The organism is Aliiroseovarius halocynthiae (assembly GCF_007004645.1).
GTDB classification, from domain to species: domain Bacteria; phylum Pseudomonadota; class Alphaproteobacteria; order Rhodobacterales; family Rhodobacteraceae; genus Aliiroseovarius; species Aliiroseovarius halocynthiae.
Map to the genome: position 1 here is coordinate 1 of NZ_ML660029.1, position 42027 is coordinate 42027.

Sequence of the window (42027 nt, forward strand, 5' to 3'; positions counted from 1 at the left end):
TTGGACCAGTCAGATGAGGCTGCTCACTCTCGCGGCCAGCATCGATCCACAAAGCGCACTGGGATACAGGCCGCCGGCGCCAAAACTCAGCATTCCGACGAAGCAGAGCATACTGCACTGACATCAAACCGGACCACCCTATGGGGGCGTCCCACGCTCACGCGGGCAGATCTTGCCTAGCATCAAATCCGTTTGGCAAAGACATTCACCTTTAACCTATTTAGGCCGCTAGACGAACTTCGGTTCCATAAATCTGCTGCGCACTATCACCGAAGATCTGCGCTACATCGCGATTGTCGAGCCCCCTCAGCACCCTGTCACACAGGGACACCCACGCACCATAGTCTGCGCTTTCCTTCAGCACCGGCCAATCACTGCCCCAGATCAACCGGCTGGGCCCGAACTGAGACACAAGCACATCAACATAAGGCTGTAGCGCGTCGATCCGATCCGAAAACACAGTCAGGCCCGACAGTTTGCAACTGACATTCGGCAGAGTTGCCAAGCGCGCAATGCGGCATTGCCATTCGTCCATTGGACGCACTCCGATCTCGGGCTTGGCGGCGTGGTTGATCACAACGGTCAATTCAGGATTGGCACGGCACAGAGTGTCGAGGGCTGGCAAATGATGGGGCTGCACCAGGGCATCCAGTGACAAGCCCCGTGCCGCCATGAAAGACAACGCGGGGCTGTGGGCGATTTGCGCCAGCCAATTTGCATCCGGGTTCGGCTGCGCCATGGCACGCACCCCCAGAAACAAAGGGTTTTCCGAAAGACGCCGCAAGTCTTCAAGGGCATGTTGTGCTTCAAGATCCACCCATCCGACGACACCTAGAATAGAGGGCGTCGTCTCGGCCAGAAACAGCAGAAACTCGGTTTCCGCAAGGGTGGGTGTGGACTGCACCACAATCGATTGCACGACGCCCGCCGCTCGCATTTCAGGCTCCAGATCGTGTGGCAGGAAATCCCGGTTGATCACCGGACGATGCGGGCCAAGCCAACCATAATCCTTGCGGGCCAGCGCCCAGTAATGCTGATGAGCGTCGATGCGGATCATTTGGTTGCCCCCGACGTCAGACCCGAAACCAGCTTTTTCTGAAGCGGCAGGAACAGCAGAAGCGTTGGCACTGTGGCGACCACAGACCCCGCCATCACTGCACCCCAATCGACATTCACATCTCCGAAATACTGATACAGCCCCAGCGGGATCGTTTTCATGCTGTCATCGGTGATCAGCGCAAGCGCCAGAAGATATTCAGACCAGCTTTGCAGAAACCCAAAGGTCGCAGCCGCCACCATGCCCGGCCACATGATCGGCAGGATAATCTTGGTCACCACCGTCAGGCGTGAGGCCCCGTCGACGATAGCGGCTTCGTCCAAGCTTTTCGGGATCGTGGTCAAATAGCCCACCAGAAGATAGATCGTGAAGGGCGTGATGAAGGCAGTGTAACACAAGATCAGACCGATCTGGCTGTTGATCATCCCGCCGCGCGCGAACAGGATGAAAATAGGGTTCACCAGAATGATCCACGGGAAAAACTGCCCCCCCATGATCGAGCCAAATACCAACCCACGCCCCCTGAACCGGAACCGCGACAGGCCATAGGCCGCAAAAAGCGAGATGGTGCAGGCCAGAAATGTTGCCGTGATACAGACGATCAGGCTGTTGATCACATAGACATAGTATCCGGACGAGAAGATGTTGACATAGTTCGACAGCGTCCACCCACCATCCGAGGACACCAGTGAAACCGAGAGGTTCTCGAACGAGCCTTTGAAGACGTAGAAGGCCGGTGCTAACAGGAAGATTGCAAAGATCGCAAAGCCGGTCAGAAGGGCTCCGTTTTCGATTAGGCCAGCAAGGCCCTTAGGGCGTTGAGTATCCATCTTATCCCACCTTGTCCTGCATGTCAGAAAGTCCGAAGAAGCGGAAATACAGCGCGCCAAACGCCGCCATTACAATCGCCATGGTCACGCCGATCGCGGCGGAATAGCCAAGGCGCAGATCAACAAAGGCTTTCAGATAGACCTCGGTCGCCAGCACGTTCGTATAGGTGCCCGGCCCGGCGCCAGTGGTCAGCCAGACATAGACGAAATTGTTGAAGGTCCAGATCACGCTCATCAGGGTCAGCACCGAAATCGTTGGCATCAGATATGGCAACGTGATGAACCGGAAGCTCTGCCAGCGATTGGCACCGTCAATCTCGGACGCTTCCAGAAGATCAGACGGCACGGTTTGCAGTGCGGCCAGAAGCGATACACCGATCAGAGGCGTCGTGTTCCAGACGATGATCGTCACGATGGACGGCCAGACGGTGGTCAAGTTGGCGGTGAAGGCAACCGGATCTGAAATCAACCCGGTTGCCAGAAGCCAGCTGTTAATTGGTCCGTGAGTGGGGTCAAACAGCCAGCGCCACGCGATCACCGCCACCACTGGCGGCGTCGCCCACGGCACCAAAAGGATCAGCCGTGCAAGCGTGGTCATATGCATCCGTTTCAGGAAGTTTGAATTCAGAAGAAGCGCGAACCCCAGCCCCAGAATGATCCGACACACAACCGAAATCGCCGTTAGCCAGAAGACGGTGTTGATCGCAATGTCGAAAAACGAGGACGAGGTCAGGAACTCGGTATAATTGGCCAGCCCCACAGGATCGCCACCTTGGCGCAACTTCAACAAGGTGATGTCGGTGAAGCTAAGCTCAAGATTATAGAGGGTCGGGTACAGGTAGAACCCAACCAAAATTAGGAAAGTGGGAAACAGCATCATAAAGATTGTGAAGCGTTCCCGTGCAAGCGGCGAGAGTTTCATTGTGGCTCCATGACCAGTCAGAAAAGCGAAGGGGGCAGCATGCGCCGCCCCCCTCTGGGAGAGTTAGTTACCAAGCATACGGTTGATTTCAGCAATCAACTCGTCTGCGGCCTGTTCGGGCGAGTTCTGCCCTGACAAGGCTGCACCAAAGGCGCGCGACGTGACATTCCACAGCGGGCCAACACCGACACCACTGTCTGCATATGCCCCCCAGGTGCGGGTGTTTTCCGCCAACTGGGTCGAGAAGCCGCTTTCCTCGGGGCGGTATTCAATTTCCGACAACATGGTCTTCTGGGCCGGGAACTGGTTGGTATAGTATTTCTCGAACAAGGGCGCCGAGTTCAGGAACTGCATCAGTTTCCAGGCCTCTTCCGGGTGCTTGGTGTTCGAGTTCACGACCAGTGTACGGCCGCCCAGATGGGTCTTCGGACCTTCGCTGCCGCCCATCATCACCCCAGATTGCAGCGGAACTTCTGCGCCGGGATTGGCCTCTTCCCACGCGGACAGAAGCTGACGGAAGGTGTTGGTCGGCATCACTGCCATGCCCTGCTGACCGTCAATCAGCGCCTGCATCAGCGCCGGGTCATGCGGCATGTCGATCGACAAGATCGATTGCGACACCAGACCGTCATCCAGATAGGTCTTAAAATAGTTCATCGCATCGACCAGCTGCTCTTTGGTCACACCGACCTTATAGCCGCCATTCCCATCAGCCGACACGAACTCGGCCCCGTTGGACCACAGGTAATAGTTCACTGGGAACCAGATCTGGTTGGCAGCGGGGAAAGCAAAGCCGGTCTTCCCGGTCTTTTCTTTCACGATCTTACTGTCCTCCAGAAGCTCGTCCCACGTGGTTGGGAAGTCCGAGACCCCCGCCTCTTCCAGCACATCCGTGCGATAAACCATCGCCCACGTATCCGCCGACCACGGCACACCATAGGCGGTGCCCTCATACTTGGTCAGGTCCGTGGCGATGTGGTCTTCGAACCCATTGGGGAATGCGCCGTATTGCACCAGATCATCAATCGCGGTTACGGCCCCAGCCTCGGCCATTTCCTGGGTCCAGACAAATGCGATATGCACAACATCCGGCCCCTGCCCCACAGCACTTTCACGCAGGAACTGGTCGCGGCTGTCTTTCCACGCGATGGTCTGCATATCGACGGTGATGCCGGGATTGGCCGCCTCGAACTCATCCAGTGCAGCGCGCATTTCTTCACGCTCGCTGTCATTGAACCGGAATGTCAGATTGACATCCGCAGCGGCCGACAGGGCTGTGCTGGCCATCAAGGCCGCTGAAAGCAGCAGTTTCTTGCTCAGGTATTTCATTGTGTCCTCCCTAGACGATTTTCATTCTTTTATGGTGATAGTTGCAACGCTGAACCGCTTCAGCGCCTCGAGGTCGGGTACAAAGCCAAAGCCCGCTCCCTCGGGCAACGGCACGTATCCGTTCGTGGGTTTCAGGGCGATGTCGCCCAAATCAGTGCGCAGCGGGTTGGGGTTGGCGTCCAGCTCGACCCGACCATCTGCTTTCAACGCGGCCAGGACATGAAATGACGCGGCCAGCCCCAAAGCTGTCCCCATATAGTGCAGCGTCACCCCTGCCCCATGGGCCAGCGCGTGACGCCCGGCATCAAAACACCCCGAAATCCCGCCCCATTTGGCGACATCCGGCTGGATCACTTTCAAAGACCCCGTCGTGACATGATCGGCAAATTGCGACGCCGAGGTGACGTTCTCGCCCCCCGCCAGCGGCACGTCCACTAACTGTGCAACACGTACCCAATCTGCGCGCGGAGCGTCCGCCATAATGGGCTCTTCGACAAAGCCAAGGTCAAACCCAGCCAGATCAGAGATCGCCGTGATTGCTTGACCCACGCGCCAGTTCTGGTTCGCATCGACGCCAACAAACATGCCTTGCGAGTCATGGGCGCGGAAACGCGACAACACATCACGGTCCCGTTCGGGATCAAATCCGATCTTGATCTTGACCCCGCTATGCCCTTCGCTGGTCAACCGCGCTGCAAGCTCTTCCGGGGCCTCCGCAGACGGGGATGAGGCATAGACCTGCGCCTGCGCAAGCGGGTCTTCGGCAAGCATCCGTGACATCGGCACACCAGCGACGCGGGCCGCCATATCCGCGACCGCCATATCGATGGCGGCAAGGCAATGGGCGAAGGGGCCGAATTCACCGGTATGGATCATCATCCGCGCCAGCTCATTTTCCAGTTTCGGACGCACACCGCGCCAATCAGAAACATCACGTCCGACAAGCATCGGGCCGATCGGATCCTGCATCAGATTAAGTTTCGCAACATTGCCTTTCGGGGGGTAGTTGCACCATGCTTCGCCCCAGCCAAACGCGCCGTGCTCGTCTTCGATCCGAATCAGCAGCCCATTGCGAACGGGCATAAGCGCCAAGGTTGACACCGGACCTCCATCCACTGCGCAGGACAGTGCAAACACTTCAATTTGTTTAACTTTCCGCGTTTCAGTCATGGAGTTTATTCCGCATTTTAGCCCGATCTGATTTGGATTGTTTTTATTCATAACAAGCTAATTGTTAACTGATTAATCAGTGATTGTCCACTGTACGATTATTGATTGACATTTCAGCAATCACATCGCTATCTTCAGAAAAACATCAAAACTTCAGGATCACATGACCCGCGCCACTGCTTATCAACAATTCCGCGACCGCCTGCTCTCGGGCGAATTGCAACCCGGCCAGTTCGTCACCCAAAAGGAACTGGCCCAGCTTGCTGGCGTCCCCATTGGGACCGCTCGTGAGGCAATTCAGAAACTGGAGCATGAAGCGCTGCTAAAGGTGCATCCGCAGCGCGGCATCCAAGTGGCGGACGTGACCACCAAGTTCATCCGCGAGGCTTTTGGACTGCGCGAAGCACTTGAGGTTCAGGGCGTGCGCAACTTTGCCTCGGGCGATTTCGGGATCGAGATCGACATGCTGCTGGCCGCCACCCGTGACGTGCTGGAAGACGCGCGCGCGAACCCCACCGCAGACACACTGGAACGCGCGGTCGAAGTCGACTGGGATATGCATGACCGCATTATCGGCAGTCTGAACAATGACCTACTGAACGAAACATACCAGATCAACGCCACGCGGCTGCGCCTGATCAAGGTCAGCAACCGGTTTTCACCGGATCGCGCCCTGACTGCGCTGGCGGAACATCTGGACATTCTGGAACTGTGCAAGGCGCAGGAGGCCGAGGGCGCGGCCAAGGCGCTGTCCCATCACATCCACACCGCCATGACACGTGCCTTACAAGGACAATAACATGTCAGATATCGCTATCTCATCCGCCGTTAAGAAATACGGGGCCGTGCAGGTGTTGCACGGCATCGACGTCGACATCCAAGACGGTGAGTTCGTCGTGCTTGTCGGGCCGTCAGGCTGCGGCAAGTCAACGCTGCTGCGGATGATTGCCGGACTTGAAAACATCTCGGGCGGGAACATTGCAATTGGCGGCGAGGTGGTCAATGACCTGCGCCCCAAGGAACGCGGCATCGCCATGGTGTTCCAGAACTATGCGCTTTATCCGCATATGACCGTCGCCGAAAACATGGGCTTTGCCCTGCGCCTGTCCAAGCTTGCGAAGGACGAAATCGACGCCAAGGTACGTGAAGCAGCCGAGATCTTGGACCTGGGCCCGCTGCTGGCCCGCTATCCCCGTCAATTGTCGGGTGGCCAGCGTCAGCGCGTCGCTATGGGCCGCGCCATTGTGCGCGATCCGTCAGTGTTCCTGTTCGACGAACCCCTGTCGAACCTGGACGCCAAACTGCGCGTGAAAATGCGCACCGAGATCAAGGCGCTGCATCAGAAGCTGAAAACCACCATCGTTTATGTGACCCATGACCAGATCGAAGCCATGACCATGGCGGACAAGATCGTGGTTCTGGAAGGCGGACATGTCTCGCAAGTTGGCTCACCGCTTGAACTTTATGACAACCCATCGAACCGGTTTGTGGCGACCTTCATCGGCTCGCCCTCGATGAATTTGTTGCCCGCCACCACGCGTGACGGAACCGGCCTGACACTTGGCAATGGTCAAGACGTGGCCGTGCCCCATCAGCTGGCGTCGGAACGCGCCGTCGACTACGGCATCCGCCCCGAGCATCTGACCGTGGGCGCCGAGGGCGAAGGTTTTGCGGCCGAGGTTATGGTGGTCGAACCAACAGGTTCGGAAACCCATGTGATCTGCGACCTAAACGGCACCGAAGTCGTCGCTGCCTTGCGTGATCGTGTGACCTATCAGCCTGGCGACACGATCTGGCTGGTCCCAGATCTGGAACGGTCTCACCTATTCTGTCAGGACAGCGGGCAAGTTCTGCACTGACAAACTACGTCCCCACCCTGCCCGCGCGTGCTTCTTCCTGTCATGCGTGGGCTTTTTTTGTGGCCTGTCGAGCCCACAAAAAAATAACGCCCGATCGAAGAGACCGGACGTTACTGCTGTGAGTGGTATTTACGGCGTCTTCTAGGGAATGACGACAGCTTTGATAAGCGCCTCGCGATCCTCGACAAGATCTTTGAAACGGGCAGGAAGATCCGCCAACCGCACTGTTTCCGAGCACAGCGCGTCTGTGTCGATCTGGCCTGAACGGATGGCCTGCATCACCATATCAAAATCGGATTTCAGCGCGTTTCTGCTGCCGATAATCCGGGCTTCGCGCTTGTGGAATTCGGCGTCCGTAAAGGTGATATCGCCTTTCACAACGCTGATCAAAACATAGCTGCTGCCATGGGCCAACAGATCGAACCCCGCCTCGATGGCCTGTCCGTTTCCAGTGGCATCAAAGATGATATCGAACCCGTCCGCCAAATCGCCAGACAACACGCTGTCTGACGGCTGATGAAGGTTGGTGAAGCCAAACTTTGTTCGGGCCTGCTCCAACCGCGCGGGGCTGAGGTCCATCAGATGCACTTCTGCGCCCGCAAGCCGAGCAAACAGCGCCGCACCAAGCCCGATTGGACCTGCTCCGGTAACCAGAACCCTGTCTTCTTTCGCGATGTCAGAACGGTTGACCGCATGAGCGCCGATGGCAAGAAATTCCACCATCGCAGCCTGCAATTCGGTCAGTCCGTCGGCGGCGTAAAGATTGCCTACAGGAACCGCAATACGCGAGCACATGCCACCATCACGGTGAACGCCCAGAACTTCGATCCCTGTGCAGCAGTTGGGCTTACCCTTTCTGCACGCACGGCAGTTCCCGCAGGACACATAGGGATTGATCACAACCAGTGACCCTGCTGGAAGCCCCGGCAGGTCTGACACTGTGCGCCCGGACAATTCATGTCCAATCACGCGCGGATATTCGAGGAACGGGTGCTTGCCTTCGAAGATATGGTAATCCGTGCCACAGATGCCAATTGCTGTGATGTCCACCAAGACCCAGCCGTCTGGCGCCTGATCGGGTCGGGGATATTCGCGCAGCTCGAACTGGTCGGGCGCGACAACCGTGCCGCTGATCTGCATATCCTTCACTGTGCCACCTCGCGATTGCGGGGCACCCAATTATCTGGAAGACCGCCTTTGATGATCAGACTCAGAACGTCATCCTTGCTGACTTCCTCGATGGGGTGCGATCCCACATTTCGGCCTTTATTCATTACCATGATCCGGTCGCAAAGTTCGAACACATCGTGCATGTCATGGCTGACCAAGAAGATGCCAATCCCCTGCGCCTTCAGCTTGCGGATCAGGTCCGCAACCATCGCCGTCTCAGACGGGCCAAGAGCCGCAGTCGGTTCGTCCATGATCAGAATCTTAACGTCGAAATAGATCGCACGTGCGATGGCGATCACCTGCCGCTGCCCACCAGACAGGCTGGATACAGGGTCGGTCAGATTGGTGAAATTCGGGTTAAGCGTATGCAGCACTTTGCGCGCTTCTTCCAACATCCGTTTGTCGTCAAGGTTGCCGAATTTCGTGCGTAGCTCGCGGCCCAAAAATAGGTTCGACGGCGCGTCCAGATGGTCGGCCAGCGCCAAGGTTTGATAAATCGTTTCGATACCCAGATCCCGCGCGTCATGCGGGGACGCAATATGGGCGTCTTCTCCGCGCACCCGGATCTGACCATGGCTGGGCATCATTGCGCCCGACAGGATCCGCATCAAGCAGGATTTGCCAGCACCGTTATGGCCCAGCACGCCAACAACTTCACCCGGGTAAAGGTCAGCCGAGACACCGTTGACGGCCCGCACCCCGCCGAAGTGTTTTTCGATATCAACAAGCTCGACCAAGGGGGTCTGGCCAGAGGGGGGAGAGGACATGAGGGACTCCGTCATAGAATAAAAATGGCCGGCCCCCGAAGGGACCGACCGGCGGGAATTTAGTACAGAACGTTCTGTGCTTCGGGCGCGTCGATATTGTCTTTGGTCACAAGAACGACGCCAGTGTCGATGTAGCTTTCAACCTTGTTGCCAGCCAAAATCTCCATCACAGCTTTTACGCCCAGCTCACCCATCTGGAACGAGCCCTGAACGGCGGTCGCCTCAAGTGTGCCATTGCGCACGAAGTCCTGCAGGTCGCCATTGCCGTCAAAACCAAACGCCGCAACAGCACCGGCTTTACCAGCTTGCTCCAGCGCACGGCCCATGCCGATGGCAGTGGGTTCGTTGGCGCCAAAGATGCCGACCAGGTCACTATTTGCAGCCAGAATATCGGTGGTCTGGTTCAAAGCGGTCGCCATCTGCGACTGCGAATAGAACGGGCCAACAATTTCAAGGTTCGAATTCGCGCCCAGCTCTTCCACGAAGCAGCCAACGCGACCGATTTCCGAACCAACACCGGCAACATAGGACATCACGGCAACTTTGCCGTCCTTGCCGACCTTGTCGATCATCTTGCCCGCAATCATCTTGCCAGCCGCACAGTTGTCGGTCGACAGGAAGGCCTGATAGGTGCCTTCGGCGTCCTCGGACAGGCCGCTGTCTACGATCACAACAGGGATACCTGCTTCATACGCACGCTTCACAGCCGGGGTCAGGGCGTCAGGGTCCGACGGCGCCAGAACGATACCGGCAACCCCACGGTTGATGGCATTTTCGACCAGGTTTACCTGATCAGCAATCGCGCTTTCCGATGCCGGTCCGTTGAACGAGAACGTGTGATCCGACACACCTTCCATCGCCGCAGTCGCACCTTTGTTAACGTTCTGCCAGAAGTTCGAGTTTGTGGTCTTTACGATCACCGCAATCTCTCCGGCCATGCCGGTTGCGGGGATCAGAGCCAAAGTGCTTGCGGCCAGTGCCGCCTTCAGAGTCAGTTTCATGGTTTCCTCCCTTAATGAACTGATTTGGTTGTGTTATTTTCGGTTCCGCAGCTGGTCGATATAGACCGCCAGAATGACGACAAAACCGATGATGATCTGTTGAATAAAGGCCGATACGCCAGCCATATTCAGCCCGTTGCGCAACACGCCAATGATGAACGCGCCCAGCATTGTGCCCGAGATATTGCCAACACCGCCCATCAGCGACGCTCCGCCAACCACAGCCGCGGCAATCGCGTCCAGCTCGTACATCACGCCTTCGTTTGGCTGCGCGGTCACAAGGCGCGACATCAATACGATGCCAGCCAGCCCTGCCAGCGCGCCAGACAGCGCATAGGCGGTGATTTTGGTGCGGTCGACTTCAACACCGGCAAGGCGTGCGGCCTCTTCGTTTGATCCGGTTGCATAGATGTGGCGGCCAAGGCGGCGGCGGCGCAGCAGGTACCCGCCTGCCAGCGCGACGATCACAAGAAGGATGGCCGGATAGGGGATCCCGGGAAACACCACGCGGGGAAAGCCGTTGGCCCCCTGCTCTACAACACGGAACAAGGCACCATTCCCCAGCACGCCAAAAGCTTCGCCTAGACGTGAAATCGGGGCTGCACCGGTTAATTGCAGCGCGACGCCTCGCGCGATCAACATCATGCCAAGCGTTGCGACGAAGGGGGTGATCTTCATTTTTGTGATGACAAAGCCGTTGAACAGCCCACACGCCGCACCGACCAGAACACCAATCAACATCGCCGGCACCACCGGCATTCCGGATTTGACCAACATCCCAGTGACTGTGCCTGACAGGGCCAACACCGAACCGACGCTCAGATCGATGCCTCCGGTGATGATCACCAGCGTCATACCGATACCCAGCAGCCCAATCACCGAGGTTTGCAATAGCACCGTCAGCCCGTTATTCACGGATAGGAACGCTGCATTTCCAAACGCGAATACGATGATCAGGATCATAAGAGTAAGAAACGCCGACAGTTTGTGGAACATCTCGGCCGACATATTCAGCTGCTTGCCCTTGCTTCGGATCGAAGTGAGTGAAAGGTCCATTCCCGTCTCCAGTGCCCCCCTCTTACCGACGGGGTGTATTTTTGGTATTTAATTATTTGATACAGAGAAGCAGGCGATGCACCATAAGTCAATTGTTTTTTATAATTGCGTACTGTATATAAAAAAACATAGCTGCACCAATCAGTTACAAAGAGGTAAGATCACGTGGCACGAACGGACGAACGGTTTCGCGAAGCATTCAATGCTCTTCTCACGATCTGCGAGGGGCTGAAGGTGGGCGAAACGCTTCCATCTGAAACACAACTTGCCGCAAAGCTTGAAGTCAGCAGAACCGTGGTCCGCTCTGTGCTGACCCGGCTGGACAATGAAGGCGTCATCCAGTGGGAGGGTCGATCCAAGACGCTCTTGCGTGCGCCCCGCAAAGGTGATCAGCTTGCAACACGTGAAGAAGGCCTGTCATCTGAAGAGCTTGAACAACGCTTCCTTGACTGGATCTTGCGCTTTGACGTCCCCCCCGGCACGCCAATCAACGTCACAGAACTTGCCCGAAACTGGAACGTCCAGCAGCACTCGCTGCAAGAATTTCTGGCATCCCTCAGCCGTTTTAGCCTTGTCCGGCGGCGAAAGCGCGGCGGGTGGGAGCTGTTGGGGTTCACGTCAGATTTCGCCATCGAGCTGTCCGACTTTCGGACTGTGCTTGAACTGAATGCAGTCAGCAAGTTCGCGCAGCTTCCTGATGACGCCCCCATCTGGGCGGACCTAAAGAAACTGAAACAAGAGCATCTGGAACTGCGCGACCAGATCGATACCCGGTTTCACGATTTCTCGTTGCTGGACGAACGCTTTCACAACACGATTGGCGGTGTGGTCAAGAACCGGTTCACGGCCGAATTTCAACGGGTGATCGCGCTTATTTTCCACTATCATTATCAGTGGGACAAAAAAGACGAACAAGAACGCAACGCAGCCGCGATCACGGAACATCTTCGGCTGATTGACGCCCTGTTGACCCGTGACGAGCCTGCTGCGTTGGCCGCCGCGAAAGACCATTTGGTCACGTCGAAGCAGACCCTGCTGGCATCGCTGGGCATCCACGATTTTGCCTAAGGGGCGGGGGCGAGCACAATAAGCGCCCTGCCCTTTCACCACATTACACCGGGTCAAACACCCAGTCTGATGCCGTATCCCACGGAACGTCCAAGGCATCCAAGTTTCGCTTCAACGACGACACTTTTCCGGTTCCTAGCAAAACCGATGCCGCCGCTGGGTGACGCCGAGCATATTGCATAGCGACAGTGGCCAGCGGCACACCGATCTCGTCCGCACGGGATTGCAGCTGTGCGACCTGCTCCATGACCTCGTCCGAGGCGGGTTGATAATCGAAATGCGCGCCGGGTACTGGTCCGGTGGCCAGAATGCCCGAATTGAAAATCCCGCCCAGAACCAAGCTGGTCTGCGCATCCTGGCAGCGCCCAACCAGTTCCTCTTCGCCTTGGCGGTCCAAAAGGGTAAGCCGCCCTGCCAGCAAAATGACGTCCAGCGGGCACTCTCTCATCACATCCAGACAGACCTGCGTTTCGTTGACGCCCAGACCGAAGGCTCCAATCCGTCCCGCCGCTTTCAGTTTTTGCAATCGCTCCAGCCCCGAGGACATGAGCGCATCAAAATGCGGTACATTGCCATCGCCATGGGCATAAGTGCCAATGTCGTGCACATAGATGATGTCGATATATGATGTGCCAAGCCGTTCACAGCTTTGCTCAAACGACGCCTCGATCCCGTCCCCGGAATAGTCATAGCGCACATCATTGGGAAGCGGATTGATGAACCCGTTCGCCTCGGCCATCGGCTGACCGGGGGACAGCAGGCGCCCCACCTTGGTCGAGATTGCGAAGCTGTCGCGCGCTCGGCCCTTTAGAAAGGCGCCCAAACGCTGTTCGGACAGGCCTCGCCCATAATGCGGGGCTGTGTCGAAGTAACGAATGCCCGCATCCCATGCACAAGCCAAAACCTCGGCGGCCTCGGTTTCGGGGATGTCGCGATACAGATTGCCAATGCCCGAACAGCCAAAAGACAGATCGCTGACATGTACGTCGGTTTGCCCGATACGATTGGTGATCATGATAATGTCTCCCTTTTATGTCCGGCGTGCCACTTGGGACAGGCGTGGCATGTCATGCGTTGCCCCCTGTGCCTGCGCCCAGTCGATGAAGGCTGCGATGCGACGTGTGCATTTTTCGGTATGGTTACCGGCGATGTCTTCAAGTTTGTGTTCCAGAAATGGATTGTCGAACCGATCCAACGTTACACGTATATACGCGGATGCCTGATCGCCAAGCCCAGCGGCCTGGAACCCAGGCAGAACCTCGGTTTGATACAGGTCCTCCAGGTCAGTCCGCACGGTGGGATCCCGCATCAGATCACGAACAAATTCGGCCCTGACGCGCCCGCGTTTCAACCAGCCTTCAACAAGATAGCTGTGACCCAGATTAAGGATATGCAGCTTCTGTTTCTCAACCGGATCCAGATCTTGCACCACCTGCACCGCATGGTGCCGTGCAGGCAGGATCAGCCCCGTGCAATCCTCGATCGCCCAAAGCGCATAAGGTTCGGCGACGGCTCCTGCGGGTTCCAAAGGCTCGGACACAATCCTGTCGACCAACGAATTCACAAAGCGCACGTCAGACGCCACCCAGTCAGCAAATTTCGGATCCAGCGCGTGGGCGAGCTGCAACACCCGGTCACGCAGGACCTCTCCGTTTCGGGCGACCAGCTCGGTCGGCATGATCTGGATCGGCCGTCCGCCGCCCTCAAACCGCGCCCGCAAAAGATGGGTCAGTTTCGCGGGAAACGACATGGGCTGAGCAAACTGCGCATTATCGTCCTGCGGCTGTGGCTTCCAGCCCGCATCGCCAGTATTCGAAATCACAATCTCGGCCTCGTCCACGAAACGTCGCTGTAGTTCTGTAAGATCCGTCGCCGTGGACAGCGTACATTTCACCGCACTGGCGCGGGTTTCATAAGATACCTCGACGCCATCAACCATGCCCTGCACCCGCACCGGGTATCCTTCGGGCGCAGCAAGCGCCTGCAAACGATGCGCGCGCGCCGGGTCGCCCGATGATTGCACAACGCAGATCGGCCCCGGCGCATCCCCCGCTTTCAGCGCGTCTGAAATGAACAGATCAGCATGCGCCTGAAGAAAGCGGCTTGTGCCAAATTGGATGATTGGTGTGATTGACATCTTAGCCTCCGGTTTGCTATTTCGTTTTTTATTATTACGTACAAATTGTCAAGTCGGCACACGCTTGGCTACAACGGAAAACGAATGCCGGCATCAACCGGCTGGGAGGGTTCACCAGAATGGCCATGCGGATACTTTTTGCAGGCGAAGTCATGGGCGAATTACGCCGGAACGACACAGGGTATGCCTTGGGTTTTGCTGGCGATACGTTCAACGCCGCCGTCTATTGCAAACGCTTGTTGGGGAAGGACGGGCACGTGTCGTATCTGACACGTGTTGGCACCGATCCAATGTCGCAAGGCGCACTGGATCTGGCAGAGGCTGAGGGATTGGACACGTCGTCTATCCAGCGCGATACCCGTTACAATCTGGGCCTTTACGCGGTTGCGACGGACGCCGAAGGAGAGCGCAGCTTTTCCTATTGGCGCGACCAATCTGCGGCGCGACAGTTGTTCTCCGACCCCGCTGAGCTGGATGCACTGGAGCAGACCGATCTGCTGTGCCTGTCAGGGATCACATTGGCAATCTTGTCGCCCCAACAGCGCGAGGAACTGTTTCAAAGAATCGCAGAACTGCGGGATGCTGGAACGTTGCGATTGGTCTTCGATGACAACTATCGGCCTGCCTTGTGGGAAAGCCCCAAGGTCGCACAACAGGTGATGACGCAGGCGTGGTGCTTGACCGACGTCGCTCTGCCCTCGGTCGATGATGAAATGGCGCTGTTTGGCGATGCAGACGAGGCGGCAGTGCTGGCACGGTTGCGCGGGCTTGGTGTGACCGATGGGGCGCTAAAACGGGCAGCCTCGGGTCCGGTTCCGATCAACCCCGACGTTCAGATTTCTGCACCCTATCCCGCAGCCGAGCGTGTCGTGGACACCACCGCCGCGGGCGACAGTTTCAATGGCGGCTTTCTGGCCGCGCTGATGCAGGGCGCCCCGACCGACGCCTGCCTGATGCAAGGTCACATGATGGCACGCGAAGTGGTCGGCCATCCCGGCGCGATCATTCCTAATAGAAAGGACAACTGATATGGCACAACGCATGGGCAAGGTAATTGGCCTGAAACCTGAACACATGGCCGAATACAAACGTCTGCACGCCGATGTCTGGCCGGATGTGCTGGCGCGGCTGCGCAAATCGAATATCACCAACTATTCGATCTTCCTGCGCGAGCCCGAAAACCTGATGTTCAGCTATTGGGAATATACCGGAACGGATTTCGAGGCCGACAGCGCTGCGATTGCCGCCGACCCAGTCACGCAGGATTGGTGGAAAGTCTGTGGTCCGATGCAGGCCCCGCTAGAGACCCGCGCCGAAGGCGAATGGTGGGCGTCCATGGAAGAGGTTTTCCACCTCGATTAATATCCATCAGATAAAATGCAAAAGGCCGCCCCAAAAGGGTGGCCTTTGTCGTTTTGGACCACGGTCTGCGGGCTTAGTTGCGATACAGCAGCTCGGGCAGGAACATGGTCAGTTGCGGCACGAAGGTTAGCAGCAAAAGCACACCGACCAGCGGAACGACGAAGGGCATGGTCGCACGCACGCATCGTTCGAACGGCACGTCGGACACCTTGGCCAATACAAACAGTACCATTCCAACGGGTGGCGTCAGTAGGCCGATCATCAGGTTCAGGATCACGATCACACCCAAATGGATTGGGTCCACACCAATCTGTGTCGCAATTGGAAGCAACACCGGCACAAGGATCGAAATCGCGGCGATGGTCTCCATAAACAGGCCAATGATCAACACGACAAACATGATCATCAGAAGGACCACATATTTGTTTTCGCTGATCCCCAGCAGGGTTTCCGCGAACAACGCCGCTGCCTGATTGGCGGTCAGGATCCACGCAAACACGGTGGCTCCGCCCACAATCAACAGGATTGATGCCGTGGTTTCGATCGTCTCAAGCGAGACTTCAACCAACCGCGGCAGCGTCAGACTTTTATAGACAAACAGCCCAAGAAGCAGCGCATAGGTGGCGGCGCAGACGGCGGCCTCGGTCGGGGTGAAGGCACCGGTTACAATGCCGCCGACGATGATGACGGGGGTCATCAGGGGCAGAACAGCACGTTTGAAAGACGAACCAACGGTCGACAGGCGGAACGCCACATCGCGCGGATAATTCCGCTTGCGCGACAGGTACCAGACCATCCCCATCAAGGCGCCAGCCATCAACAGTCCGGGGATAATCCCAGCCACGAACAGCTCGCCAATCGACACCGATGCCATGACCCCGAAGATCACCAAGGGCAGCGACGGCGGGATGATCGGTCCGATGGTGGACGAAGCCGCCGTCACACCGACCGAGAAATCATCATCATAGCCTGCATCTCGCATGGCCTTGATCTCGATCGCGCCAAGCCCTCCCGCATCGGCAACCGCCGCGCCAGACATACCGGCAAAGATGATGCTCGCGCCGATATTCACATGGCCAAGACCGCCATGCATCCAGCCGACAATCGACCGCGCGAAGGTGAAGATCCGCTCGGTGATCCCGGCCGAGTTCATAAGCCCGCCCGCAAGGATGAAGAACGGGATAGCCAACAGCGGGAACGAGTTCATGCCGTTGATCATGTTATGGGCCAGCAGCACCGGCGGCATGCCTTCGATCAGGATATAGCCCAGTGAAGATAGGCCAAGTGCGACAGCAATCGGCACGCGCAGCGCCATCAGCGCAAACAGGGCAAGGAACAGAAGTAAGACGGTCATGCGTCACCCCCTTTCACCAATCGCCATAGCTGGCGCAGTTGCAGCACGACCAGTGCCACCAACGCCGCCAGCAAAAGGGCATAAAGGTAGTATTTCGGGAACGGCAGCGAGACCATTTTCTGGAAGCTGGTCTGGCGCGCCAGAATGTAAAGTGAATAGAGCAGAAAGCCGAACATGCCGGTCGTGACGATGGCGGCAAAGATCTTGATCGGATGCAGCAGGTGCCCAACGAACCCGTCAATGAACTCGAGCCGGATATGGGTATCGCGCAGCTGACAACGCAGCGCGCCGGTAAAGGCCAAAAGGATCAAAAGATAGCGCGCAGCTTCTTCCGTCCAGGACAGCGAGTCGTTCAACACATAGCGCGTCAAAAACTGCAACAGCACTGTGAAGAACAGCGCAGTAAACACGATCAGTGCAGGGATATCCCAGACCGAGAAAAACTGTCGCCAGGATTTGGTCGTGTTGCCCATCACCTCTTCGGTGAACAGATCGTCCAGATCTTCCGTAGATCGCCCCATGACGCCCTCCTTCAAAGATGAGGGCGCGCGACTAGATCGCACGCCCGTAAGATTTTTATGTGGATTACTTGATCGCCTGAAGGCGCTCGTAAACTTCGGCATCCCACGGAACGTTCGAACCGGTCAAAGCGGGGGAAACGGCTTCGATAAACGGGCCACGATCGACTTCATTTACGGTCACGCCTTGTTCACGGAACCAGTCGGCAAGGCTGGCTTCCGATGCGACGATTTCATTCGACGCCCATTCGGCACCGTGGCGGATCGCGTCTTTCAAGGTTGCCAGATCTTCGTCACTCAGCTTGGCCACCGTCGCGGGCGAAATCAGCGTTACCAGCGAATTGGTGATGTGGCTGGTTAGGTTAATGTTCGTCTGAACTTCATAGAACTTCTTGAACTGGATCGTGGGCAGCGGGTTTTCTTGTGCGTCCACCACACCTTGTTGCAGCGCAAGATAGACTTCCGAAAATGCCATCGGCGTCGGGTTCGCACCGGTCGCTGCGGGGAACATCTGATAGGCAGGTGCGTTCGGCGTACGGATCTTCAACCCTTCCATATCGGCAGGCTTAAGGATCGGCTTGTTCGACGTCACCTGACGCGACCCGTAATAGGTCATGGCCACAACGTGGTTGCCGGTCACATCGGTATAGCTTTGCGCAAGTTCCGTAAACAGGTCCGAATTCGCATAGGCCTTCCAGTGATCATAGTCACGCAAGGTGAACGGATAGTCCGAGATCGAAATCGGCGGATAGCTTTGGCCCAGGAACGCAACACCGGTATAGATCATGTCGACTGTGCCCAGCGACAGCCCTTCGTTCAGCGCGGCTTCTTTGCCCAGCTGAGACGCCGGGAAAACTTCGATCTTATAGCGCCCATCGGTGCCTTTTGCGAATTCTTCAGCCACTTGAAGTGCAGCTTCGTGATACGGAGTTGCTGTCTCATAGACATGGGCAAACTTCAGCACGTCCTCGGCGAATGCCGGGGTAGAGATCGCGATGGTTGTGGCAGCAAATGCACCAAGAACGGCGCGACGCGGCAGTGAAAACATTTGATATCCTCCCAAAATGGACAGTGTCGTGCACTGTATTTAATTGATTAAATACTGATTTCGTGGGTTCGCAAGTGGTTTTAATTATTATATACACTCATTAAAGCCAGTATTTGCCCCACCCCATGAGGAAACAGTGGCACGTTCCAGTCGACAGTTCCGAAAATCCTATAATGAGACGCTGACCCGGTTGCAGCTTGGAATTCCGGTTCCGAACCCGACACAATTGGCCTTGCAGCTGGGCATCAGCCGAACGACCAGCCGCAAAATCCAAGCAAAACTGCAAGAGTGCGGCCTGATCAGCAGCGACCCGACGCAGCATAAGGACCAGCACCTGCCCGCTTTGCGGTCACCACGCCCAGACGACTTTTTCCCCAAGGAAAGCACCCTCACCACCGAGGCCAGGATACAAGAGAAACTGATGACGTGGGTAATCGACCAGAAAATTCAGGCCGACGGGGGCTTCACCGAGGCGCAGGTCGTACGCGCGCTTGGCATCTCACATGCGGCCATTCGCGAGTTCCTTATCAGACTGAGCAGCTTTGGCCTGATCCGGCGCGAACCCAGTCGCCGCTGGAAGTTTCAAAGCATGACCCGAGACTACGCAGACGAGGTGTATGAATTCCGGAAGTTTATCGAGTTTCGATCCCTGCGCAAAGTTCTGGCACTTCCGGATACAGACCCAATCTGGTCCGATCTGAGGACGCTTAAGTTAAAGCACTTACGTGCGCTGGAGCGGCCAATGCGGGATCCCATTCAGTTTAAAGAGCTGGATGTAGAGTTTCATGCCGCATTGAACCAAGCTGCGCGACACAGGTTCCTTCTGGGAAATGACGATGCGGTCTCGCTTTTGTTTTTCTCGCATTACCACCTATCTGCGGATCAGCATGTGGTGTCGGACCGAAACGAACGCACGATCCACGAGCATATCCGCATTATTGATGCATTGATATCATCAGATCTGGACCAGGCCGTGGTGGCTATGGAACACCACTTAGATGCAGCAAAACGCGAACTGATCAACCGTCTTTGATCCGGCCCTGATAGGTCCACCAAACGAAGCTCTATTTCAGATCAGACGGGTCCATATCGACAATGAAGTAATTGGGATAGCGCTCTAACGCGTCCAAGGTATCACTTTTCAACTGGCTCAGATGGTGGTCCATACACTCCGCCGCACGCTCGGCATCGCCAGCCTCGATCGCATCTGCGATTTGGCTGTGTTCGGTCACAACCTGATGCATCCGGTTGGCCACGGGCAAAGTCAGATGGCGGTGCCGATCCATCGGCGTTTTGATCTGCTGAATCACCCGCCACAGCCCCGGAAAGCCGCTCATCTCGGCGATTTGGGCATGAAAAGCGCTGTCGGTCTTATCGAATTCGGACTGCTTTCCCGCATCAGCCGCGTCGCGATTATCTTCTATGATCGCACGAAGGTGCAGTTTTTGGGCAGCCGTTGCCGAAGTTGCGGCGCGCGCCACAAGATCCCGTTCCAAAGCCCGACGCGCGACCAGCGCCTCGGGCAAGATCGACAAAGGAATGCGGGCAACGAAAGTGCCAGATTTTGGCACCACTTCGACCAACATCTCTTTCACCAGACGCAGCACCGCTTCGCGCACCGGCGTGCGCGAGGCATCAAAGTCGCTGGCGACCTCGCGTTCCAGAATGGGGGTGCCAGGCGGCAGGATTAGATTGGTGATGTCATGGTGCAGCTGCTCATAGATGCGATCCGCCAAGGTTTGGCGTGTTCCGCTTTCGAACTGCCCCTGCCCGGAAGGCGCTGTATTTGCGGCCCTCCGTCGCGGGGCCTGTTTTTCCTGCTCTGACATCATCGTCACCGTTCTGACTGTTGCCAACACGCCTAAGCGGGCGCGTTGATAATCTCAACTTGTATAACTGGTATATCTGGTATACTAGTTACCAAGAAAACGCAAACTCGCCGCATTCACCGTGTCGTTTCACCGACAAAGGCGATCTTGTGCAGAAAGGAAACAAGATGAGCTATGAGCTGTCACTGAACGGCAAAACCGCCCTTATCACCGCCGCAGGTCAGGGCATTGGCCGCGCCAGCGCCGAGGCATTCGCCCGTGCGGGCGCAACGGTCTATGCCACCGATGTCAACGAAACCACACTGGCCGAGCTAGACAAGGTGGATGGCATTACCGCCCTGAAACTGGACGTGATGGACGCAGACAACATCGCCTCGGTTCTGGCGCAAACCGGACCGCTGGACGTCCTGTTCAACTGCGCAGGCTTCGTGCATGCGGGTAGTATTCTGGAATGCCCGGAAGACGACTGGGATTTCGCCTTCAACCTGAATGCCAAAGCGCAATACCGCATGTGTCAGGCCGTTCTGCCCGATATGCTGGCCAAGGGTGGCGGATCGATCATCAACATGGCCTCGGTCGCGTCGTCGATCAAAGGCGTGCCGAACCGCTTTGCATATTGTGCATCGAAAGCCGCCGTCATTGGCCTGACAAAAGCCATCGCTGCCGACTTTGTTACCAAAGGCATTCGATGCAACGCGATCTGCCCCGGCACCGTCGACAGCCCGTCGCTGCACGACCGCCTGCGCGCGACCGGAGATTACGATCAAGCCATGAAAGATTTCATTGCCCGCCAGCCCATGGGCCGCGTTGGGGACGCTGATGAGGTCGCTGCACTAGCGCTGTATCTGGCCTCGGATGCCAGCGGCTTTACCACCGGACAAACCCACACAATCGACGGCGGCTGGACCGCCTGAACAGGAGACAGACATGAAACTTTTGCGTTACGGCCCCAAGGGGCAGGAAAAGCCGGGCATTCTGGATGCTGACGGCAAAGTGCGGGATCTGTCTGCACATGTGGCCGACATTGCGGGTGATGCACTGGGCGACGCAGGTCTTGCGAAGATCGCAGCCCTTGATCTGGCCACCCTGCCCGAAGTCGAAATCGATCGCTATGGCCCCTGCGTCTCGGGCGTGGGAAAGTTCATCTGTATCGGTCTGAACTACTCTGACCACGCCGCCGAAAGCGGCCTGCCTGTGCCTTCCGAGCCTGTAATTTTCGCCAAGGCCACATCGGCCATCTGCGGCCCCAACGACAATATCGAAATCCCGCGCGGATCCACCGCCACCGACTGGGAAGTCGAACTGGGCGTCGTGATCGGAAAAGAGGCCAAATATATCGACGAGGCCGACGCGCTGGACTATATCGCGGGCTATTGCGTAATCAACGACATCTCGGAACGCGACTTCCAGATCAAGCGCGAAGGCCAGTGGACCAAAGGCAAATCTGCCGACACCTTCGGCCCAATCGGCCCGTGGCTGGTTACCCGGGACGAGGTTCCGGACCCGCAGGCCCTGTCCATGTATCTGGACGTAAATGACAAGCGCATGCAGGACGGTTCGACCAACACCATGGTCTATGGCGTCGCCCATGTGGTTGCTTACCTTTCGCAATTCATGTCGCTTCAGCCGGGTGACATCATCTCGACCGGGACACCTCCGGGTGTTGGTCTGGGCATGAAGCCCGACCCTGTTTATCTCAAGGCAGGGGACAAGATGGAGCTTGGCATTGATGGGCTTGGCACGCAGACCCAAACGGTTGTGCAAGGCTAATCCCATCTGAAACCGGGCGTTCCACTTATACCTCCTCGGACGCCCGGTTTTTCACTTGAAAGACCCTGCCCATGGACACGAAAACCCTTCTTCACGACATGTTTGACGCGGCACTTTCCGCCGCCGATCCGTTGAAAGCCGTAACGGGCCACTTGCCCCCACGCCCGACGGGTCGTGTGATCGTTGTGGGGGCCGGAAAGGCCTCGGCCCGCATGGCGCAGGCGGTCGAGGCAGAATGGGGTCCGTGCGAAGGTATCGTCATTGTGCCCTACGGCGCGGCCCTGCCCTGCGACGGCATCCGCATTGTCGAAGGGCGCCATCCGGTGCCCGATCAGGCCGGATCAGATGCCGCGCACGAAATCCTATCTCTGGTCAGTTCTGCGGATGAAGACGACTTTGTGCTTTGCCTGATTTCCGGTGGCGGCTCAGCACTGTTGTCGGTGCCGGGCGCTGGCCTCAACCTTGAGGACAAGCAGTTGATCAACCGTGCGCTTCTGACCTCGGGCGCAGCGATTGACGAGATGAACATCGTGCGCAAACACACGTCTTCCATCAAAGGCGGGCGGCTGGCGCAGGCGGCCTATCCCGCGCAGGTTCTGACGCTGGTAATCTCGGATGTGCCGGGGGATGACCCGGCCGACATCGCCTCTGGCCCCACAGTGCCGGACCCATCCACAGCCGCAGATGCGCGCGCCATTATCGACCGGTTTGATTTGGATCTGCCCGATCAGATTCTGGCCGCATTGCACCAAGCCAGCGCCGAGACACCAACCCCATCCAACCCCTGTTATATAAAAACCGAAACACGGGTGGTCGCGGCGCCGCAGGCATCGCTTGATGCCGCCACCAAGGTCGCCCGCGCTGCTGGATACACTCCGGTCCTACTGGGTGACGCACTGGAAGGCGAAGCCCGCGAGATGGGTAAAATTATGGGGGGCATCGCGAAACAGGTGCGCCGCCACGGCCAACCCGCACGCGGCAAGGTCGCGCTAATCTCTGGCGGCGAGGCCACCGTGACCGTGACCGTGACCGGCACGCCCGGCAAAGGCGGCCGCTGCACCGAGTTCTTGCTGGGTTTCGCGCTGGCCACTTGGGACGAAACAGGCATGGCCGCGCTGGCCTGCGACACGGATGGGCGCGACGGATCGGAACACAATGCAGGCGCAGTTTGGCTGCCGCAACATCGCGCCAATGCGGACCGCGAGGACGCGTTGGATCATCTGTCGCGCCACGACGCCTATTCCTTTTTTGACCAACACGACGCGCTGGTCACGACCGGCCCAACTCATACCAATGTGAACGACTTCCGGGTCGTTCTGGTGGAGACTGCAAATGACGATTGAATTACTTTTTGGCCGGGCCGGCCTGTCCCTGACCCTGCCCGAAACCGCCCGCGCCCATGTGATCGAAAAACCCGCCTTTCCGCCATGCACCGCGCCCAATGAGCAGATCGCTCAGGCCTTCGTGACGCCGCACGGATCTGCACCTTTGGCGGAACTGGCGCGTGGCAAACGCTCGGCCTGTATCCTGATCTGCGACATCACCCGGCCCGTCCCCAACCACCTGTTTCTGCGCCCGATGATCGAGACACTCACCAACGAGGGCATTCCACTTGATCAGATCACCGTGCTGATCGCCACTGGGCTGCACCGTCCCAACGAAGGCGACGAACTGGCCGAGCTGGTCGGTGATCCTTGGGTGGTCGAAAACGTCCGGGTCGAAAACCATTTTGCGCTGGAAGATGCCGATCACATTGATCTTGGCGTGACCCCGAAACGCGGCGTCCCCATCAAGATTGACCGCCGAATTGTCGAGGCAGATTTGAAAATCGCCACCGGTCTGGTCGAACCGCATTTCATGGCGGGCTTTTCCGGTGGTCGCAAAGTCGTTGCCCCCGGCGTCGCCCATCACGAAACCATCCGCACCTTCCATTCCGCTCGTTTCATGGAGCACCCCTTGGCCCGCGAATGCAATCTGGACGGCAATCCACTGCATGAAGAGCAGCTGGAAATCGTGCGCCGTCTGGGCGACGTGTATGCGCTGAACACCGTGATCGACGATAAGCGCAATCTGGTCTATTGCAGCTTTGGCGAGATTGTTGAAAGCCATCTGGCCGCCGTGGATTTCGTACGTGGCTATACAGAGATCCCTGTGGGGCGAAAGTTTAAAACCGTGGTTACCTCGGCCGCCGGATATCCGTTGGATCAGACCTATTACCAGACGGTGAAAGGCATGGTCACGCCGCTTGATATACTGGCCGAAGGCGGCACGCTGATCATCGCATCCTCTTGCGCCGAGGGCATCGGGTCCGACCATTTCCGCGCCGCTCAGGAACGGCTGGTCGCCTTGGGCCCAGAGGCGTTTTTGGCTGGCCTGGAAGCGAAGAGTTTCGCTGACGTGGATGAATGGCAGACAGAAATGCAGCTGAAACCCATGCGGGTCGGGCAGATCCAGCTTTACGCCCCAGCCCTGTCCGATGATGATTTCGCCGTCACTGGGGTCGAGCGGATTTCCGATCTGCCAACTGCCATTGCCGACAGCATCGCGCGCCATGGTGATACAGATATCGCCGTGATCCCCGAAGGTCCTTATGTGGTACCTCAGGCCACCCCGCGCATGCCTTCTGTGGCCACCCAATGAACCGCCATCTGCATCTTGACCCGGTAGGCGGGATATCGGGCGACATGTTTCTGGGGGCTATGCTGTCAGCCTTTCCCGACGCCCGCACACCCTTAGTGCAGGATTGGCAAGACGCTGGGATCGCCGATCATGTGCGACTTGAGCTTGAGGAAACGCGCGAGAAAGGCTTTGCCTGCCTGCGCGCCAAAGTGATCACCGCAAGCGACGCGCCCCCCACCGCCCATTGGGCCGACATTCGTGCGAGGATTGCTGAAAGCGCCCTGCGCACCCCGGTGCAAGAACGCGCAATCGCGATCTTCTCAAAACTGGCAGAAGCGGAAGCCGCGTGCCACGGCGTGACCGTTGATCAGGTACATTTCCACGAAATCGCCGACTGGGATTCGCTGGCCGACATCATCGGCGCGGCCTCGGTTCTGGAAAGCAGCGGCGCAAGCAGCTTTTCCACCAGCCCCATCCCAATAGGCGGCGGGCGTACCCGCACGCAGCACGGCCTGATCCCCGTTCCCGCGCCGGCAACCGCCGAATTGTTGCACGGGTTTGAACTGTTTGACGATGGTGGGCGCGGCGAGCGCGTCACCCCCACAGGCGCCGCAATCCTGGCGCATCTAATCCCAACACCTCTGCCCTATTCGCCACGCGGACTGCTTGCAAGCAGGGGCACCGGAGCGGGCCAGATGCAGATTGCAGGCATCCCCAATATTCTTCGCATTCTGACGCTCGACACACTGAGCGCGCCCGCCCAAGCTGTTTCCCTGATCCGGTTTGAAATCGACGACATGACCCCCGAAGAGTTGTCTGTCGCGCTGGACCATTTACGCGCGGCAGACGGTGTTCTGGATGCTGGATATCAGATCGGGTTCGGCAAAAAGGGGCGCACCCAGTTTTCTGTGACCGTGATGACCCAGCCCGCCCAATGCGACCACGTGATCACGCGCTGTTTTGAAGAAACTAGCACCATTGGATTGCGCGTAGACATGACTCATCGCCATGTATTGCCCCGCACCGAAACTGTTCGAAATGGCACACCAATCAAAACCGTTGCCCGGCCCGGCGGCACCACGTCCAAGGCCGAAAGTGACGCTTTGGCACGGACCTCCACCTTGAAGGCACGACGATGGCAGGCAAAACAAGCGGAACAGTGCGATGACGATTGATCCCCTGATCCGCCTGCACGATGTCCTGTGTGAACTGCCCAACCTGACCGTGGCCGTAAGCGGTGGCGTCGACAGCCTGACCCTTGCATTCACCGCCGCCCGCGTGGTCCCCGGTTTTTCCGCACTCCACGCTGTTTCACCCTCGGTCCCACCTGCTGCGACACAGCGGGTGAAAGACTATGCGCTGCGTCACAACTGGCCGCTAAAGTTGATTGAAAGTGGCGAGTTTAACGATGAACGCTATCGCGCAAACCCTCACGATCGTTGCTATTTTTGCAAATCAAACCTCTATGCCACAATGGCCGCGCGCAGTTCCGGACCACTAGCGTCTGGCACCAATCTTGATGATCTGGGCGACTATCGCCCCGGCCTGATTGCCGCAAAAGAACACGGTGTGCGTCATCCCTTTGTCGAAGCCGGAATCGACAAGGCTACGCTGCGCCAGATCGCGGTGCAGTTTGGGCTTGCGGACATCGCCGCGCTGCCCGCTCAGCCCTGTCTGGCCAGCCGCATCATGACCGGGTTGCGGATCGCGCCCGAAGATCTGGAGTTTGTAGACAAAGTCGAAGCCCTTCTGCGCGACCATGTACCGGGCGATCTACGCTGTCGGGTCACAGCCGATGGCGTGGTGATCGAAGCCGACCACCTTCCCACAACCGCCACCGCCTTGGCTGCAGCACAGTGCCAAAAAGCTGGCCGCATCTTTCTGGGGCATAAACCCTATCAACGCGGCAGTGCCTTTGTATTGCCTGACACTCTGGAAGCGGATCAACACCATGGATGAGCACACGATTTTCGACTGGTCCCGAAAGGCACGCACCGGCGTCCCAGAAGTCGTGTTTGCCGAAGGCAAGACCGTGGAGCAGATCGACGACATCCTTATGGCGCATCACGAGCGCAGCGCGCCCCTGTTGACAACCCGCCTGACGCCAGAGCAGATGGCGCATCTTGGCGCGCTGACCCTGCCCCACTTGTCCCTTGATCCTCTGGCGCGATTGGCCAGCCATCGCGCACCCATCCCCGCCGCCGACGCACCTGAAGTTGCCGTCGTCTGTGCGGGCACTTCAGATCTTCCCGTCGCACGCGAGGCGCTTTTGTCGGCACGTTTCCTAGGCCTGCGGGCCGATCTGATCTGCGATGTGGGCGTGGCCGGCCTGTGGCGGTTAGAACAGCACTTGCCCACGCTGACCCGACACCGGGTGGTGATCGCCGTGGCCGGAATGGAGGGCGCGCTTTTCTCGGTCCTCGGGGGGCTGTTACCCGGTGCAATTATCGCGGTGCCAACATCGGTGGGCTACGGTGTTGGCGCACAGGGAAAAGCAGCGCTCAGCTCGGCCCTGTCCAGCTGCGCGCCGGGCGTGCTGACTGTGAATATCGACAATGGGTTCGGCGCTGCAGCGGCGGCGGCCAAGATCTTAAGGCCACCCCAAATTCAAAGCGACAATCCATCGGGATGATCAGACAGAAAAGCCTTCCACTGCATTCGAAATCTACGTGCATAATGTTTTTATTTATATTATACATTTACTGACCCCAAACGCCCACACGGGCATAAGGTTCGCGCCCCCCACAAGGCGCACATGTATTCGGCGGCCTAAAGAACAAGGAGGATGCGCAGTGAATTCATTCCCGACCCGCCGTCTTGCAGGCACGCAGATTGATCTGCCGGTTCTTGGCTTTGGTGGCGCACCTCTTGGCGGGTTGATGACCGCAAATGACACGACCGAAACGCAAGCTATGCTGCCCGAAGTGCTGGCAGCCGGGTATCGCTATGTGGACACAGCGCCCTTTTATGGGTTTGGCAAATCCGAACGGATGATCGGCGACCTGCTGCGCGGGCGCGACTATGTCCTATCCACCAAAGTAGGCCGCCTTCTGAAACCCGGCCTGCCCGCCGATCCTGCTGCTATGGGCTGGCCCGATCCCCTGCCGTTCCACCCGGTCTTTGACTACTCCTATGACGCGATCATGCGGTCTTTTGAGGACAGCCAACAACGGCTTGGGCTGGATAAGATCGACATCCTGTTTGTCCATGACATAGGCGAGATGACCCATGGCGCTGACGACAATGCGCACCACTTCGCCACGCTGCGCGACAGTGGCTACCGCGCGCTAGACGAGCTGCGCAGCGCAGGTAACATCAAAGCCATCGGGCTGGGCGTGAACGAAGTGCAAGTCTGTCGCGATGCGCTTACAATCGGCGATTGGGACGTCTTTCTGCTGGCCGGACGCTATACGCTGCTAGAGCAGGCTCCGCTGGATGATCTGTTCCCCGAATGCGCTGCTGCCGGGACCCAGATCATCGTTGGAGGGCCATATAACTCTGGCATTCTGGTCGGCGGCACCACGTGGAATTATGGCGACGCACCGGAACAGGTGATCACCCGCGTGTCCGCCTTACGCGCCTGTGCAGATCGCCACAACGTTCCCCTGCCCGCCGCCGCGCTACAATTCCCGCTCGCCCATCCGCTGGTCGTCTCGATCATTCCGGGCCTGCGGTCACGCGCCGAGCTGACCCAGACGCTGGACTGGGTCGCAACCGACATTCCCGCCGCCTTCTGGCACGACCTTCGGGCCGAGGGGCTTTTGCATCCCAAAGCCCCAATCCCGACACAGAACCCATATAAAAGGGGATAAGACATGCGTATCGACGCACACCAACATTTCTGGGCGCTGGCCCGTGGCGACTATGGCTGGTTATCCGATGATCTGGCCGCAATCTATCGCGATTTCTTGCCCGAAGATCTGGCCCCGATGCTGGACACCGCCGGCATAGATGGCACGGTTCTGGTGCAGGCTGCCCCCACTGTGGCCGAGACCGATTTTATGCTGTCTCTGGCCGATAGAAACACCTTCATTAAAGGCGTGGTTGGCTGGGTGGATTTCGAGAACGCAGCGTCGGTCGCGGAGATCGACCGCTATATGCAGCACCCAGCTTTTGTGGGCCTGCGCCCGCTAATTCAGGACATCGCGGACGCTGACTGGATGTTGCGCGACGACCTGACGCCTGTCTTTGACGCTTTGATCGCTCGTGATCTGACCTTTGACGCGCTGACCCTGCCGCGCCACCTGCCGAACCTGCACAAGCTGCTGGCCCGCCACCCGGATATGCGGGTTGTGATCGACCATAGCTCGAAACCTCTGATCCGCGATGGCGTGATGGACGGCTGGGCGCAGGACATGAGCGCTTTGGCGCACAACACCAACGCCTTCTGCAAGCTGTCAGGGCTATTGACCGAGGCCAAATCCGACTGGATTGTCGACGATCTGCGCCCCTATGTCGATCACCTGCTGAACACATTCGGTCCCGACCGCCTGCTGTGGGGCAGCGACTGGCCGGTTCTTAACCTTGCCGGGGATTATGCCCGCTGGGTCGAGGTCACCGACCAACTGCTCTCCGACCTCTCGGATGCGGATCGCAGCGCAATTTTGGGCGGAAATGCTGCCCGTGCCTATAAGTTGCGGGATTAACCCCCCTCAGCCCCAAAAAGCTTCACTCAGCCGTCTGCCAAGGAGCCTATCGTGCCGACCCAATACATCCGCCTTCACCCCACAGACAACGTGGTCGTCGCACTGTGTGACCTGCCGGACGCCTGCGCGCTGGACGGGCTTGACCTGACCCTGTCGCAACCCATCACGCAGGGGCATAAGATCGCGACCCGTGCTGTGTCAGCCGGGGAAAACATCGTGAAATACGGGCAGATCATCGGACAGGCCAAAGCGGATATTGCCGCGGGCGATCACGTCCACATCCATAATCTGGGCATGGGGGCGCATCAGCAAGACTATGGTTTCGCCAGCCAAAACACCCCACTTCCCGCAATCACCGAAACGCGCCAATTCCAGGGTTTTCACCGCGCCGATGGCAGGGTCGGCACCCGCAACTATGTGGGTATCGTGACCTCGGTGAACTGCTCGGGATCGGTCGCGCGTTTCATCGCCGAAGCGGCCCGGAATGAAGGGTTGCTGGACGCCTTCCCCAATGTGGACGGGATCGTGCCCATCGTGCATGGCACCGGCTGCGGCATGGCCAATAAAGGCGTTGGATTTGACACACTGTTTCGCACGCTCAAAGGCTATGCACAGCATCCGAATTTCGGCGGCATCCTGATGATCGGGCTGGGCTGCGAAATCATGCAGCTCGCAGATCTGGTGGGCGACCGCCCCATTCGCGCCGATGGTGCACTGCGCTATATGACCATTCAACACGAAGGCGGCACACGCCGCACCGTCGACAAAGGGCTGGCAGAACTGCGTGGCATTCTAGAGCTGGCCAATCAGGCAACCCGCGCGCCCGCGCCCATCAGCGCAATCACTGTGGGCATGCAATGCGGCGGCTCGGACGGGTATTCAGGGATCACCGCGAACCCGGCATTGGGTGCAGCCTCGGACCTTTTGGTGCGCCAGGGCGGCACCACCATCCTGTCCGAAACATCCGAGATCTATGGCGCCGAACATCTGCTGACCCGTCGCGCCGAGACACAGGCCATTGGCGAGAAACTAATCGCGCGGATCCAGTGGTGGGAAGACTATACCGCCCGCAATGATGGCGAGATGGACAACAATCCCAGCCCCGGCAACAAGCGCGGCGGGCTGACGACCATTCTGGAAAAGTCTCTGGGCGCTGTGGCCAAAGGCGGCTCGGCCCCCCTGCGCGATGTCTATCTGTACGGCGAAAAGATCGACACGCCCGGCTTCGTCTTTATGGACAGCCCCGGCTATGACCCGTGTTCGGTCACCGGGCAGGTTGCTTCGGGCGCGAACCTGATCGTGTTCACCACCGGGCGCGGATCGGTGTCGGGCTATCAGCCCACGCCCTGCATCAAGGTTGCCACCAATTCCGAAATGTACGCCCGCCTGTCCGAAGATATGGATCTGAACTGCGGGGATATCGTGACCGATGGCGTATCCATTGACGACAAAGGAGCTGAGATGCTGGAGCTGATGATCCGCGTGGCCTCGGGCGAGCGGACCAAAAGCGAAGAGCTGGGATTTGGAGGGGTCGAATTCGTCCCCTGGCAAATCGGCGCGGTGATGTAAGCGCACGCACCCAAAGAAAAAACGGCCCCGCTGTCATCATGCGGGGCCGTTTTTGGTTAGTTTACAGGCACTTCAGCATCCGCCGCGTCGATCTCGTCGACGGGCAGCGGCGCGGGCGTTTCGACATCCATCGCCCCGTTGGCGACACCTGCGATGCCGTTTTCCATGCTGATCCCCAGCTCTTTACCAAGGGCTTGCATAGCGGGCATTTGCAGCGCCATTCCCAGCACCGAATCCAGTGCCTGATTTACCGGCGTGCCAGATGATCCTTCGCCCACGGCACCACCGGGCTGACCCATGCCGGTCACCTGGTGGATCTTGATCGAGTCGATCTTCTCGGCCGGTTTCACCATTTCGGCGATGATAGCGGGCATGGCTTCCAGCTGCGCGATGCGGACCTTCATCGCGATGATCTCGGCGCTCAGCTCGTTTTCCGAGTTCGCGATGGCCTTTTGACCCTCAGCAGTTGCCAGCATGTCGGTGCGTTTCGCTTCGGCCCGGACGGTCAGCGCGTTGGCATCCGCCTGCGCTTCTTCCAGCTTTGCGGCGGCGCGGTCGCTTGCGGCTTCCTTTTCTGCGTTCGCAGAAAGACGGATCGCGGTTGCTTGACGTTCGGCTTCCTTCTCGGCCTCGATCAATGCGATGCGCTTGACACGTTCGGCTTCCGCAACCGCCCGCGCGGTCTCGATGGCCTCGGCGGCTTTCTTGGCTTCTGCACGTGCATTGTCAGCGGACGCCTTGGCATGGCTTTCCTCTTCCGACTTCTTCGCAACGATGATCGCACGCTCCTGATCAGCCACTTCCAGCTCACGTTCTTTGGCAATCTCAGCTTCACGAATGGCACGTTCACGCTCGATCTCGGCCGCACGCACAGCGCGTTCGCGTTCAATCCGCGCCTCATCTTTAGCCCGGTCAGACGCTTCCTGATTGCGTGCAATCTGAGCTTCCTGCTGCGCCTGAAGGGTCTGGATCTCTTCGATCTGCGCAATTTCGGCCTGCTTTTGCTCGCGCTCAATCTGATACTTCCGCTTCTCAGCTTCCATTTCAGACTGCGCAACCGACACGTCCGCTTCGGCCGAGATTTCGGCACGCTCTTTGCGCGACGTCGCGATCACCGCCGCCAGTTTCTGCATACCAACTGCGTTAAAGGCGTTGTTTTCGTCCAAAGCCTCGAACGGGGTCTGATCCAGTGCGGTCAGCGATACGGCTTCAAGCTCCAGACCGTTTTTCAACAGATCCTCGGAGATAGCGTTCTGCACTTCCTGTACAAAGCTTGCGCGGTTCTCGTGCAGCTCGTCCATGGTCATCTGAGCAGCCACAGCACGCAGACCGTCAACCAGCTTACCTTCGATCATCTCGCGCAGTTGTTCGACATGGAAGGTACGGTCGCCAAGCGTTTGCGCCGCGCGCGAAATGCCGTCTTCGGTCGCATTAACCGAGACATAGAATTCAACGCCAACATCAACGCGCATACGGTCTTTGGTGATCAGCGATTGTTCAGCGACGCGCGAAACTTCAAGCCGCAAGGTCTTCATATTGACCTTCGAGATCTCATGCAGGAAGGGCACGACAATCGTCCCGCCATCCATGATGACCTTCTTGCCGCCCGAACCGGTTTTCACCAGACTGGTTTCGCGGGTGGCACGTTTATAAAGCCGGGCCATGATCAGGCCGATGAAGACCAGAAGACCAACGATGACGCCAGCAATGACTGCAATGGATGAAAGATCCATGAAACTACTCCTTATAATGTGAATGGGTGCGTGAGGTGCAGGGCGCGGGTCAGATCACGAAGAACTTGTCGCCGCGCTTGCGGATCAGGGTGACCTCGCTGCCTTGCGGAAAGACGTCATCGTCCCGCAGGGGTTCCACACGCAGATAGTGGATGTTGTCGTGCCGGTCCTTGATCTTGATCTCGGCCGGTTTTCCACGCGATGCCGTGCCTTGGGTGATCGTCCCGTTATATCCCCCAAGATGTCGCGCCTTCAGGGCGGTCGTTTCGGTTTTCGGCATCAAAAGCGCAACCCAATTGGCGATGACCCGTGTGACCGCAAGGGCAGGGATGATTACAGCGGCGGACGCAAGAAGCGCGGGCAGCTGAAGGCCAATGGTGCTTGTCAGCATGGATTGCAGGATCAGCCCAAACAGGCCAAACATGGTCAGAAAAGAAACAAGCCAAATTAGGAATGGCACGTCACGCGCACCAATCCAGGTAAACATCCCACCCGAGGTTGCGGCCTCGGCGGCTTCTGCCCCTTCAGGGCCGTCAACCACATCGATATCAATGTCGATATCCGCATCAAGCTCGGTCGACAGGTCAAAGTCGAAATCTGCGTCCACATCAGGCGCATCCGTTCCGACCCCAAGAATAGATCCGCCCAGCACTGCGCTGAGAAGTTCAAGCAAAAACAGACCAGTCACGACAGCAAGCGCGATCGCGAAAGGGAATGTGTTCGGGGATGTAAGCAGTTCGTACATAAGTTTCCTTTCAATGAATATATAACTACTATGGATAGATATTTTAAGTATATATGTGCAAAAAAGTGCGATTGCCTATAATAAAGGTTTCTAGTAGTGTGGGAGATCAACAAATCGCTAAGCCAACAGGCCTATATGCCAGACTTTATTGAACAAAGACGTCTTGCGCGCATGATTGACCGCGCCGCCAAGCAATTCGACGGGTTAGATCCCCCGGAACGTGGGTGGATTGCGTCTGTCCGGCGCGCGCTGGGGATGTCTGCGGATTATGTCGCCAAGCGCAAAGGGGTCAGCCGGAACGCCGTGTACCAAGCCGAACGAAGCGAGAAAGACGGCGCGGTATCCTTGCGGCAGATGGAACAGCTTGCCGCCGCGATGGGTGGCAAGTTTGTTTACGCGATCATCCCCGACGGTCGGATCGAGGACATGAAATACAAACAGGCGGTGGCGAAGGCGACGTCTCTTCTGACACACGAGCCTGACGCCACATCATGGTCCAAGGAAGATCGCGAAGATTGGGTTGACGACAAAGCGGCCGAGCTGTTGCACGACATGCCCGCCAATTTTTGGGAAGATACCGCCTAGGCTATAGAAGCCGAGGCGGAATTCGCCACGCCCAGCCCTCTCATCGAATAAATCCTGCTCACGACCATAGCCCATGGAAATCTCCGTCCTTGTCCGAACGGCGAAACCCGTGTGCGCCGAAAATATCTCGCTGGGCCTGAATCAGGTTGGTCGTGCCACGTGCCTTGCTGATCTCATCATACCAGGACACAGCCGAAGACAGCGCAGGAACAGGGATCCCCGCCAAAACGGCGGTCGAGACCACGCGACGCAACGCGGCAACATTGCCCTTCAGAAGCGCAGCAAAATGATCCGACAGCACCAAACGACCCTGTGGAAGTTCGGAGCGGAAAGCGTCCGAGATATCATCTAGCAAAGCCGAACGGATAATGCATCCCGCGCGCCAGATTTCGGCGATCTTGGCGAAATCCAAGCCCCAGCCGAACTCATCGGACGCCGCTTTCAAAATACGGAATCCTTGTGCGTAAGCCAGAACGCGCGCCACACGGAACGCGGCCTCCAGATCATCCTCGTCAAATCCAACCACGGGCATGTCTTGTTCGCGCAGAACTCTTTCCGCCATCTGGCGCACAGCGCGCTCTGACGACACCACCCGCGAGCCAACCGCCGCTTCAATAATCGACGCCGACTGCCCCATGCGGATGGCCTCGATCACCGTCCAGCGCCCTGTTCCCTTCTGACCGGCCTGATCAACGATCACGTCGACAACAGGCTTCCCCGTTTCAGGGTCAATAGCCGCCAACGCACCCGCCGTGATCTCGACCAAATAGCTGTTCAGATCCCCTTGGTTCCAACGCCCGAATAGCAGAGAAATCTGACCAGGGCTCTGTGCTTCGCCATCGCGAAGAAGGCCATAGATCTCAGCGATGATCTGCATATCGGCATATTCGATCCCGTTATGCACGGTCTTCACGAAATGACCCGCCCCATCGGGGCCAAGATGCGCAACGCAGGGGGTACCTTCGAAATCGGCTGCGATGGCCTCGAATACGGATTGCAGGTTTTGCCAGACCTGCTGCGAGCCACCGACCATCATTGAGGGCCCATGACGTGCGCCATCTTCGCCGCCGCTGACCCCGACACCTAGATATTGCAGCCCGGCCGCTTCCAGCTTGGCTGTCCGTGCCTGCGTGTCACGAAAATCGCTGTTGCCGCCATCGATGATCGTGTCTCCCGGATCCAGATGCGGCATCAACGCGTCGATCGAAGCGTCCACCGGCCCACCCGCCGGCACCAGCAGCATAATTGCACGCGGCGGCGTCATCGAGGCCACAAGTTCAGTGACACTTTCAGTTTTCTGCAAACGAGGTGCCAGATCCCCTGCCCGCGCAATCAGTACATCAATGGTTCTGGGATCGAGATTGTATAGCGACAGGTCATAGCCATGCTCTGCCAAGTTCAACGCCAAGGCACCGCCCATTGTTCCAACGCCAATCAATCCAAGTGAAATCTGATACATGCTAAAACCTTCCCCATCGAAAGACCTCTTCTTTCGTTCGGGTGTATTTGCGCATCCTAACCGGATCCCACAAGCCGAAATATGGACAGATGAGATAATTACCGCGTTGCGCGCGCAAGCTCTACCCCGCGCCCTAAACGCACCTTTACATCACATAGGCAATATCGGCGGCCGTGACCTGGTCTGCTGGCTTGTGGACCTGCACACGGATTTCGCGAAACTGCAAAGTAGTGACCCTGATTTCGGTCGCCAGCCCCTCACAGGCAGGATCCGTGCACATGACCTCGCGCACCGACACAAGACATTGGGCGCCCTGACCCACGCGTTCGCGGACAAGACCTTTGATGCGCTGGCTGTGCCAGAGTGTATGCACCGTTTTGCCAAAGGAACCACCCTGCATCCGTCAGACCTTACAGCTGCGTCGGGTTCGGCACATCGCCATAGACCTTGACAGGATCGAACGTCTTCTGATCTTCGGTGAAGACCAACGACATTCCTGCATCACCCCCGATGGGAATCGCACGATAGAAACACGACCGATAGCCCACGTGGCAGGACGCCCTTGACCCGGCGGTTTCCACCCGCAGCCAGATCGCATCCTGATCATCATCGATCCGCGCCTCGATCACTTTCTGCACCAATCCAGATGTCGCGCCCTTGTGCCACAACACCTGACGCGCCCGGCTGAAGTAATGCGCCTCGCCGGTCTCGATGGTCAGGCGCAACGCCTCGTCATTCATCCATCCCAGCATCAACACATCTCCGCTTGCGGCATCTGCTGTGATGCAGGGCATCAGCCCATCGGGGCCGAACTTTGGCGCAAACTCGGCGCTCTCCTCTACCTGTTCGACCGAGGTTCTCGGCTGAAATTGGATCTGGCTCATTCTCGCCCCTTGTGTGATGTTATACTATTACATATACTCTTTACTCGCTCAGGACGCCGGCAATGTAAAGGACAAGTCTTATGAACGCAGATGAACTGGACGGCCGTGTTCCGGTCACCTTGCTGACCGGCTTTCTGGGGGTGGGAAAAACGACCCTTCTGAACCACCTAATCCGCGATCCGAATGCTGGACGCATAGCAGTGGTCATGAATGAATTCGGAGATGCCGGTCTGGATCACGATCTGATCGAGGAATCGACCGAAGAGACAATCCTGATGCAATCCGGTTGCCTGTGTTGCTCGATCCGCGGGGATCTGTCGAAAACCCTGACATCCCTGATGGCGCGCCGGAAGCGGGGGGAGTTAAGCTTTGATCGGGTGGTGATCGAAACCACTGGGATCGCAGACCCCGGCCCAATCATGCACACAATGGTGGTCGATAACCTGATCGCCCCGCATTATCGCACCGACGGTGTGGTCACTGTCGCCGACGCGGCAACCGGCCCCAGCACGCTTGAAAAACAAAGCGAGGCGGTGAACCAGATTGCGATGGCCGACCTTGTAGTGCTTAGCAAAACAGATCTTGTCACCCCAACCGAACTTACCCGCTTCGAAACTCGCATCGCTGGCATCAACAGCAGCGCCAAGCGGATCAAGGCGCAAAAAGGCCAAGTGCCTTTGGGCGCGCTGTTTGGATTGTCTGCAATGCGGTCAAATGTGACGACGGACGATATCTCGGACTGGCTGGGCATGGCAAAAGCGACGCCTGACCCCCTGGCCGGGCTTTCCGGCTTTGCTGCCCCTGATAGCGCCCCTGCCGCGCTGCCATTGCCCACAGCCCACGCACATCACGATCACAAGATCATCTCGGCCTCGATCGAGTTGGAGCATCCAATCCCGGCCAATGTCTTTGACTATTGGCTGGACTCGCTGATCACAATCCGCGGCCCCGACATCCTTCGCATGAAGGGTATCGTACATGTCGAGGGCATGGGCTGGCCCTTCGTCTTCCACGGGGTCCAGCACATATTTGACGCGCCGGTTCCGTTGACCTCGTGGTCCGGCACGGACACCACCAGCCGTGTTGTCGTCATCGCCCGCAACATGAGCCTAAGCTTGCTTGATGCCAGCCTAGAGACCCTGCGCCTTCAGGCCAACGAACCAGACGCACAGCTTGATGGGATGATGGTTCACACGACCGAAATCTCGATCTAGCTCCCTTTTGACCCCGTTACAGGAGCACATGATGTCCGCCCCAGCCATCGCCACCGATCCCCGCCTTCCCGTTACTGTCCTGTCCGGCTTTCTTGGGGCAGGCAAAACGACCCTTCTGAACCGTGTCCTGAACAACCGTGAAGGCCGCCGCGTCGCCGTCATCGTCAATGATATGTCCGAAGTGAATATCGACGCGGATCTGGTGCGCGAGGGAACCGAACTGTCCCGCTCGGAAGAAAAACTAGTCGAGATGTCAAACGGTTGCATCTGTTGTACCCTGCGTGATGACCTGTTGAAAGAAGTTCGCCAGTTGTCTCAAGAAGGCCGCTTTGATTATCTTCTGATCGAAAGCACCGGGATTTCAGAACCTCTGCCCGTCGCCGCCACCTTTGACTTCCGGGACGAGCATGGCGAAAGCCTGTCAGACGTCGCGCGACTGGACACGATGGTGACCGTCGTGGACGCGGTGAACATGCTGCAGGACTATTCCAGCCATGATTTCCTGACCGATCGCGGCGAGTCGCTGGGCGAGCAGGACGACCGTAGCCTTGTCAGCCTGCTAACCGAACAGATCGAATTTGCCGATGTGGTGATCCTGAACAAGGTGGCGGATGCAGGGCCCGAACGGACCGACGCGGCCCGCAAAATCATCCGCAGCCTAAATGCCGACGCAAAGATCATCGAAACCAATCACTCGGACGTCGCCTCGGACAAAATTCTGGATACGGGCCTGTTCGACTTTGACACGGCCCATGAACATCCGATGTGGGCGAAAGAGTTGTATGGCTTTGCCAATCACGTGCCCGAGGATGAAGAATATGGCATCACCTCGTTCGTTTATAACGCCCGTGCGCCGTTCGACCCCGCCAAGCTTTACGACGTGCTAAACGGTCCGCTACCCGGCACCATTCGGGCCAAAGGGCATTTCTGGATTGCAACCCGCCCCGAATGGGCGGTCGAATTCAGCCTTGCTGGCGCAATGTCTTCCGTCAAACCGCTGGGCCTATGGTGGGCCTCACTGCCCGAAGAACGACTGCCCACTCACCCTGAGGCACAGGCCGAGATCGCACGCAACTGGGTCGAGCCATGGGGAGATCGTCGTCAGGAAATCGTGTTCATCGGAACGGATCTTGATCGCGAGGCAATCTGCGCCAAACTGAATGCGGCTTCGCTTGATACGACCGAATTCGATCCACAATCCTGGGTTGATATTCCTGATCCTTTCCCGCTCTGGCGTCATGGGTAATCCTTGTGATATACCCCATTGAACGCGAATGAAGAGAAGGGTTAGCCCAGTGATCACTACGGACGAGCTTCTGGCCGCACGCATTGCTTGGGGCAATGGAAAAGTCGCAATCTCGAAAGCTTTTGAGGAAGGCGGCGTCGACGCTGCGCGTGAAACTGCAACGGCACATCTGAATGCAGTTTACGGCTATAATATGGGTCCGGTTTTGTTCAAACCGACCATGGCCAGCGGCGTGCAGACCTTTCGAACAGACCAAGACGGCGCGCTGGCCTACTTCGTCGGTCATTCCGAAGAATACCCGCTGGACGCTGGCTTTGCCATTCAGGGCTGGCGCTCGATGGAAAGCCAGACAGCTGCTGAGTTCATCGAAGGCAATGCCGCCATGTGGATGGGCTGGATCAGCCTGACTGACAAGGATGGAAACGTGACCAAAGTCGACAAAAGCTTTGGCTACAAGAAAGATGCCGAAGGCACATTACGCGTCGTTCTGCATCACTCATCGCTGCCCTATCAGCCTTGAAATATCTGTCAATGGGCACTGTGACGAGTGTCCGTTTCGACTGATTTCACACAAATAGAAGGCGCCGTGCCGGGCAAAACGTGACACCCGACGCCCGGCGCCACAACTCCTAAGTCAGTACTGCATCTGCCCCAGTTTTGAGACTTGAGCTGGCCTTCCCTGAGGCTGCTCTCTCGTACGAAAGCCGCGGGTCTAATTTTCATGCCCTTCGTCGTCACTTCCTCGCGGCGGGGCCAGATTAAAGCCAGAGATTCAGAGAATGAACTGTTGAGTCTCTTGAGCAGACAGTTCGTGCGTGGTGTGTCGCTAGGATTGGAACGCCTAGAAAACGGCACCAACGACCTACCCTTTGCGGCGATCTATATGACCATGTACATCCTGCGCCCGGGGCTTGTTGTTGAAGCAGCCCAAAGTTGAAAGCTCACTTTTTTGTGAGCTTCGTTGACTATTGTCAAGTTACCATGTCGTTTGTAAGCGCACTCTCCGGTTGCCTCACCAAGCAAACGGAGAGTGATCATGTCACTTGGAACCACCCAAAAGAAGATCCGAAATTCGCTGGGGATTGGCTTTGCCATGATGCTAGGCAGCGTCGCTCTGCCGGCTATGGCCGAAGGTCCAACCCTGAGCGAGGAGGCTTTCGAAGCCTCAAAACAACTCTACTTTGAACGCTGCGCCGGTTGTCACGGCGTATTGCGCAAAGGTGCAACCGGTAAAAGCCTTGAGCCAGTCGTAAAAACCAAGAACACTGACGGCACTGAAACCATCAGCGGTACACTTAAGCTTGGTCAGGAACGCCTTGAGAAAATCATCTCTTGGGGTACTGAAGGCGGTATGAACAACTTCTCGGACATCATGACCGAGCAGGAAATCAAAGACATGGCGACCTATATCCAAATGGATCCGCCCAAGCCGCCAGAAATGTCACTGGCCATGATGAGAGAGACCCGCAAGGTCTATGTCGAGGAAGCTGACTATCCGACCGAGCCGCTGCACGGCCGAAACTGGGAAAACTTCTTCGTCGTCATCGAGCGTGACGTAGGTAAAGTGGCCGTTATTGATGGCGACACCAAAGAAGTTCTGGCGCACATTCCGACAGGTTATGCTGTGCACGTTCTGAAAGCCTCAGAGCATCACAAACTGGAAGAGCCTGAAAACCCGGGACGCTTCTGGTACACAATGGGCCGCGACGGAAAAATGACCAAAATCGACCTCTGGCAGACGCCAGACAAGATGCTGGTTTCGGAAGTGACCATTGGTTATGACGCGCGTGACGTGGCTGTGTCCGGCGACGGTAAATACGTCATAGGTGGCGCTTACTGGCCTCCGCACTTCGCGATCGTGGACGCACAAACCATGGAGCCACTTAAGGTTGTTTCGACCCGCGGTACCAACGTGGATGGCGACTATGTTGAAGAAAGCCGTGTGGCTGCCATCTACACCACGCCGAACGAACCCACATGGATCGTCGCGGTGAAGGAACTGGGCCAGTTGTGGCAGGTTGATTACTCTGACCTCGACAACCTGCGGATCGACAAGATTAACTCGGCCAAGTTCCTACACGATGGTTTCTTTGACCCGACAGGTCGTTACTTCCAGATCGCGGCAAACGCCTCGAACAAGATGGTTGTTGTCGACACCAAAGAGCGCAAGCTTGAGGCCATGATCGACACCGCCCCGCTGCCACACCCCGGCCCGGGCGCCAACTGGAACGATCCGAATTGTGGTCCCGTTGCTGGCGCAACCCACTTGGGTGAAGGCACTGTGACAGTTTGGGGCAACGATCCCGAAGGTCGTCCTGACGATGCTTGGAAGACTTGCTACGAGGTTGAAACCGATGGCGCTGGTCTGTTCATCCGAACCCACCCGAACTCTGACTATGTCTGGGTTGACCAGACAAGGCACCCAGAGCTTGAAGTCCAACAATCGGTTCAGGTCATTTCAAAGGAAACCGGCGAGATCGTGAAAACCATCCAGATCACTGAAGAAGAAGGCAACGTCGCAGTTCACTTCGAATTCAACAAAGATGGTACCGAGGTTTGGGTTTCAAAATGGAACCGTGCTTCGTCGAAAGAGCCAAATGGTGAGATGGTCATCTATGACGCGCAGACGCTTGAAGAAAAAACGCGCGTGAAGGGTCTCTATGCTCCGACGGGCAAGTTCAACGTCTATAACCGTTCGAACCACGTCACATAAAGGCAATTTGAAGACACCCAAAGGGGCGGGCCAAACGCCCGCCCCTTTTTGCTGCCCCTCATGGGGTCGACCAACAACCCAGCCACACAACGGAGCCTGGACAATGACTGAAGGTCTGGAACCGAAAAAGCCACTTTGGCGGCGCACGCTATTTTGGGGCATGCCGCTTGCAGGCATTGCTGGCGTCTTCGTCGCCGGGATCATTTTTTGGGGCGGTTTCAACACCGCAATGGAAGCCACCAACACCAAAGAGTTCTGCATCTCGTGCCACGAGATGGAAGCCTTTGTGTACGAGGAATACAAAGGCACGATCCACGATGTGAACCGATCCGGTGTAGGGGTGAGCCTCCCCAACTGAACTGGTCCA

The 42027-nt window shown here is 57.6% G+C and carries 43 protein-coding genes; 23 read left to right on the forward strand and 20 right to left on the reverse strand.

What is annotated here, in order from left to right; translation table 11 throughout:
* Positions 1-220: 220 nt before the first annotated feature.
* The 5 genes from FIL88_RS16000 to FIL88_RS16020 all read right to left on the reverse strand — a co-directional run bounded on the left by FIL88_RS16000 (position 221) and on the right by FIL88_RS16020 (position 5308).
* On the reverse strand, positions 221-1057 hold the full coding sequence (locus tag FIL88_RS16000) for an amidohydrolase family protein (protein WP_142854892.1): 837 nt from the start codon (positions 1055-1057) through the stop codon (positions 221-223).
* Positions 1054-1887 carry a carbohydrate ABC transporter permease gene (locus FIL88_RS16005; protein ID WP_142854893.1) on the reverse strand — a complete coding sequence of 278 codons (834 nt, stop codon included), beginning with the start codon at positions 1885-1887 and terminating at the stop codon, positions 1054-1056. The genes FIL88_RS16000 and FIL88_RS16005 overlap by 4 nt, the downstream gene beginning before the upstream one ends.
* Before the next feature lies 1 nt (position 1888).
* Complete coding sequence (locus tag FIL88_RS16010; protein WP_142854894.1) at positions 1889-2809, reverse strand: carbohydrate ABC transporter permease; 921 nt, start codon at positions 2807-2809, stop codon at positions 1889-1891.
* Between the two features lie 63 nt (positions 2810-2872).
* Complete coding sequence (locus FIL88_RS16015) at positions 2873-4138, reverse strand: ABC transporter substrate-binding protein (RefSeq protein WP_142854895.1); 1266 nt, start codon at positions 4136-4138, stop codon at positions 2873-2875.
* A gap of 21 nt (positions 4139-4159) precedes the next feature.
* Positions 4160-5308 (reverse strand): mandelate racemase/muconate lactonizing enzyme family protein, encoded by a 1149-nt coding sequence (locus FIL88_RS16020; protein ID WP_185961000.1) that lies wholly within the window; start codon positions 5306-5308, stop codon positions 4160-4162.
* A gap of 163 nt (positions 5309-5471) precedes the next feature.
* Between FIL88_RS16020 and FIL88_RS16025 the strand changes: the two genes are divergently transcribed.
* Both FIL88_RS16025 and FIL88_RS16030 read left to right on the forward strand, forming a co-directional pair.
* Positions 5472-6107: a GntR family transcriptional regulator gene (locus tag FIL88_RS16025; RefSeq protein ID WP_142854897.1), complete on the forward strand. Its 636-nt coding sequence runs from the start codon at positions 5472-5474 to the stop codon at positions 6105-6107.
* Between the two features lies 1 nt (position 6108).
* Entirely contained in the window at positions 6109-7167 is a 1059-nt protein-coding gene (locus FIL88_RS16030) for an ABC transporter ATP-binding protein (RefSeq protein WP_142854898.1), read from the forward strand.
* Between the two features lie 141 nt (positions 7168-7308).
* Here the strand turns inward: FIL88_RS16030 and FIL88_RS16035 are convergent, their stop codons facing one another.
* From FIL88_RS16035 to FIL88_RS16050, 4 genes are read right to left on the reverse strand one after another with little or no spacing between them, the layout of a single operon-like run.
* Positions 7309-8307, reverse strand: coding sequence for a zinc-binding alcohol dehydrogenase family protein (locus FIL88_RS16035; RefSeq protein ID WP_142854930.1), 999 nt, complete (start codon positions 8305-8307; stop codon positions 7309-7311).
* Between the two features lie 5 nt (positions 8308-8312).
* Entirely contained in the window at positions 8313-9104 is a 792-nt protein-coding gene (locus tag FIL88_RS16040) for an ATP-binding cassette domain-containing protein (RefSeq protein ID WP_142854899.1), read from the reverse strand.
* Between the two features lie 59 nt (positions 9105-9163).
* Positions 9164-10105: an ABC transporter substrate-binding protein gene (locus tag FIL88_RS16045; RefSeq protein ID WP_142854900.1), complete on the reverse strand. Its 942-nt coding sequence runs from the start codon at positions 10103-10105 to the stop codon at positions 9164-9166.
* 33 nt (positions 10106-10138) lie between these two features.
* Complete coding sequence (locus FIL88_RS16050) at positions 10139-11161, reverse strand: ABC transporter permease (protein ID WP_142854901.1); 1023 nt, start codon at positions 11159-11161, stop codon at positions 10139-10141.
* A 165-nt stretch (positions 11162-11326) separates the two neighbouring features.
* Here FIL88_RS16050 and FIL88_RS16055 point away from each other — a divergent pair, with 165 nt between their 5' ends.
* Positions 11327-12229: a GntR family transcriptional regulator gene (locus tag FIL88_RS16055; protein WP_142854902.1), complete on the forward strand. Its 903-nt coding sequence runs from the start codon at positions 11327-11329 to the stop codon at positions 12227-12229.
* 43 nt (positions 12230-12272) lie between these two features.
* On the opposite strand, the gene FIL88_RS16060 is transcribed toward FIL88_RS16055, so the two are convergent.
* Together FIL88_RS16060 and FIL88_RS16065 are read right to left on the reverse strand one after the other, a co-directional pair.
* Positions 12273-13244, reverse strand: a complete 972-nt coding sequence (locus FIL88_RS16060; RefSeq protein ID WP_142854903.1) for an aldo/keto reductase — start codon at positions 13242-13244, stop codon at positions 12273-12275.
* A 15-nt stretch (positions 13245-13259) separates the two neighbouring features.
* On the reverse strand, positions 13260-14366 hold the full coding sequence (locus FIL88_RS16065; RefSeq protein WP_142854904.1) for a mannitol dehydrogenase family protein: 1107 nt from the start codon (positions 14364-14366) through the stop codon (positions 13260-13262).
* Between the two features lie 119 nt (positions 14367-14485).
* On the opposite strand from FIL88_RS16065, the gene FIL88_RS16070 reads away from it, so the two are divergent.
* Positions 14486-15394, forward strand: coding sequence for a sugar kinase (locus tag FIL88_RS16070; RefSeq protein ID WP_246066754.1), 909 nt, complete (start codon positions 14486-14488; stop codon positions 15392-15394).
* Position 15395: 1 nt separating this feature from the next.
* Positions 15396-15728 carry an L-rhamnose mutarotase gene (locus tag FIL88_RS16075; RefSeq protein WP_142854905.1) on the forward strand — a complete coding sequence of 111 codons (333 nt, stop codon included), beginning with the start codon at positions 15396-15398 and terminating at the stop codon, positions 15726-15728.
* Between the two features lie 73 nt (positions 15729-15801).
* On the opposite strand, the gene FIL88_RS16080 is transcribed toward FIL88_RS16075, so the two are convergent.
* The 3 genes from FIL88_RS16080 to FIL88_RS16090 form a co-directional block, all read right to left on the reverse strand.
* Positions 15802-17082 carry a TRAP transporter large permease gene (locus FIL88_RS16080; protein WP_142854906.1) on the reverse strand — a complete coding sequence of 427 codons (1281 nt, stop codon included), beginning with the start codon at positions 17080-17082 and terminating at the stop codon, positions 15802-15804.
* Complete coding sequence (locus FIL88_RS16085) at positions 17079-17603, reverse strand: TRAP transporter small permease (protein WP_185961001.1); 525 nt, start codon at positions 17601-17603, stop codon at positions 17079-17081. Before FIL88_RS16085 ends, FIL88_RS16080 begins: the two co-directional genes overlap by 4 nt.
* 64 nt (positions 17604-17667) lie before the next feature.
* A complete protein-coding gene (locus tag FIL88_RS16090; RefSeq protein ID WP_142854908.1) occupies positions 17668-18648 on the reverse strand; it encodes a sialic acid TRAP transporter substrate-binding protein SiaP in 981 nt (326 codons plus the stop codon).
* Positions 18649-18784: 136 nt separating this feature from the next.
* Between FIL88_RS16090 and FIL88_RS16095 the strand changes: the two genes are divergently transcribed.
* The gene (locus tag FIL88_RS16095) at positions 18785-19681 is read left to right on the forward strand and encodes a GntR family transcriptional regulator (RefSeq protein WP_142854909.1); all 897 of its coding nucleotides are present in this window, start codon (positions 18785-18787) and stop codon (positions 19679-19681) included.
* A gap of 31 nt (positions 19682-19712) precedes the next feature.
* Here the strand turns inward: FIL88_RS16095 and FIL88_RS16100 are convergent, their stop codons facing one another.
* Positions 19713-20480 (reverse strand): GntR family transcriptional regulator, encoded by a 768-nt coding sequence (locus FIL88_RS16100; protein WP_142854910.1) that lies wholly within the window; start codon positions 20478-20480, stop codon positions 19713-19715.
* A gap of 164 nt (positions 20481-20644) precedes the next feature.
* On the opposite strand from FIL88_RS16100, the gene FIL88_RS16105 reads away from it, so the two are divergent.
* The 10 genes from FIL88_RS16105 (at position 20645) to FIL88_RS16150 (ending at position 31081) form a co-directional block, all read left to right on the forward strand.
* Entirely contained in the window at positions 20645-21391 is a 747-nt protein-coding gene (locus tag FIL88_RS16105) for an SDR family oxidoreductase (RefSeq protein ID WP_142854911.1), read from the forward strand.
* 13 nt (positions 21392-21404) lie between these two features.
* Positions 21405-22247, forward strand: coding sequence for a fumarylacetoacetate hydrolase family protein (locus FIL88_RS16110; protein ID WP_142854912.1), 843 nt, complete (start codon positions 21405-21407; stop codon positions 22245-22247).
* Between the two features lie 71 nt (positions 22248-22318).
* Positions 22319-23590, forward strand: a complete 1272-nt coding sequence (locus FIL88_RS16115; RefSeq protein WP_142854913.1) for a glycerate kinase type-2 family protein — start codon at positions 22319-22321, stop codon at positions 23588-23590.
* Positions 23580-24887, forward strand: coding sequence for a nickel-dependent lactate racemase family protein (locus FIL88_RS16120; protein WP_142854914.1), 1308 nt, complete (start codon positions 23580-23582; stop codon positions 24885-24887). Before FIL88_RS16115 ends, FIL88_RS16120 begins: the two co-directional genes overlap by 11 nt.
* On the forward strand, positions 24884-26041 hold the full coding sequence (gene larC, locus FIL88_RS16125) for a nickel pincer cofactor biosynthesis protein LarC (RefSeq protein ID WP_142854915.1): 1158 nt from the start codon (positions 24884-24886) through the stop codon (positions 26039-26041). The genes FIL88_RS16120 and larC overlap by 4 nt, the downstream gene beginning before the upstream one ends.
* Positions 26031-26825 (forward strand): ATP-dependent sacrificial sulfur transferase LarE, encoded by a 795-nt coding sequence (locus tag FIL88_RS16130; protein ID WP_142854916.1) that lies wholly within the window; start codon positions 26031-26033, stop codon positions 26823-26825. The genes larC and FIL88_RS16130 overlap by 11 nt, the downstream gene beginning before the upstream one ends.
* The gene (larB, locus tag FIL88_RS16135) at positions 26818-27498 is read left to right on the forward strand and encodes a nickel pincer cofactor biosynthesis protein LarB (RefSeq protein WP_142854917.1); all 681 of its coding nucleotides are present in this window, start codon (positions 26818-26820) and stop codon (positions 27496-27498) included. The genes FIL88_RS16130 and larB overlap by 8 nt, the downstream gene beginning before the upstream one ends.
* Before the next feature lie 160 nt (positions 27499-27658).
* Positions 27659-28678, forward strand: a complete 1020-nt coding sequence (locus FIL88_RS16140) for an aldo/keto reductase (RefSeq protein WP_246066755.1) — start codon at positions 27659-27661, stop codon at positions 28676-28678.
* A 3-nt stretch (positions 28679-28681) separates the two neighbouring features.
* Positions 28682-29512 (forward strand): amidohydrolase family protein, encoded by an 831-nt coding sequence (locus FIL88_RS16145; RefSeq protein ID WP_142854918.1) that lies wholly within the window; start codon positions 28682-28684, stop codon positions 29510-29512.
* Positions 29513-29563: 51 nt separating this feature from the next.
* Positions 29564-31081, forward strand: coding sequence for a UxaA family hydrolase (locus tag FIL88_RS16150; RefSeq protein ID WP_246066756.1), 1518 nt, complete (start codon positions 29564-29566; stop codon positions 31079-31081).
* A gap of 56 nt (positions 31082-31137) precedes the next feature.
* On the opposite strand, the gene FIL88_RS16155 is transcribed toward FIL88_RS16150, so the two are convergent.
* Both FIL88_RS16155 and FIL88_RS16160 read right to left on the reverse strand, forming a co-directional pair.
* Positions 31138-32814, reverse strand: coding sequence for a flotillin family protein (locus FIL88_RS16155; protein WP_142854920.1), 1677 nt, complete (start codon positions 32812-32814; stop codon positions 31138-31140).
* A 49-nt stretch (positions 32815-32863) separates the two neighbouring features.
* The gene (locus tag FIL88_RS16160; RefSeq protein WP_142854921.1) at positions 32864-33559 is read right to left on the reverse strand and encodes a YqiJ family protein; all 696 of its coding nucleotides are present in this window, start codon (positions 33557-33559) and stop codon (positions 32864-32866) included.
* Between the two features lie 96 nt (positions 33560-33655).
* On the opposite strand from FIL88_RS16160, the gene FIL88_RS16165 reads away from it, so the two are divergent.
* Positions 33656-34144, forward strand: a complete 489-nt coding sequence (locus FIL88_RS16165; protein ID WP_221931174.1) for a helix-turn-helix domain-containing protein — start codon at positions 33656-33658, stop codon at positions 34142-34144.
* A 58-nt stretch (positions 34145-34202) separates the two neighbouring features.
* On the opposite strand, the gene gndA is transcribed toward FIL88_RS16165, so the two are convergent.
* From gndA to hisI, 3 genes are all read right to left on the reverse strand, one after another.
* Positions 34203-35603 carry an NADP-dependent phosphogluconate dehydrogenase gene (gndA, locus tag FIL88_RS16170; RefSeq protein WP_142854923.1) on the reverse strand — a complete coding sequence of 467 codons (1401 nt, stop codon included), beginning with the start codon at positions 35601-35603 and terminating at the stop codon, positions 34203-34205.
* 145 nt (positions 35604-35748) lie between these two features.
* Positions 35749-36003: a hypothetical protein gene (locus tag FIL88_RS16175; RefSeq protein ID WP_142854924.1), complete on the reverse strand. Its 255-nt coding sequence runs from the start codon at positions 36001-36003 to the stop codon at positions 35749-35751.
* 10 nt (positions 36004-36013) lie between these two features.
* Positions 36014-36487: a phosphoribosyl-AMP cyclohydrolase gene (gene hisI / locus FIL88_RS16180; RefSeq protein WP_142854925.1), complete on the reverse strand. Its 474-nt coding sequence runs from the start codon at positions 36485-36487 to the stop codon at positions 36014-36016.
* Between the two features lie 80 nt (positions 36488-36567).
* On the opposite strand from hisI, the gene FIL88_RS16185 reads away from it, so the two are divergent.
* The 6 genes from FIL88_RS16185 to FIL88_RS16995 all read left to right on the forward strand — a co-directional run bounded on the left by FIL88_RS16185 (position 36568) and on the right by FIL88_RS16995 (position 42018).
* Entirely contained in the window at positions 36568-37701 is a 1134-nt protein-coding gene (locus FIL88_RS16185) for a CobW family GTP-binding protein (protein ID WP_142854926.1), read from the forward strand.
* Between the two features lie 31 nt (positions 37702-37732).
* Positions 37733-38947: a GTP-binding protein gene (locus FIL88_RS16190; RefSeq protein ID WP_142854927.1), complete on the forward strand. Its 1215-nt coding sequence runs from the start codon at positions 37733-37735 to the stop codon at positions 38945-38947.
* A gap of 49 nt (positions 38948-38996) precedes the next feature.
* Positions 38997-39467 carry a phosphoribosyl-AMP cyclohydrolase gene (locus FIL88_RS16195; protein WP_246066757.1) on the forward strand — a complete coding sequence of 157 codons (471 nt, stop codon included), beginning with the start codon at positions 38997-38999 and terminating at the stop codon, positions 39465-39467.
* A 276-nt stretch (positions 39468-39743) separates the two neighbouring features.
* On the forward strand, positions 39744-39884 hold the full coding sequence (locus tag FIL88_RS16765) for a hypothetical protein (RefSeq protein ID WP_185961005.1): 141 nt from the start codon (positions 39744-39746) through the stop codon (positions 39882-39884).
* A gap of 99 nt (positions 39885-39983) precedes the next feature.
* Entirely contained in the window at positions 39984-41660 is a 1677-nt protein-coding gene (locus FIL88_RS16200) for a cytochrome D1 domain-containing protein (protein ID WP_221931175.1), read from the forward strand.
* A 103-nt stretch (positions 41661-41763) separates the two neighbouring features.
* Positions 41764-42018, forward strand: coding sequence for a NapC/NirT family cytochrome c (locus FIL88_RS16995; protein WP_142854929.1), 255 nt, complete (start codon positions 41764-41766; stop codon positions 42016-42018).
* Positions 42019-42027: the final 9 nt, after the last annotated feature.

Excerpts from the sequence above, each read along its gene's own strand:
- FIL88_RS16075 (WP_142854905.1), top strand. The coding sequence starts at position 15,396 with ATGGCACAACGCATGGGCAAGGTAATTGGCCTGAAACCTGAACACATG.
- FIL88_RS16155 (WP_142854920.1), bottom strand. The coding sequence starts at position 32,814 with ATGGATCTTTCATCCATTGCAGTCATTGCTGGCGTCATCGTTGGTCTT.
- FIL88_RS16080 (WP_142854906.1), bottom strand. The coding sequence starts at position 17,082 with ATGACCGTCTTACTTCTGTTCCTTGCCCTGTTTGCGCTGATGGCGCTG.
- FIL88_RS16070 (WP_246066754.1), top strand. The coding sequence starts at position 14,486 with ATGGCCATGCGGATACTTTTTGCAGGCGAAGTCATGGGCGAATTACGC.
- FIL88_RS16110 (WP_142854912.1), top strand. The coding sequence starts at position 21,405 with ATGAAACTTTTGCGTTACGGCCCCAAGGGGCAGGAAAAGCCGGGCATT.
- FIL88_RS16015 (WP_142854895.1), bottom strand. The coding sequence starts at position 4,138 with ATGAAATACCTGAGCAAGAAACTGCTGCTTTCAGCGGCCTTGATGGCC.
- larB (WP_142854917.1), top strand. The coding sequence starts at position 26,818 with ATGGATGAGCACACGATTTTCGACTGGTCCCGAAAGGCACGCACCGGC.
- FIL88_RS16100 (WP_142854910.1), bottom strand. The coding sequence starts at position 20,480 with ATGATGTCAGAGCAGGAAAAACAGGCCCCGCGACGGAGGGCCGCAAAT.
- FIL88_RS16185 (WP_142854926.1), top strand. The coding sequence starts at position 36,568 with ATGAACGCAGATGAACTGGACGGCCGTGTTCCGGTCACCTTGCTGACC.
- FIL88_RS16200 (WP_221931175.1), top strand. The coding sequence starts at position 39,984 with ATGTCACTTGGAACCACCCAAAAGAAGATCCGAAATTCGCTGGGGATT.
- FIL88_RS16040 (WP_142854899.1), bottom strand. The coding sequence starts at position 9,104 with ATGTCCTCTCCCCCCTCTGGCCAGACCCCCTTGGTCGAGCTTGTTGAT.
- FIL88_RS16050 (WP_142854901.1), bottom strand. The coding sequence starts at position 11,161 with ATGGACCTTTCACTCACTTCGATCCGAAGCAAGGGCAAGCAGCTGAAT.
- FIL88_RS16020 (WP_185961000.1), bottom strand. The coding sequence starts at position 5,308 with ATGACTGAAACGCGGAAAGTTAAACAAATTGAAGTGTTTGCACTGTCC.
- FIL88_RS16005 (WP_142854893.1), bottom strand. The coding sequence starts at position 1,887 with ATGGATACTCAACGCCCTAAGGGCCTTGCTGGCCTAATCGAAAACGGA.
- larC (WP_142854915.1), top strand. The coding sequence starts at position 24,884 with ATGAACCGCCATCTGCATCTTGACCCGGTAGGCGGGATATCGGGCGAC.
- FIL88_RS16995 (WP_142854929.1), top strand. The coding sequence starts at position 41,764 with ATGACTGAAGGTCTGGAACCGAAAAAGCCACTTTGGCGGCGCACGCTA.
- FIL88_RS16085 (WP_185961001.1), bottom strand. The coding sequence starts at position 17,603 with ATGGGGCGATCTACGGAAGATCTGGACGATCTGTTCACCGAAGAGGTG.
- FIL88_RS16190 (WP_142854927.1), top strand. The coding sequence starts at position 37,733 with ATGTCCGCCCCAGCCATCGCCACCGATCCCCGCCTTCCCGTTACTGTC.
- FIL88_RS16000 (WP_142854892.1), bottom strand. The coding sequence starts at position 1,057 with ATGATCCGCATCGACGCTCATCAGCATTACTGGGCGCTGGCCCGCAAG.
- FIL88_RS16045 (WP_142854900.1), bottom strand. The coding sequence starts at position 10,105 with ATGAAACTGACTCTGAAGGCGGCACTGGCCGCAAGCACTTTGGCTCTG.
- FIL88_RS16175 (WP_142854924.1), bottom strand. The coding sequence starts at position 36,003 with ATGCAGGGTGGTTCCTTTGGCAAAACGGTGCATACACTCTGGCACAGC.
- hisI (WP_142854925.1), bottom strand. The coding sequence starts at position 36,487 with ATGAGCCAGATCCAATTTCAGCCGAGAACCTCGGTCGAACAGGTAGAG.
- FIL88_RS16120 (WP_142854914.1), top strand. The coding sequence starts at position 23,580 with ATGACGATTGAATTACTTTTTGGCCGGGCCGGCCTGTCCCTGACCCTG.
- FIL88_RS16130 (WP_142854916.1), top strand. The coding sequence starts at position 26,031 with ATGACGATTGATCCCCTGATCCGCCTGCACGATGTCCTGTGTGAACTG.
- FIL88_RS16060 (WP_142854903.1), bottom strand. The coding sequence starts at position 13,244 with ATGATCACCAATCGTATCGGGCAAACCGACGTACATGTCAGCGATCTG.
- FIL88_RS16030 (WP_142854898.1), top strand. The coding sequence starts at position 6,109 with ATGTCAGATATCGCTATCTCATCCGCCGTTAAGAAATACGGGGCCGTG.
- FIL88_RS16090 (WP_142854908.1), bottom strand. The coding sequence starts at position 18,648 with ATGTTTTCACTGCCGCGTCGCGCCGTTCTTGGTGCATTTGCTGCCACA.
- FIL88_RS16105 (WP_142854911.1), top strand. The coding sequence starts at position 20,645 with ATGAGCTATGAGCTGTCACTGAACGGCAAAACCGCCCTTATCACCGCC.
- FIL88_RS16160 (WP_142854921.1), bottom strand. The coding sequence starts at position 33,559 with ATGTACGAACTGCTTACATCCCCGAACACATTCCCTTTCGCGATCGCG.
- FIL88_RS16145 (WP_142854918.1), top strand. The coding sequence starts at position 28,682 with ATGCGTATCGACGCACACCAACATTTCTGGGCGCTGGCCCGTGGCGAC.
- FIL88_RS16035 (WP_142854930.1), bottom strand. The coding sequence starts at position 8,307 with ATGCAGATCAGCGGCACGGTTGTCGCGCCCGACCAGTTCGAGCTGCGC.
- FIL88_RS16065 (WP_142854904.1), bottom strand. The coding sequence starts at position 14,366 with ATGTCAATCACACCAATCATCCAATTTGGCACAAGCCGCTTTCTTCAG.
- gndA (WP_142854923.1), bottom strand. The coding sequence starts at position 35,603 with ATGTATCAGATTTCACTTGGATTGATTGGCGTTGGAACAATGGGCGGT.
- FIL88_RS16010 (WP_142854894.1), bottom strand. The coding sequence starts at position 2,809 with ATGAAACTCTCGCCGCTTGCACGGGAACGCTTCACAATCTTTATGATG.
- FIL88_RS16025 (WP_142854897.1), top strand. The coding sequence starts at position 5,472 with ATGACCCGCGCCACTGCTTATCAACAATTCCGCGACCGCCTGCTCTCG.
- FIL88_RS16115 (WP_142854913.1), top strand. The coding sequence starts at position 22,319 with ATGGACACGAAAACCCTTCTTCACGACATGTTTGACGCGGCACTTTCC.